The sequence below is a fragment of the Bradyrhizobium sp. NBAIM03 genome, from assembly GCF_020194055.1.
In the GTDB taxonomy this organism is placed as follows: Bacteria; Pseudomonadota; Alphaproteobacteria; order Rhizobiales; family Xanthobacteraceae; genus Bradyrhizobium; species Bradyrhizobium yuanmingense.
On record NZ_JADYVS010000035.1, the window covers coordinates 1 to 56,677 of the forward strand.

Annotated in this window: 52 protein-coding genes and 1 pseudogene (1 of these 53 cut by a window edge); 23 read left to right on the forward strand and 30 right to left on the reverse strand. The window is 65.0% G+C overall.

Translation table 11 applies throughout. The annotated features are described in order from the left end of the window. Nucleotides 1–4: 4 nt before the first annotated feature. The gene (locus I6F21_RS33510) at nt 5–274 is read right to left on the reverse strand and encodes a hypothetical protein (protein WP_225184083.1); all 270 of its coding nucleotides are present in this window, start codon (nt 272–274) and stop codon (nt 5–7) included. Nucleotides 275–546: 272 nt separating this feature from the next. On the opposite strand from I6F21_RS33510, the gene I6F21_RS33515 reads away from it, so the two are divergent. Further along, nucleotides 547–1,299 carry a hypothetical protein gene (locus tag I6F21_RS33515; RefSeq protein ID WP_036024846.1) on the forward strand — a complete coding sequence of 251 codons (753 nt, stop codon included), beginning with the start codon at nt 547–549 and terminating at the stop codon, nt 1,297–1,299. 60 nt (nt 1,300–1,359) lie between these two features. Then, nucleotides 1,360–2,028, forward strand: coding sequence for a hypothetical protein (locus I6F21_RS33520; RefSeq protein WP_036006282.1), 669 nt, complete (start codon nt 1,360–1,362; stop codon nt 2,026–2,028). 106 nt (nt 2,029–2,134) lie between these two features. Here I6F21_RS33520 and I6F21_RS33525 read toward each other — a convergent pair whose 3' ends face one another. The 6 genes from I6F21_RS33525 to petA all read right to left on the reverse strand — a co-directional run bounded on the left by I6F21_RS33525 (nt 2,135) and on the right by petA (nt 8,929). Continuing rightward, complete coding sequence (locus I6F21_RS33525; RefSeq protein ID WP_036024845.1) at nt 2,135–2,674, reverse strand: adenine phosphoribosyltransferase; 540 nt, start codon at nt 2,672–2,674, stop codon at nt 2,135–2,137. A 9-nt stretch (nt 2,675–2,683) separates the two neighbouring features. Further along, on the reverse strand, nt 2,684–4,849 hold the full coding sequence (locus I6F21_RS33530; protein WP_225141497.1) for an anthranilate synthase component I: 2,166 nt from the start codon (nt 4,847–4,849) through the stop codon (nt 2,684–2,686). Nucleotides 4,850–5,151: 302 nt separating this feature from the next. Continuing rightward, nucleotides 5,152–5,313: a hypothetical protein gene (locus tag I6F21_RS33535; protein WP_157784007.1), complete on the reverse strand. Its 162-nt coding sequence runs from the start codon at nt 5,311–5,313 to the stop codon at nt 5,152–5,154. 4 nt (nt 5,314–5,317) lie between these two features. Beyond that, a complete protein-coding gene (locus tag I6F21_RS33540) occupies nt 5,318–5,992 on the reverse strand; it encodes a dienelactone hydrolase family protein (protein WP_057026276.1) in 675 nt (224 codons plus the stop codon). A 271-nt stretch (nt 5,993–6,263) separates the two neighbouring features. Further along, nucleotides 6,264–8,336: a cytochrome b/c1 gene (fbcH, locus tag I6F21_RS33545; RefSeq protein ID WP_036024843.1), complete on the reverse strand. Its 2,073-nt coding sequence runs from the start codon at nt 8,334–8,336 to the stop codon at nt 6,264–6,266. A gap of 62 nt (nt 8,337–8,398) precedes the next feature. Then, nucleotides 8,399–8,929 (reverse strand): ubiquinol-cytochrome c reductase iron-sulfur subunit, encoded by a 531-nt coding sequence (petA, locus tag I6F21_RS33550; RefSeq protein ID WP_036006265.1) that lies wholly within the window; start codon nt 8,927–8,929, stop codon nt 8,399–8,401. A 279-nt stretch (nt 8,930–9,208) separates the two neighbouring features. Here petA and I6F21_RS33555 point away from each other — a divergent pair, with 279 nt between their 5' ends. Genes I6F21_RS33555 through I6F21_RS33570 form a run of 4 tightly spaced genes read left to right on the forward strand, consistent with a single transcriptional unit; the run spans nt 9,209 to nt 11,967 of the window. Beyond that, a complete protein-coding gene (locus tag I6F21_RS33555) occupies nt 9,209–9,676 on the forward strand; it encodes a tRNA (cytidine(34)-2'-O)-methyltransferase (protein ID WP_225141495.1) in 468 nt (155 codons plus the stop codon). Nucleotides 9,677–9,686: 10 nt separating this feature from the next. Next, the gene (gene queE / locus I6F21_RS33560) at nt 9,687–10,319 is read left to right on the forward strand and encodes a 7-carboxy-7-deazaguanine synthase (RefSeq protein ID WP_225141493.1); all 633 of its coding nucleotides are present in this window, start codon (nt 9,687–9,689) and stop codon (nt 10,317–10,319) included. A 20-nt stretch (nt 10,320–10,339) separates the two neighbouring features. After that, a complete protein-coding gene (gene hemF / locus I6F21_RS33565) occupies nt 10,340–11,227 on the forward strand; it encodes an oxygen-dependent coproporphyrinogen oxidase (protein ID WP_225141641.1) in 888 nt (295 codons plus the stop codon). Continuing rightward, on the forward strand, nt 11,224–11,967 hold the full coding sequence (locus I6F21_RS33570; protein WP_036024837.1) for an HAD family hydrolase: 744 nt from the start codon (nt 11,224–11,226) through the stop codon (nt 11,965–11,967). The genes hemF and I6F21_RS33570 overlap by 4 nt, the downstream gene beginning before the upstream one ends. A 291-nt stretch (nt 11,968–12,258) precedes the next feature. Here I6F21_RS33570 and I6F21_RS33575 read toward each other — a convergent pair whose 3' ends face one another. From I6F21_RS33575 to I6F21_RS33595, 5 genes are all read right to left on the reverse strand, one after another. Then, nucleotides 12,259–13,242 carry a tripartite tricarboxylate transporter substrate binding protein gene (locus I6F21_RS33575; RefSeq protein ID WP_050995926.1) on the reverse strand — a complete coding sequence of 328 codons (984 nt, stop codon included), beginning with the start codon at nt 13,240–13,242 and terminating at the stop codon, nt 12,259–12,261. Between the two features lie 306 nt (nt 13,243–13,548). Beyond that, nucleotides 13,549–13,884: a hypothetical protein gene (locus I6F21_RS33580; RefSeq protein WP_225114467.1), complete on the reverse strand. Its 336-nt coding sequence runs from the start codon at nt 13,882–13,884 to the stop codon at nt 13,549–13,551. Between the two features lie 66 nt (nt 13,885–13,950). Next, nucleotides 13,951–17,070 carry an efflux RND transporter permease subunit gene (locus tag I6F21_RS33585; protein ID WP_225141490.1) on the reverse strand — a complete coding sequence of 1,040 codons (3,120 nt, stop codon included), beginning with the start codon at nt 17,068–17,070 and terminating at the stop codon, nt 13,951–13,953. Nucleotides 17,071–17,076: 6 nt separating this feature from the next. Beyond that, on the reverse strand, nt 17,077–18,774 hold the full coding sequence (locus I6F21_RS33590) for an efflux RND transporter periplasmic adaptor subunit (protein WP_225141488.1): 1,698 nt from the start codon (nt 18,772–18,774) through the stop codon (nt 17,077–17,079). 51 nt (nt 18,775–18,825) lie between these two features. Then, nucleotides 18,826–19,209: a hypothetical protein gene (locus tag I6F21_RS33595; RefSeq protein WP_225141486.1), complete on the reverse strand. Its 384-nt coding sequence runs from the start codon at nt 19,207–19,209 to the stop codon at nt 18,826–18,828. 259 nt (nt 19,210–19,468) lie between these two features. On the opposite strand from I6F21_RS33595, the gene I6F21_RS33600 reads away from it, so the two are divergent. After that, entirely contained in the window at nt 19,469–20,518 is a 1,050-nt protein-coding gene (locus I6F21_RS33600; protein ID WP_128263021.1) for a hypothetical protein, read from the forward strand. Nucleotides 20,519–20,620: 102 nt separating this feature from the next. Continuing rightward, entirely contained in the window at nt 20,621–20,824 is a 204-nt protein-coding gene (locus I6F21_RS33605) for a DUF2158 domain-containing protein (RefSeq protein ID WP_036024831.1), read from the forward strand. A 216-nt stretch (nt 20,825–21,040) separates the two neighbouring features. On the opposite strand, the gene I6F21_RS33610 is transcribed toward I6F21_RS33605, so the two are convergent. From I6F21_RS33610 to I6F21_RS33635, 7 genes and pseudogenes are all read right to left on the reverse strand, one after another. Then, complete coding sequence (locus tag I6F21_RS33610) at nt 21,041–21,394, reverse strand: cupin domain-containing protein (RefSeq protein WP_109145945.1); 354 nt, start codon at nt 21,392–21,394, stop codon at nt 21,041–21,043. A gap of 163 nt (nt 21,395–21,557) precedes the next feature. Next, nucleotides 21,558–22,403, reverse strand: coding sequence for an outer membrane beta-barrel protein (locus I6F21_RS33615; RefSeq protein ID WP_225143179.1), 846 nt, complete (start codon nt 22,401–22,403; stop codon nt 21,558–21,560). A 212-nt stretch (nt 22,404–22,615) separates the two neighbouring features. After that, nucleotides 22,616–22,736, reverse strand: a pseudogene (locus tag I6F21_RS39095) (sulfite exporter TauE/SafE family protein); the annotation flags it as partial. 64 nt (nt 22,737–22,800) lie between these two features. Further along, complete coding sequence (locus I6F21_RS33620) at nt 22,801–24,057, reverse strand: CCA tRNA nucleotidyltransferase (protein WP_225184084.1); 1,257 nt, start codon at nt 24,055–24,057, stop codon at nt 22,801–22,803. 10 nt (nt 24,058–24,067) lie between these two features. Next, the gene (locus I6F21_RS33625; protein WP_036013774.1) at nt 24,068–24,331 is read right to left on the reverse strand and encodes a DUF6111 family protein; all 264 of its coding nucleotides are present in this window, start codon (nt 24,329–24,331) and stop codon (nt 24,068–24,070) included. Further along, nucleotides 24,328–24,999, reverse strand: coding sequence for a CoA pyrophosphatase (locus I6F21_RS33630; protein WP_057026264.1), 672 nt, complete (start codon nt 24,997–24,999; stop codon nt 24,328–24,330). The genes I6F21_RS33625 and I6F21_RS33630 overlap by 4 nt, the downstream gene beginning before the upstream one ends. 2 nt (nt 25,000–25,001) lie before the next feature. Then, nucleotides 25,002–25,613: a DUF1285 domain-containing protein gene (locus I6F21_RS33635; protein ID WP_225143183.1), complete on the reverse strand. Its 612-nt coding sequence runs from the start codon at nt 25,611–25,613 to the stop codon at nt 25,002–25,004. Nucleotides 25,614–25,881: 268 nt separating this feature from the next. Between I6F21_RS33635 and I6F21_RS33640 the strand changes: the two genes are divergently transcribed. The 6 genes from I6F21_RS33640 (at nt 25,882) to I6F21_RS33665 (ending at nt 35,800) form a co-directional block, all read left to right on the forward strand. Further along, nucleotides 25,882–26,880, forward strand: coding sequence for a MoxR family ATPase (locus tag I6F21_RS33640; RefSeq protein WP_225143339.1), 999 nt, complete (start codon nt 25,882–25,884; stop codon nt 26,878–26,880). Next, on the forward strand, nt 26,880–27,824 hold the full coding sequence (locus tag I6F21_RS33645; RefSeq protein WP_036013782.1) for a DUF58 domain-containing protein: 945 nt from the start codon (nt 26,880–26,882) through the stop codon (nt 27,822–27,824). Before I6F21_RS33640 ends, I6F21_RS33645 begins: the two co-directional genes overlap by 1 nt. Beyond that, on the forward strand, nt 27,821–30,631 hold the full coding sequence (locus I6F21_RS33650) for a DUF4159 domain-containing protein (RefSeq protein ID WP_225143340.1): 2,811 nt from the start codon (nt 27,821–27,823) through the stop codon (nt 30,629–30,631). The genes I6F21_RS33645 and I6F21_RS33650 overlap by 4 nt, the downstream gene beginning before the upstream one ends. Nucleotides 30,632–30,638: 7 nt before the next feature. Next, on the forward strand, nt 30,639–32,702 hold the full coding sequence (locus I6F21_RS33655) for a hypothetical protein (protein ID WP_225143342.1): 2,064 nt from the start codon (nt 30,639–30,641) through the stop codon (nt 32,700–32,702). A 143-nt stretch (nt 32,703–32,845) separates the two neighbouring features. Next, nucleotides 32,846–33,253, forward strand: a complete 408-nt coding sequence (locus I6F21_RS33660; RefSeq protein WP_225143343.1) for a DUF2946 domain-containing protein — start codon at nt 32,846–32,848, stop codon at nt 33,251–33,253. A 144-nt stretch (nt 33,254–33,397) separates the two neighbouring features. Further along, the gene (locus I6F21_RS33665) at nt 33,398–35,800 is read left to right on the forward strand and encodes a TonB-dependent receptor (protein WP_225143345.1); all 2,403 of its coding nucleotides are present in this window, start codon (nt 33,398–33,400) and stop codon (nt 35,798–35,800) included. A gap of 279 nt (nt 35,801–36,079) precedes the next feature. On the opposite strand, the gene I6F21_RS33670 is transcribed toward I6F21_RS33665, so the two are convergent. From I6F21_RS33670 to I6F21_RS33680, 3 genes are all read right to left on the reverse strand, one after another. Continuing rightward, nucleotides 36,080–36,595, reverse strand: coding sequence for an N-acetyltransferase (locus tag I6F21_RS33670; protein WP_225143347.1), 516 nt, complete (start codon nt 36,593–36,595; stop codon nt 36,080–36,082). Between the two features lie 92 nt (nt 36,596–36,687). Next, nucleotides 36,688–37,629 (reverse strand): glycosyltransferase family 2 protein, encoded by a 942-nt coding sequence (locus I6F21_RS33675; protein ID WP_225143349.1) that lies wholly within the window; start codon nt 37,627–37,629, stop codon nt 36,688–36,690. Nucleotides 37,630–37,716: 87 nt separating this feature from the next. Further along, on the reverse strand, nt 37,717–38,208 hold the full coding sequence (locus I6F21_RS33680) for an NUDIX domain-containing protein (RefSeq protein WP_036013806.1): 492 nt from the start codon (nt 38,206–38,208) through the stop codon (nt 37,717–37,719). Between the two features lie 108 nt (nt 38,209–38,316). Here I6F21_RS33680 and I6F21_RS33685 point away from each other — a divergent pair, with 108 nt between their 5' ends. Continuing rightward, nucleotides 38,317–39,201, forward strand: coding sequence for a metallophosphoesterase (locus I6F21_RS33685; RefSeq protein WP_225143366.1), 885 nt, complete (start codon nt 38,317–38,319; stop codon nt 39,199–39,201). Nucleotides 39,202–39,307: 106 nt separating this feature from the next. On the opposite strand, the gene I6F21_RS33690 is transcribed toward I6F21_RS33685, so the two are convergent. From I6F21_RS33690 to I6F21_RS33700, 3 genes are all read right to left on the reverse strand, one after another. Beyond that, nucleotides 39,308–39,862, reverse strand: a complete 555-nt coding sequence (locus I6F21_RS33690) for a hypothetical protein (RefSeq protein WP_225143351.1) — start codon at nt 39,860–39,862, stop codon at nt 39,308–39,310. Nucleotides 39,863–40,046: 184 nt separating this feature from the next. Beyond that, nucleotides 40,047–40,256, reverse strand: coding sequence for a hypothetical protein (locus I6F21_RS33695; protein WP_036013800.1), 210 nt, complete (start codon nt 40,254–40,256; stop codon nt 40,047–40,049). A gap of 71 nt (nt 40,257–40,327) precedes the next feature. Continuing rightward, the gene (locus I6F21_RS33700; protein WP_036037085.1) at nt 40,328–41,962 is read right to left on the reverse strand and encodes an isocitrate lyase; all 1,635 of its coding nucleotides are present in this window, start codon (nt 41,960–41,962) and stop codon (nt 40,328–40,330) included. Nucleotides 41,963–42,189: 227 nt separating this feature from the next. Between I6F21_RS33700 and I6F21_RS33705 the strand changes: the two genes are divergently transcribed. Further along, the gene (locus I6F21_RS33705) at nt 42,190–43,635 is read left to right on the forward strand and encodes a short-chain fatty acyl-CoA regulator family protein (RefSeq protein ID WP_036013804.1); all 1,446 of its coding nucleotides are present in this window, start codon (nt 42,190–42,192) and stop codon (nt 43,633–43,635) included. A gap of 148 nt (nt 43,636–43,783) precedes the next feature. On the opposite strand, the gene I6F21_RS33710 is transcribed toward I6F21_RS33705, so the two are convergent. Continuing rightward, the gene (locus I6F21_RS33710; RefSeq protein WP_036013813.1) at nt 43,784–44,077 is read right to left on the reverse strand and encodes a hypothetical protein; all 294 of its coding nucleotides are present in this window, start codon (nt 44,075–44,077) and stop codon (nt 43,784–43,786) included. A 227-nt stretch (nt 44,078–44,304) separates the two neighbouring features. On the opposite strand from I6F21_RS33710, the gene I6F21_RS33715 reads away from it, so the two are divergent. Beyond that, on the forward strand, nt 44,305–45,105 hold the full coding sequence (locus tag I6F21_RS33715) for a hypothetical protein (RefSeq protein WP_036024809.1): 801 nt from the start codon (nt 44,305–44,307) through the stop codon (nt 45,103–45,105). 165 nt (nt 45,106–45,270) lie between these two features. Next, entirely contained in the window at nt 45,271–45,621 is a 351-nt protein-coding gene (locus I6F21_RS33720; RefSeq protein ID WP_225143353.1) for a hypothetical protein, read from the forward strand. A gap of 418 nt (nt 45,622–46,039) precedes the next feature. On the opposite strand, the gene I6F21_RS39100 is transcribed toward I6F21_RS33720, so the two are convergent. The 3 genes from I6F21_RS39100 to htpX form a co-directional block, all read right to left on the reverse strand. Then, nucleotides 46,040–46,432, reverse strand: coding sequence for a DUF3551 domain-containing protein (locus I6F21_RS39100; RefSeq protein ID WP_346656761.1), 393 nt, complete (start codon nt 46,430–46,432; stop codon nt 46,040–46,042). A 209-nt stretch (nt 46,433–46,641) separates the two neighbouring features. Then, nucleotides 46,642–47,283: a tetratricopeptide repeat protein gene (locus tag I6F21_RS33730; protein ID WP_225143354.1), complete on the reverse strand. Its 642-nt coding sequence runs from the start codon at nt 47,281–47,283 to the stop codon at nt 46,642–46,644. A 135-nt stretch (nt 47,284–47,418) separates the two neighbouring features. Beyond that, nucleotides 47,419–48,357 carry a zinc metalloprotease HtpX gene (htpX, locus tag I6F21_RS33735; RefSeq protein WP_036037078.1) on the reverse strand — a complete coding sequence of 313 codons (939 nt, stop codon included), beginning with the start codon at nt 48,355–48,357 and terminating at the stop codon, nt 47,419–47,421. A 287-nt stretch (nt 48,358–48,644) separates the two neighbouring features. Here htpX and I6F21_RS33740 point away from each other — a divergent pair, with 287 nt between their 5' ends. Continuing rightward, nucleotides 48,645–49,991, forward strand: coding sequence for an HlyD family secretion protein (locus I6F21_RS33740; RefSeq protein WP_036037076.1), 1,347 nt, complete (start codon nt 48,645–48,647; stop codon nt 49,989–49,991). Then, nucleotides 49,988–51,928, forward strand: a complete 1,941-nt coding sequence (locus I6F21_RS33745; RefSeq protein WP_074448122.1) for a glycosyltransferase — start codon at nt 49,988–49,990, stop codon at nt 51,926–51,928. The genes I6F21_RS33740 and I6F21_RS33745 overlap by 4 nt, the downstream gene beginning before the upstream one ends. Before the next feature lie 39 nt (nt 51,929–51,967). Here I6F21_RS33745 and I6F21_RS33750 read toward each other — a convergent pair whose 3' ends face one another. Further along, entirely contained in the window at nt 51,968–54,292 is a 2,325-nt protein-coding gene (locus tag I6F21_RS33750) for an AI-2E family transporter (protein ID WP_225143356.1), read from the reverse strand. 281 nt (nt 54,293–54,573) lie between these two features. On the opposite strand from I6F21_RS33750, the gene I6F21_RS33755 reads away from it, so the two are divergent. The 3 genes from I6F21_RS33755 to I6F21_RS33765 all read left to right on the forward strand — a co-directional run. After that, a complete protein-coding gene (locus tag I6F21_RS33755) occupies nt 54,574–55,869 on the forward strand; it encodes a lytic murein transglycosylase (protein WP_225143357.1) in 1,296 nt (431 codons plus the stop codon). Between the two features lie 111 nt (nt 55,870–55,980). Further along, entirely contained in the window at nt 55,981–56,484 is a 504-nt protein-coding gene (locus I6F21_RS33760) for a DUF1993 domain-containing protein (protein ID WP_036013837.1), read from the forward strand. A 179-nt stretch (nt 56,485–56,663) separates the two neighbouring features. Further along, nucleotides 56,664–56,677 carry the start of an alkene reductase gene (locus tag I6F21_RS33765; protein ID WP_225143359.1) on the forward strand. Its footprint extends 1,087 nt past the window's final position, so only the first 14 of its 1,101 coding nucleotides appear in the window; its start codon is at nt 56,664–56,666; its stop codon lies off the right edge, out of view.

Genomic DNA, 56,677 nt, shown 5'->3' on the forward strand with positions numbered 1-56,677 from the left:
GTGTCTAAGAGACAGGCGTCAGCCCGCCCGCCCCGAACAGCAGAGCGTAGGACAGGATCAGCATGGTGTATTCGGCGCACTTGAACATATTCCAGTGCGCGACAAACGCGATGAACAATGCACCGAGGATCACGAGAAATACAGGAAGGAGCACCTGGCGAACTGGACCGTTTTCCCGACGCAGCACTTCGGCATCGGTTGGTTTCCAACCGGGATCGCGTTTTGCGTCCTTTTCGTCGGCAGTGTTGGTTCCTGGACCGCCAGCATCGCTCATGGGCCGCCCCTAAAATTTCTTGTGAAAATTTGAGATTGCCAAATTTATGATGCACACGCAAGGGGCGAGAGGAACCGCCATCTAGCTGATATTTTCACTAGATGCAGGACAGTCTACACAGCCGGATCCGCAGTTTCGGTTGCTAGGTTGAATTCTCCCTTGTTTCTGCCATGTTCGCGCCCAACAGCAGACTCGGGACGTCTTTCGGGACATCGATTTGGGGCCCGGCCGATTGCGACCTCGCGATCGGGGGCGCGCGTTAGGGGACAGCAATGGCAAAGCCGGCAGTGGTTGTGGTGGGCGCGGACAAGGGCGGGGTCGGCAAGACCACGGTATCGCGCACCCTGCTCGATTATTTCTCGGCCAACAACGTGCCGACGCGGGCGTTCGATACGGAGTCGCCGCGCGGAACCCTGAAACGCTTCCACCCCGACATCACCGAGATCGTCGACATGACGACGACGGCCGATCAGATGAAGATCTTCGACACGCTCAACGCTGTCAGCCCTTCGGTCACCGTGATCGACGTCCGCGCCGGCCTGCTTTCGCCGGCGCTGGCCTCGCTGCGCGACATCGGCTTCCTCGACGCCGCCAAGGCCGGCCAGATCACCTTCGCCGTGTTCCACATCCTCGGACCCTCGATCGCCTCGCTGGAGGAGATCGCAGAGACCGCAGGCTTCATGGGGGGCGCGAAATATTTCCTGGTGAAGAACTTCATCAACGACACCCAGTTCTTCCAGTGGGACCAGGCGACCTACAATTCCTACTTCCACCGCATCAAGGACGCGACCGAGCTGACCATCCCCAAGCTCAACGAAATGGCCTATGAGCAGGTCGAGGTCTCCTCCGTCCCGTTCCTGAAATTCGTGGCCAACAAGGGCATCAGCGACGAGGCCGCGAACTATTCCTTCGTGCTGCGCGGTTATGTCCGGCACTGGCTGGCCAATGTCTGGAGCGAATACGACCGCATCCGCCTGACTGACATCGTCGGGTCGAAATCCGCCACCCGCAACAGCGAAAAATAGTTGCGCAAGCCGGGCTGATACGGCTGGATTGGGCGGTGAGTTGGCCTGATATAGCTGGCGATGCCCGCGACACCCGTCTACATCATCTGCTCGCCCCGCCCGCAGGTCGGCAAGACCTTGCTGGCGCGGCTTTTGAGCGAATTCCTGCTGCTCAAGAACGGCAACGTCGCGGCCTTCGACGTCAACCTGAAGGAGCCGTCGCTGCTCGATTACCTGCCGAAGGTGACCGAGACCGCCGACGTGATCGACACCTTCGGCAAGATGCAGCTGATGGACCGCGTCATCGTCGATGACGGACTTGCCAAGGTGATCGACCTCGGCTTCCACGCCTTCGACGAGTTCTTCAAGATGACCGACGAGATCGGCCTGCTGAAGGAGGCGGCGCGGCGCCACGTTGCGCCGATGATCCTGTTCGTCGCCGACACCGACCGCGTCTCGGCCCGCGCCCACGAGATGCTCCGTGGGCGGATCCCGCGGATGAACCTGGTCACGGTGGACAACGAATATGTCGTCCGCGGCGAGCTGCCGCCGGCAATGGGAGGCGGCCGGCTGTTCCGCCTTCCCGCGCTGCCCGGTTTCCTCAAGACCTATATCGACCGGCTGAATTTCTCCTTCACGGGCTATCTGCGCCAGGAGAAGGACTCTTCGACCGAGCTGCACCAATGGACCCGGCGCAACTACATCGCCTTCCGGGAGCTCGAGCTCAGCCTGATATTGCAGCGGTCGTGAAGCATTCGATCGGGAAGCCCGGTGTTCACCTCTCCCCAGCGGGGAGAGGTGAACCGCGTCCTTGGCCCACACACCGCCCCCGAAGCTTGTTCTGCCTCGTTGACGCTCAGTGCCCCTCGAACGACATCAGCGTGCGCACGGGCACGTCCATGGCGCGCAGCTTGGCGGCGCCGCCGAGCTCGGGCAGGTCGACGATGAAGCAGGCGGCAACCACGTTAGCGCCGATCTGGCGCAGCAGCTTGACCGCGCCTTCCGCGGTGCCGCCGGTGGCGATGAGATCGTCGACCAGGATCACGCGCTCGCCGGGTGCGACCGCGTCGACATGCATCTCCATCTCGTCGATGCCGTATTCGAGCGAATAGGCGATGCGCACCGTGGTATGCGGCAGCTTGCCCTTCTTGCGGATCGGCACGAAGCCCGCCGAGAGCTGATGCGCCACCGCGCCGCCGATGATGAAGCCGCGCGCCTCCATGCCGGCGACCTTGTCGATCTTGTTGCCGGCCCAGGGGTTGACGAGCTCGTCCACGGCTCGGCGGAACGCGCGCGCATCCGCGAGCAGGGTGGTGATGTCGCGGAACATGATCCCGGGCTTGGGATAATCCGGGATGGTGCGGACGCTGGCCTTGATGTCGTGGTCAAAAGTCATTCGTGCCTCTCAATTGACCGGCGCATCCAGCCGGAACGCGTTTTCGACAATACGTAGCCCCACCTCGCCGCCGAGCGACATCAGCGATTCCGGATGGAATTGCACGCCGGCGACCGGCAGGGTCTTGTGCTCCAGCGCCATGGCGACGCCGTCCTCGGTGCTGGCGGTGACGCTGAGCACCTCCGGCATGCTGTCGCGCTCGACATAGAGCGAGTGATAGCGTCCGATGACGATCTCGTTCGGCAAATTGCGCATCAGCCGTCCGCCGCGCACCTGCACCCGCGAGGGCCGGCCGTGGGCGGGATGGGTGAGCTGGCCGAGCTCGCCGCCGAAATATTCGCCGATCGCCTGCACGCCGAGGCAGACGCCGAACACCGGCAGCTTCCTCTCGAGCGCCGCATCGATCGTCGCCTTGATCCCGAAATCCTCAGGGCGCCCGGGGCCGGGCGACAGCACCAGCAAGTCCCACCTCTTCTGCTTGAGCATGTCGAGCGCATGCACATAGCGGACCACGGTGACGCTGGCGCCGACCTGGCGGAAATAATCGGCGAGCATGTGCACGAAGCTGTCGTCATGGTCGATCAGCAGCACCTGCTTGCCCGAGCCGGTGGCATCAGGCGCAAAGGTCGAGAGCGGCTTCGGCGGATCGCCGCGCAGCGCCTGGAACAGCGCGGCCGCCTTGACCTGGCACTCGCGGTCTTCTGCGGCGGGGTCTGAATCGAACAGGCAGGTGGCGCCGACGCGCACTTCGGCGAGGCCATCCTTCATGCGGATGGTGCGGATGGTGAGGCCGGTGTTAATGCTGCCGTCGAAATTCACCGCGCCGATCGCGCCGGCATACCAGCGCCGCGGCGAGCGCTCGTGGTCCTCGACGAACTGCATCGCCCACAGCTTTGGCGCGCCGGTGACGGTGACAGCCCAGGCGTGGGTGAGGAAGGCATCGAGCGCATCGAAGCCGGGGCGCAACATGCCCTCGACGTGATCAACGGTGTGGAACAGCTTTGAGTAAGTCTCGATCTGGCGGCGCGCCAGGACCTTGATGGTGCCGGGTACGCAGACGCGCGCCTTGTCGTTGCGGTCGACGTCGGTGCACATGTTGAGCTCGAACTCGTCCTTCTGCGAGTTCAGCAGCTGGCGGATCTGCTCGGCATCGCCGATCGCATCAAGGCCGCGCGCGATCGTGCCCGAGATCGGGCAGGTCTCGACGCGGCGGCCGTCCGAACGCACGAACATTTCGGGCGAAGCCGAGACCAGAAACTCGCCCTCGCCGAGATTCATCAGCGCACCATAGGGCGACGGGTTGATGACGCAGAGGCGCTGGAACACTTCGGCCGGCGAGCGGTCGCAGGGCTCGGCGAACAGCTGGCCGGGCACGGCCTCGAACAGATCGCCGCGGGCAAAGGCGGCGCGCGCTGTCTCGACCGTGGCCTGATATTCGCCCGGCGCGTGATCGGCAAAGCCCTGACGCGGCGTCTTCAGATAGGGGCTGTCGGCGGTCTCGCGCGGCAGGCCTTCGGTCGACTTGCCCTTCCAGGCGAAATCGTAAGAGAGCACGACGCCGCGGCCGGTGGCACGATCATAAGCAAGCAGACGATCGGGCACGTAGAGCACGATGTCTCGCTGGTCGGCCTCGCGCGGGCGCTTCTGCACGAGGTCCTCGATCTGGAAGACGAGGTCGTAGGCAAAGGCGCCGAACAGGCCGAGCAGGCCGTCATCACTGGCGGAGAAGGCGGCGACGAGATCGCGCACCAGCGACATCACGCTGGCACGCCGCGTGCGCTGGTCCTCCTCGACCGGCGCATCACCGCGGATGATGTGGCCGGCAAGGCAGCTCGCCGTTCTCTCGGAGATGACGACACAGGGTTCGCGCAGGACATCGCCGAGGAAGGCGATCAGCACCTCTCCGCGCGCGTTCAGCGCTTCCAGCTTGAAATTGACGCCAACTGTCTCGAGCTTGAGCGGCGGGTCGGAGAAGCCGAGATCGAAGCTCTCGTAGCGGCCGGGCACGGTCGTGCCCGAGGACAGCACCACGCCGCGGCGGCGGTCGAGCAGGTTGATCAGGTCGTCGAGCCGGTTGGCGCCGCCGGTGAACTGCTCGGCCACACGCGTGATCGCAAGCCCCGCGCGGGTCACGTAGTCGCTTCGAGCCGGGAGGGCAAAGACTGTCCTGTTCATGTCGTCCTCTTACGAAACTTGTCGAGGGAACGCCACACAGGACAAACGATCAGGCCGCCGCGCTGTGCTGGCGACCTCAGACGATTTTGGGAAAAGAAATCGCACCGGCCACCTCGTCAGGAGGTGCGCCACCAAAGACGGGCTGGGCGGACGGCGGTGCTCATGGGCGGATAATCACCATGGCGCGGGGGCGCCGTCAAGGGTGCGGCAAGGCGGTAGCCCGGATGGAGCGCAGCGCAATCCGGGGTTCGTCCACAATCGGAAAGTCCCCGGATTCCGCTTCGCTCCATCCGGGCTACGGACTAGAGGCCGCACCGCTTCCAAAGCGCGGCCATGTCTGCATCGGTCGCGTACTCGGCTCGATCGGCCTCGCGGAGCCCCTCAAGAACGGCAGCGCGATGGTCCTCCGGGACCTTGAAGGCCTCACGCTTCGACTGCGCATCGGCTTCAGATTTGTCCTTCACGCCCCTACCCCAGATGCTTCCTGAAAAACTCCGTCGCTCGGCCCCAGGCGAGCTCGGCGGCTTCGCGGTCGTGCACGGCCTGGCGCTGCTCGTTGACGAAGGCGTGCTCGGCGTCATAGCGGAACAGCTCCAGCGACTTGCCGGCGGCCTTCATGGCCTTCTCGAAACCGTTGACCAGCTCCGGCGTGCACCAATCGTCCTTGTTGGCGAAATGGGCCTGCAGCGGGATCTTGACGTCGGCAGGCTTGGCGGCCTGCTCGGGCGGGATGCCGTAGAACACGACGCCCGCCGCGAGCTCCGGGATCTTGGTCGCGCCGATGATGGTCACGGCGCCGCCGAGGCAGAAGCCGGTCAGCCCGACCTTGGCACCGTTGCGCGACAGATATTGCGTGGCGCCGCGCACGGTCTGCGTGGTGGCGTCCATGAAGTCGAGCGAGTTCATCTCCTTGTTGGCGCTGTCCGTGTCGTGATACGGCACCACCTTGCCCTTGTAGAGATCGGGCGCCAGCGCGTCGAAGCCGGCCAGCGCGAAGCGGTCGCACAGGCCCTTGATCTGATCGGACAGGCCCCACCATTCCTGGATCACGACGACGCCCGGCGCATTGCCGCGCCCGGCATTGGCGAGATAGCCCGAGGCGTCCTTACCGTCCGGGCGCTTGAAGGTGATGCTGGTTCCCATGGTGTCCTCCGGTGAGTTTCTGGGGGATCGGTTGGCGGCATTTTGGCGGGTGGGAGGGCGATAGGCAATCGTGCCGAGCAACACACTCTCGTGCCCGGATGAAATGCAGCGCGCCCCTGGCGATGCGCAAATCGTTTGCGGCGATGCATTGCTGATCCGGGGCCCAGCCCCACGCATCCAGTGTCCCGGCTCGCGCGCTTCGCGCGTCCGGGACACGGGACCAACAAAAAAGCCCCCGTACGGGGGCTTTTGCATTCTCGTCTTTCGCCGCTCAGTGCGAGTCGGCCCAGACCTTCTTCTTGGTGAAGTACATCAGGCCCGCGAAGACGATCAGGAACACGAAGACCTGGAAGCCGAGGCGCTTGCGCGCTTCCATGTGCGGCTCGGCGGTCCACATCAGGAAGGTGGTGACGTCCTTGGAGTACTGCGCGACGGTAGTCGGCGAGCCGTCGTCATAGGTCACCTGGCCGTCGCTGATCGGCTTCGGCATCTTGATGGCGTGGCCCGGGAAGTACTTGTTGTAGTACGAGCCCTCCGGGAGGGTGACGCCCTCCGGCACCTTGTCCTCATAGCCTTGGAGCAATGCGGCGACGTAGTCAGGCCCCTGCTCCTGGTACTGGGTGAAGACGTCGAAGATGAACCAGGGGAAGCCGCGCTTGTAGGAGCGCGCCTTGGTGATCAGGGACAGGTCCGGCGGCGCCGCACCGCCGTTCGCGGCACGCGCGGCCTGCTCGTTCGCGAACGGCGACGGGAAATAGTCCGCCGGCCGGCCCGGACGCTCGAACATATCCCCCGCATCGTTCGGGCCGTCCTTGACCTTGTACTCGGATGCAAACGCCGCGGCTTGCGCCACCGAATAGCCGGGCCCGCCGGGCTCGGCGAGGTTACGGAAGGCGACGAAGGACAGGCCGTGGCAACTGGCGCAGACCTCCTTGTAGACCTTGAGGCCGCGCTGCAGCGCGCCGCGATCGAACTTACCGAAAGGGCCCGAGAACGACCATGTGTTGCCTGGCGGCTTATCGCTGCCTTCGGCTGCTTTCGCGCTGTCGATCGAGCCCGCGAACAGCGAGCCGGCGAGCGCCAGCACGATCGCGGTCGAGACCATCGGCGTCGACCGGCTGCCGGTCTTGGCCAGCACGGCATCCGAGATCGAGTTCGGCACCGGCCGCGGCTTCTCGATGCGCGCGAGCAGCGGCAGCACGATCAGGAAGTAGGCGAAATAGCAGAACGTCAGGATGCGGCCGGCGATGACGTAGATGCCTTCCGGCGGCTGTGCGCCGAGATAGCCGAGCAGGATGCAGACCGCGACGAAGATCCAGAAGAACTGCTTGGCGAGCGGTCGGTACTTCGAGGACCTGGTCTTGGCGGTGTCGAGCCAGGGCAGGAAGCACAGGATGATGATCGCCCCGAACATCGCGATGACGCCCGCGAGCTTGTCGGGAATCGAGCGCAGGATCGCGTAGAACGGCAGGTAATACCATTCCGGCACGATGTGCGGCGGCGTCACGCCCGGGTTCGCGGGAATGTAGTTGTCGGCGTCGCCGAGATAGTTCGGCATGTAGAAGATGAACCAAGCGTACAGCAGCAGGAAGCAGGCGACGCCGAACATGTCCTTGATGGTCGCATGCGGCGTGAACGGCACCGTGTCCTTTTCCGTCTTCGGCTCGACGCCATCAGGGTTGTTCTGGCCAGCGACGTGCAGCGCCCAGACGTGGAGCACGACGACGCCTGCGATCACGAACGGCAAGAGATAGTGCAGCGAGAAGAAGCGGTTCAGCGTCGGGTTGCCGACTGCATAGCCGCCCCAGAGCAGCGTCACGATGCTCTCGCCGACATAGGGAACGGCCGAGAACAAATTGGTGATGACGGTGGCGCCCCAGAAGCTCATCTGGCCCCAGGGCAGCACGTAGCCCATGAAGCCGGTCGCCATCATCAGGAGGTAGATGATGACGCCGAGGATCCACAGCACCTCACGCGGCTCCTTGTACGACCCGTAGTACAGACCGCGGAACATGTGGACGTAGACGGCGACGAAGAACATCGAGGCGCCGACCGCGTGCATGTTGCGCAGCAGCCAGCCGTAGTTCACGTCACGGACGATCAGCTCGACCGACTTGAAGGCGAGATCGGCGTTTGGCGTGTAGTGCATCGCCAGGATCACGCCGGTCAGGATCTGCATTCCGAGCATGAAGGAAAGAATGGCGCCGAAGGTCCACCAATAGTTCAGGTTGCGCGGGGTGGGATAGGCGACGAAGGAGGAATGGATGAGACCAAAAATCGGCAGGCGCCGCTCGATCCATTGCAGGGCCGGATTGCTCGGCTGGTAGTCGGATGGTCCGCTCATGATGCGATCCTGAGGAAATAGTACGACGAGACGGCGCGAAGCTTCGGACTTGAGTCCGAAGCTCAGCCGATCTGGATTTTGGTGTCGGAAACGAACTGGTACGGCGGCACGGCCAGGTTCGTGGGCGCTGGGCCCTGGCGGATGCGGCCGGACGTATCGTAGACCGAACCATGGCAGGGGCAGAAGAACCCGTCGTAGCTGCCTTCATGAGCGATCGGGATACAGCCGAGATGGGTGCAGATGCCGATCACGACCAGCCACTGCTCGTGGCCCGACTTGACCCGGGCCTCGTCGGTCTGCGGATCCGGCAGGCTCGCCACGTTGACGGCGCGCGCCTCGTCGATCTGCTTCTTGGTGCGGTGGCTGATGTAGATCGGCTTGCCGCGCCAGAACACCTTGATGTCCTGGCCTTCCGCGATCGGGCTGAGATCGACCTCGATCGGCGCACCGGCGGCGATGGTCGAGGCATCCGGATTCATTTGGGAGATGAAGGGCCAGAGCGCAGCCGCGCCCCCTACTGCTGCAAATGCCCCTGTTGCAACGAATAAGAAATCACGGCGTGTCGGATGGTCCGCCGAAGACGCTGTCGTCACGATTCCAACCCTTTCTTCTTGCGCTACCGGTGGAACCGCTCCGAGGGGCGCCCAAGAGGTCCCCGGAAAGGCTGCCGGCACCCGCGGCCCCCCGCGGCGGCAGAACTTGGCTTGTTCACCTCTAAACGGGTGAAACAGCAGTCCAGAATCGTTCTATTGGCACCCTTGCCGGGCGAGCGCAAGCCCGCTAACGGCGTGGGAGCGTGCAATGCACGAATTCCCGGGCGGGCGATGTTTTATTGAGACATTTTGCGCCCGCAAGCCAACTCGCCGCCGCCCATGCAGATCGCACTTTTCCAGCCCGACATCCCCCAGAACACCGGCACGATTCTTCGCCTCTGCGCCTGCCTGGGGCTCGATGCCCATATCATCGAACCGGCGGGCTTCCCCATCTCGGACCGCCTGTTCCGCCGGGCGGGAATGGACTACCTCGACCATGTCAGGCTGGCCCGCCACGTCTCCTGGGCGACATTCGAGGACTGGCGTGCAAGCCAGGGCCACCGGCTGCTGCTGTTCACCACCAAGGCCGCCACCGACTACCGCGATTTTCATTACCAGAGCTCGGACATCCTGCTATTCGGGCGCGAGAGCGCCGGCGTCACCGACGCAGTGGTCGAGGCGGCCGATGCGCGTCTGGTGATCCCGATCAAGGCGGGGCTGCGGTCGCTCAATGTGGCCATGAGCGTAGCCATGGCCGCCGGCGAGGCGCTGCGGCAGACCCGGAACCCGCAAGGTTTGACAGGTTGAGGAGAGAGGCTTGAGTTACGCGGTCAAGGAGATCTTCCTGACCCTGCAAGGCGAAGGCGCCCATGCCGGGCGCGCGTCGGTGTTCTGCCGCTTTGCCGGCTGCAACCTCTGGAGCGGGCGGGAGGCCGACCGCGCGGATGCGACCTGCAAGTTCTGCGACACGGATTTCGTTGGCACCGACGGCACGCTCGGCGGGCGCTATGGCTCGGCTGCGGAACTCGCCGATACCATCGCCGCGCAATGGACGGCGGCTGCCGCCAATCGCTACGTCGTGCTGACCGGCGGGGAGCCGCTGCTCCAGGTCGACGCCGCGCTGATCGAGGCGCTGCACGAAAGAGGCTTCGAGATCGGCGTCGAGACCAACGGCACGATCGCAGCTCCTGATGGGCTCGACTGGATCTGCGTTAGCCCCAAGGGCGGCAGCGACCTGGTCCTGCGCCAGGGCCACGAGCTGAAGCTGGTCTATCCCCAGGCCTTGGCGATGCCCGAAGCATTTGAGGATCTCGCCTTCGAGCGCTTCTCGCTGCAGCCGATGGACGGGCCTGAGGTCATCGAGAACACCGCGCGCGCGATCGATTATTGCCTGCACCATCCGCAATGGCGGCTCAGCGTGCAGACCCACAAATCGCTCGGCATCAGATAGGACGCGACCCGCGAATGCAGATGGACGTCACGACGATCGAACACCGCAAGGCCCGCGCCCGCGCCTGGTTCGAGCGCTTGCGCGACGACATCTGCGCGAGCTTCGAGCGGCTCGAGGACGACGCGCCGCAAAGCCTCTATCCGGGCGAGGTCGGCCGCTTCAAGCGCACGCTTTGGCAGCGCACCGACCATTCCGGCGCGGCCGGCGGCGGCGGCGTGATGTCGATGATGCATGGCCGGCTGTTCGAGAAGGTCGGCGTGCACTGTTCGACGGTGCACGGCGAGTTCGCACCCGAATTCCGGGCCCAGATCCCCGGCGCGGCGGAGGATCCAAAATTCTGGGCCTCCGGCATCTCGCTGATCGCGCATATGCGCAATCCGAACGTCCCCGCCGTGCACATGAACACGCGCTTCGTCGTCACCACGAAGGCCTGGTTCGGCGGCGGCGCCGACCTGACGCCGGTGCTGGAGCGAAGGCGGACGCAGGACGATCCCGACAGCATCGCCTTCCATGCCGCGATGAAACAGGCCTGCGTGCAGCCGAGCGGTGTTGCCGACTACGACAAGTACAAGAAATGGTGCGACGAGTATTTCTACCTGCCGCACCGGAAAGAGGCGCGCGGCATCGGCGGCATCTTCTACGACTGGCACGACAGCGGCGACTGGGACGCCGACCTCGCCTTCACCCAGGACGTCGGCCGCGCCTTCCTGAAGATCTATCCCGAGATCGTGCGGCGCAACTTCGCGAGCACCTGGACGCCTGCGGACCGCGAGGAGCAATTGATCCGCCGCGGCCGCTACGTCGAGTTCAACCTGCTCTACGACCGCGGCACCATCTTCGGACTGAAGACCGGCGGCAACGTGGACTCCATCCTGTCGTCGCTGCCGCCCGAGGTGAAGTGGCCATGAACGCCGTGCTGCCGCCGCTGCCCCGCGCCATGCTGATCGACATGGACGACACCATCCTGTCGGCCTATGGCCGGCCCGAGATCGCCTGGAACACGATCACGGCCGAATTCGCCGAGGAGCTCGCCCCGCTGCCACCGCCGATGGTCGCGACCGCAGTGCTGGCCTTCGCGCGAAACTTCTGGGCCAATGCCGAACCGGCGTGGCGGATGAAGCTCGCCGAGGCGCGGCACCTGACCGTGAAGGGCGGCTTCGCCGCGCTCGCGGCCGCAGGCCACCGCGCCCTGCCCGATGACCTCGCCATTCGCCTCGCCGACCGCTTCACCGCCTATCGCGAGGAGGAGATGTTCGTCTTTCCCGGCGCGCACGAGGCGATCGACCAGTTCAAGGCGCTTGGCATCAAGCTCGCGCTGGTCACCAACGGCGCCGCCGACATGCAGCGCGCCAAGGTCGAACGCTTCGAGCTGGCGCACCGCTTCGACCACATCCAGATCGAGGGCGAGCACGGCTTCGGCAAGCCCGAGGAGCGCGCCTATCTGCACGCGATGCAGGCGCTCGGCGTCACCGCTGAGGACACCTGGATGATCGGCGACAATCTGGAATGGGAAGTGGTGACGCCGCAGCGCCTCGGCATCTATGCGATCTGGATGGACGTGCATGGCGAGGGCCTGCCCGAGGGCTCGACGGTCAGGCCCGACCGCATCATCCGCTCGCTCGGCGAACTGCTGCCGGACCGGCCGTAATCAGCCGGTCAAAACAAGACTCGAAAAACAACCCCATGCACAGTAGCGCGCTGCTGTAAAATCAAGGACTTGCGGATTTTACGAAAAATTTCTGACCCGTCGGGCAAAACAGGGGTATTGTGGCATCGTCGCGAGGGTTGCCATCGACCCTAGAGCGCGATGCGATGAGGATGAATCGTCATCGCGCTCTAGCTTATTGTTTGAGCATGATCTTTTCGGAAAACCGCTACGCACTTTTCCGGATCATGCTCTTGTCCCTCCCGCGAGAGGCTCGAGCACGCCCAAGGCAACCTATTCCACGGTGATATTGCCGGTCTCAATGACCCGCTTCCAGCGGGCCAACTCAGAGACCAGAAACTCCTGGAATTGCTCCGGGGTGTTAGCCACGATTTCGAGGCCGATATCCTCCATTCGTTTGCGTACGTCCGGTGCCTTCAGCGCCGCGACGATCTCGCCATGCAATTTTGCTTTCACATCGGCAGGAAGCCCCTTCGGAGCAGCCACCGCCTGCCACGAAAAGACGTCGACACCATCGATCCCAAGTTCCTTCAAGGTGGGCACTTCGGGCAAAAGACGGGATCTGGCATCACCGGTGATGGCGAGAACCTTGAGCTGCTTGGATTGAATTTGCCCGATGACGGCGTTGATGTTTTGAAACGATACGTTGACATGCCCCGCGAGGAGATCACTCACAGCGGGCGCCCCGCCGCGATACGGCACATGGAGACCGGTCGTCCCAGTGCGCTGCCAGAACAGCGCCGCCGTGAGATGATCGGACGAACCCGCACCCGAGCTTGCAAAAGTGATCTTGCCGGGGGCCTTCTTCAGTTGCTCCACCAATTCGGCGACGGTGTTTGCCGGAAAGTTCAAGTTGGCGACCAGGACGTTCGGTGCGCGCACGGCGACCGTCAAAAGGTCGAAGTCCTTCAGAGGATCATACTTCAGATTAGGCTGAAGAAATGGATTCGTCGCATAGACACCGATCGAGCCGACGAGAATGGTGTATCCGTCCGCTGGCGCCCGGGCCACCGCCGTTGCTCCAAGAGCGCCCGTTGCGCCGGAGCGGTTTTCGACGACCACCGGCTGCCCCAGCGTATCGGAGACCTTCTGTCCGATTGCGCGCGCGACCATGTCGGACGAGCCTCCCGCCGGGAATGGAACGATAAAGGTGATATTCCTTTCCGGCCAGGCCGCGTATGCCATCGAGGTTGCGGCAAGAAGCAGGATGCCAGCTGCACCAAATCGAATCTTCGATAAAAAAGTAGCATTGCCCATTGTCGATCCTCCGTTGCGACATTTTTCTGAGGGCCTATTTTACGTGCACATGCCATCCCGATTGATGCTCAGATTGTATTGATTGATCCACTATTTATCACAGGCGCTTTGTCGCGGTGAAATCGCCGGCGTGCAAACCTGCCGAGGGGTGGCGCTTCGCTCTTCCAAGCGTTGTCGAGTTTTGCCTACGCGTTGTCTCAACTCCCACGCTTCACCTTGAGCGTCAGCAGCGGCTTGCCTTTCTCGGCGATGTAGGTCGCGAGCTCCGCCGCGTTGCGGGCGCAAACGCGGTCTTTCACGCCCCAATCATTGCGCAGCGTATCTCGCGGTCAACGAATGACCGTGCAAGCTGCCGGAGAACACCACGATCGCCTTTGGCGACAGCTCGGCTTGCAGCTTTCCCGTCATCATGTTGGGATTGGCCGGCGCAAGCGGAACGGTGACCGTCTTGCCGCCATCCTGAATCGTTGCGCGTCCCCGCATATCCTTCGTCGACAGCGGCGATCCATCGTCATCCCCAACGTAAAAGACGATGTCCGTCCCCTTACTGACGAATTCGATCGGATGCCCTTGCGACTTGACGATAGGGCCGCCGTTGCTGCCCTTCGTCTGCGCCGCGGCAACATCCAGCGTCACGATCATCACAGCCGTCATGGCGAGGCCGATATAAGTTCTCATTGCAGGCTCCTCGGTGGTTGTCCGCGCGCATCAATAGGCTTCCGCGGGGGTGAACGTTGCGGCGTGCCCGGCCACCAGCCGCTGCAGCGGCTGTTTGCCGAACATCAGAAACAGAATCGGGGTCACGATTGTGTCGAGGACCGTGGCGCTGAGCAGGCCGCCGAAGATCGTCACGGCCACCGGGTGCAGGATTTCCCGACCCGGCTCGTCCGCGCCGATCAAGAGCGGCGTGAGGGCTAGTCCTGCGCAAAGCGCCGTCATCAGCACCGGACTGAGGCGCTCCATGCTGCCGCGAATGACCAGCCCGGCCCCGAAACGCTCGCCTTCGTGGATGGCGAGATTGATGTAGTGCGAGATCTTCAAGATCCCGTTGCGCGCCGAGATGCCGGCCAGCGTGATGAAACCGATCATCGATGCCACCGACAAGGGCTGCCCGGAGATCTTCAGCGCGGCGACGCTGCCGATCAGGGCGAGCGGAATACCTCCCATGATGATCAGCGCCAGTGCGATCGACCGGTAGCGGCTGTAGAGGACGACGAAGATCATCGCCATGGAGGCCAGCGACAGAATGCCGATGCGCCAGGTCGCCTCCTGCTGGGCCTGGAACGCGCCTTCGAGGCTGGTCGTGTAACCTTGCGGGAAGTCGAGCTCGCGAACCGACCTCTGAATGTCGGCAGCGATATCGGCGATGTCGCGGCGTCCGTCCCCGTTGCCGTACACGACGATCCTGCGCTGGGTCCCCTCCCGCTGAATCTGGTTCGGCCCGTCTGTCTCGACGATATCGGCCAAAGCGCTCAGCGGGACGAACTCCGAGCCGGTCGGGATGAGCAAATTGTGCAGTCCCGTGGTCGAACGGTCTTGCTCCGACAGGCGCATCACGACGTCGAAACGGCGATTGCCGTCGACGATCTGGGAGACCTTCCGGCCATTGGACAGCGCGTCGAGTGCCTGGGTGACCGCAGCCGGCGTCAGGCCGTGAAGCGCGGCGCGAGCATGGTCGATTTGAACCCGCACTTGCGGAATCAGCACCTGCTTCTCGACCTGGAGATCGACCAGACCCGGGATCGTCGACAGACGCTGGCGCACCGTTTCGGACAGCCGCCGCAACATCTCGATGTCCTGGCCGAAGATCTTGAGCACGATCTGGGCACGAATACCGGACTGGAGATGATCGAGGCGGTGGCTGATCGGCTGTCCGATGGCCACCGACGCCGGCAGCGCGGACAGGGCTTCCCGGATGCTGGCATAGATGTCCGCCTTCTGGCGCTTGGACGGTGTGAGATCGACATCGACCTCGCTGTAGTGCACGCCTTCGGCGTGTTCATCCAGTTCGGCGCGGCCGGTGCGCCGTCCGACCGATTTCACCTCGGGCACCTTTGCGAGCAACTGCTCCGCCAATAGGCCAAGACGGTTGGATTCCGCGAGCGAAATGCCTGGATTGTACTGCAGCGACAGGACCAGCGTCCCCTCGTTGAAAGGAGGAAGAAAGCTGCGGGGCATCTGGCTCGCGGCATAGCCTGCCACCGCGACCGCAGCGGCGACGAAGACCAGCACCAAACCCTGCCGCTGGAAGGCCCAGCCGAGCACCCGCCGATTGGCCTGCTTCAGCTTCGTGACGACAAAGCTCTCGCGGTCACCTGAATGAGCTCGTCCCGAAAGCAGATAGTAGGACAGCACCGGCGTCACCGTGATCGAGGTCAGCAGCGAAGCCAGAATCGAGACCACATAGGCGACGCCAAGCGGCGTGAACAGCCGCCCTTCGATTCCCGGAAGGGCGAACAGCGGCACAAAGACGAGAACGATGATCATCGTTGCATAGACGATGCTGGAACGAACCTCCTGGCTCGCGCCGGAGATCACGTCGAGAACAGGGCGCGGGGTGCTCGACGCAGCGTTCTCCCGCAGGCGCCGCAGGATGTTTTCGACGTCCACGACGGCATCGTCGACCAGCTCACCGATCGCGATGGCGAGGCCGCCCAGCGTCATGGTGTTGATCGTGAGGCCGAAGGCGCGAAACACCAGGACCGTCACCAGGATCGATATTGGAATGGCCGTCAGCGACACGAACGCGGCGCGACCGTTCATCAGGAAGACGAACAGGACTATTGCGACGACGATCGCGGCCTCGATCAGGACGCGCTCGACATTGCCGATCGAGGTCTCGATGAAGGTGGCCTGCCGGAACTGCACGTTGGTGACGCTGATGCCCCCGCGCATAGTGCGTTGCAGCTCCCGCAGCGTTGATTCAACATTGCGCGTCAGTGCTACGGTATCCGCAGCCGGTTGCTTCATGACGCTGACGATGACGGCGGGCTTGCCGTTATATCCTGCGTCACCGCGCTTGGTCCGCGCGGCAAAATCCACAGAGGCAATCTGCTTCAGCAGGATCGGCTGCTCTCCGCGGTTGACGACGACGGTGTTGCGGAGGTCCTCGATACGCCTGGTGAGACCGACATTGCGGATCAGATATTCGCGGCCATGCTGGTCGACGAAGCCGCCGCCGCTGTTGGTGCCGAACCTTGCGACCGCCTGCTCGATCTGATCATGGGTGACGCCGAGTGCCTGCATGGTGGCGACGTTCGGCGTCACGCGATATTGGCGGACCTCGCCGCCGATGGGTATCACCTGGGCGACGCCGGGAATGGCGAGGAGTTGCGGTCGGACGACGAAGTCGGCGATCTCGCGCACGTCCATGGGTGAAGCCGTGCCATCGCTCGTCAGCGCGATCAGCATGATCTCGCCCATGATCGAGGTCACCGGGCCCATCTGGGGATTGACCGCGGACGGCAATTGCTCGCGGATCAGCGCCAGCCGCTCGGAGACGAATTGCCGGGCGCGGTAGATTTCGACGCCCCAGTCGAACTCGACATAGACGACCGACAGACCAACGCCCGAGACCGAGCGCACGCGAATGACGCCGGGCATGCCGTTCATCGACGTCTCGATCGGGAACGTCACCAGCTGTTCGACCTCCTGGGGCGCCAGTCCCTCTGCCTCGGTCAGGATGTTGACGGTCGGGCGGTTGATGTCAGGCAGGACGTCGACCGAAACGCTCGGCAGGACGAACAGGCCGTAGCCGACCAGGACGGCGGCGACCACCAGCACGAACAGGCGATTGCGCAAGCTTGTGTGGACGATGAGCTTGAACATGGTCGGCTACCGGATCTGGTTGATGAGGTCGGTGCCGCGAACGACGACATGTTCGCCTTCGTTGATACCGGCGGCCACGATCACGCGGGCTGCGTCTACCTGCACCACGCGAACCGGCCTCGGCTCGAAGCGCTCGGGCTCCGTGTGTAGCCAAACGATATTCTCACCGTTGCCGCTTCGAACGACGGCATTGCGCGGCACGACCAGGCCAGACACGGGCGCTCCGGCCTGGACCATCACATTCAACGGCTGACCGATGTTGAGACCTGCTGGTGGCTCCGGAATGGCGAACTGAACCACGGACGCATGCTGGCGCAGCGCCCGGCTCGTCCCGACGAAGCTCAGCGCAATCTGCTGCCCGTTCGGAGCCATTGCCGTTGCGGCTTCAGGCTGCTTCAAGCCGATTTCGTCATAGGCGAGCGCCTCGACCCAAAGACTGCTTGGGTCCGCGATCTGAAACAGGACGTCTTGGAGCTGTATGACCTGGCCCGGCGCGACCTTGGCTGCGGTGATGATGCCATCGGTCGATGCCCGCAGTTCCTCGAAGCCGGTGCGGGAATTGCGAACGGTCTCGCGGCGCGCCCGCAGACCCTCCAATTCGCTTTCGAGGTCGTTGACCTGCCCTTGCGGCACCGCGCCGCGTTCGGCCAGCGGCCGGAGACGCCGCAGCTTGTTGTCCGTGATCGCCATCAGCTGTTCGATCTCGCCGACCTTCTCGAGGATCGTCGTGCGGTCGGCGATTGGCAGATGCGGCTCGATCCGGATGAGCAGATCGCCCTTGCGGACGGTTTGCCCGATGCGGGGGATGCCGTCATCGCCGGGAACCACGCGGCCGCCGTAGATGCTCTGCACGATGCTGCTGCGGTTGGGGTCGGCCATGACACGGCCGATCAGGGTGACGGCGGGATGAATCGTCTGCGGCTCGGCTGCAGCGGTTCGTACCTCGAGCAGACGCTGCGTCGGCTTGGCCGCGAAGACGGTGCCGTCTTGCAGACGGCGCGGGGCATCGCTCAGCGCGGGAACATCCGGCGGACTTGGTTGCGTTGCATTGGTCCGGCCCTCGCCGAACATGACGGAGGCGAGAATGACGAAAGCCCCCGCCAACACCGCGGACATCGAGGCCGCCATGAAGCGGCCACGCCGCTTCCAATAGGCGAAGAGACCGCCGAAGCCCAAGGCGGCGAGCACGGACGCGGCGATGGCGGCTCGGGTCGAGAGAAGCCAGCCGGGCGCGTGCTTCTGCTCTGCGGGCCGGGCCTCTGCACGCGGTATGAACGAGTCGACCAGCAGATCATTTCCCCTGCTAGCGTTGATCGAGAAGATCACCTCGACCGATCCGGATGGTGTGCCGTTCGGAATCGGGGCGGTGTAGACGCCGTCCTCCTGGCTCGATGCCTCGATCGGGGCGGAATCGCCGATCGTGACCTGCAAGGCGGCGCCCGAGACCGGCTCGTTCGTCGCGGCATCATCGATGAAGACGGACAGCCTGCCGTCCTTCAGGATGCCGACGATTTCGTAGAGCTCGGAGCGCGCGGCAATCCTCGGATAGGCTGAGGACACGACGGCCGTCTTCTCGGCGTCGCCGTGATCGTGCCCCTCATGGCCAAAGGCGCCCGACAAGGCAAAGACCAGGCTCGCCAACCAAAAAGCGCCAGCCAGCCCAAGAGCTGCGAGCCCTTTCGGGCAGCGCTGATTCATCAACATCGAAAGATCCTTCAGACATGCGAAAAGGCGGCGACCGAAGCGCCGCCGGGACTACGCGATGCTGAAGGTACTTGGTGGCCGGACGAGTCCGTCGGGGCGCACCCCGACAATGGCCCGCGCGAGCGGCAGGTCCATGGCGCCGAGCACTTCGAAGACGCTGAGCAGGTGAACGACCTGCGCTGAGGCGATCGAGGTGCCAAACATGTCCCAGGCCACGCCGGGAGCGCCGTCCTCGTCGTGATCCGGCCCGTCATGGACGTGGCCTTCCGCGTCGTCGCCGGCGTGGGAATGCACGTGGCCGGCCAGCTGATCGTGGAAATGCAGGGAACCGCTGAGCGTGACGGACGGCATCGGCATGGCGCCAACAGCCGCCTTCACCTGCGAGACCGAGATCAGGGCCGCCTGAAGCACAAACGCAAAAATCGCCACGAACATGGCCGTTCTGGCGAGTTGACGAAGATGGTGGCGGACACCGTGCGGCACGCCGAAAAACTAGGCGATGCCGACCGCGAATTCAAGGCGACGTTCGCATCGCGTGGGAGGTGGTCCAGACACCCTCCCCGTTCGATCGAGGAGCTGCCGCCGCCCGACATCCGGCAGCCCGCCTGCCTTACTTGAAGTGAAATGCTTCACAAGCCGCAATCCGGGATTGCGGTAGCCTCGTGCCATGGGGCGTGGCGAGTTGGAGGCGACAATGGAGCAGGACCTTCCGAAGCAGGCAGCGCGCACGCGATCCCCGGTGAAGGCGGCGGGTATCTGGCAGAGAATTCAATCCTGGGACAGCCGCCTCTCGGTCACCAAGGGACTGACGGCCGTGACCCTGCTGACCGGCTTCCTGGGCGGATATTTCCAGTACCTGAATTCCTATGAACAGAAGGTCGGCGAGCAGGCCAAGGCGGACATGCAGAAGGCGACCGACACCTTCCTCGAGATCTCGGACGCCTTCGCCGACGTGCAGATCCAGCAGGAGACCATGCTGCGCGAGCAGTTCGGCTCGCTGAAGGCGCAGGCAAGCCCCGCTTTCATTCCGGTGGACTCCAAGACATTCGGCTCGTTCTCGGACTATTGGAAGGCGCGCACGTCGCTGCGGCGGAACGGCGCCATCTTTGCGCGCAAGGCGGAGATCTACATCGACTGGCCCAGCGACCTCGGGCGCGATCCGGCCGCAGAGCACACGCTTGACCAGGATCCCCTGACGGCAACGCTGCTCACCAAGTACAACTTCGATTGCGATTCCGACGCCAACCTTCCGCAGTTCAAGGGTGCGATCTTCAATGGCGCCGATCCTGGACGCCCCAGCGACGAATTGTGCAACGACCCGACGGCCAATGGGCTCAAATCCTACGTCAACCTCTGTGCCAGGCGGGCGGATGGCGAGATCGATGCGTTGCAGAAGGTCGTGACCATCAACTGGTGGAGCGCCAAGCACCACGTCCTGGTGATGCACCATTGCTTCGAGGTGCTCCGCGGCGGACCGAATGCGTTGCAAGCTCCGGCCTCCGGCAACGACGTGCCGAACGATCGCAAGCTCGACAAACCACGCGACAGCAATGAGCACAGGCTACAGCTTCAGGCCCGCCGGCTGGACGCGTTCATGACGCTGACCATGGCGCAGCTGGATCGCATCAGGGTGCGATACCGCCCCACCGGCTTCTTCTGCCATGTTCCGCTCGCGCGCGATGCCATCGGCTATTTCAGCAACCAGTGCCTGCCGAACCAGCCGGTCACGAGCGAGCGCAGCTGAGCCGTACCGCGGAGACACCTTCCGGCACCGGTAGCCGGCGTGATCGGCCTGTCATGACGGCCTGTTAGCGTCGGCCGTGTCGATCAACCGAAAGGACAATCCATGGATCTGAAGGCCGGCGATGTCGTGATGCTGAAATCCGGCGGTCAGCCGCTGACCGTCGCGGAGGTGAAGGAGAACGAGGCGCTGTGCCTGTGGATGGGCATGGAAGGCGACCTGTTCCGCGAGACGCTGCCGCTCGCCGTGCTCGTGCAGGTGGAAGAAGACGACGAGGACGACGAAGACGAAGATGATGACGAGGAGTAGGCACTTCTCGGACTGCATTCTCGTGCGAGCCGAGTTCGGCTCCGGCGCGCCCGATGTCCGCTTCCCTGTCAACCACAGGGCGATAGCGGACATCGCTGGATGTCGCAGAAGCGCAAGCGATGGATTTCGCAAGCGAAGCTCGCCGCCAATGGCTCGACGGTGAAGGCGCTGTGCGTCGAGGGCCTCACCGCGGCCCCGATGACGGGCGCGGGTTGATCAGACGAGGATACGAGGCGCCGCCGTGGCCCTGTCTCCGGAATTCGGCGTCCCCGTCGGTTCGATCAAGAGGATGTGCACTTCCCCACGCGCCACCGGCCGGTGCTCGACGCCCTTCGGCACGACAAAAACCTCGCCGGGGTTGAGGGTGACCGTGCGGTCCCGCAGCTCGATGTCGAGCGTCCCGCTGAGCACGAGAAAGAAGTCGTCCGTGTCCTCGTGCTTGTGCCAATGAAACGGCCCCTCAAGCTTGGCCACCATGATGTCGTTGTCGTTATAGGTCGCCACCGTGCGCGGGGAGAAGCGATCAGTAAAGGTTGCGAGCTTCTCGGCGAGATTTGCGGGTGCTTTCATGGCGTCTCCCTGGACAAGCAGCAGTCTGGTCCGCGTTTGCAAGACGAGCTGCGCCGGTTAGCACGAGCTGAATCACAATACGAGACTGCTGCGACGCCGGGAGTGGCACAAGGATGGGTTTCGCAACGGCGAAACCCATCCCTACGAGCTGATGCCGATCGGATCAGAACCGATAGTTGATGCCGCCCTTGGCTGTATGAAGCTGAACCTCGGTGTCCGTGAAGGACGCTCCGGGGAATGCAAGAGCATTGCCGTTCGACTTTCCGAGATTGATGTAGATGTACTCGGCCTTGAACGTCCAGCGCGGGTCGAAAGCCCATTCAATGCCGCCACCCGCGGAGAAGCCGACCTGGACGTCGGACGATGACGCGCTTCGCGTCAGGGCCGGGAAGAAGCCGTTGAAATTGGCGATATTCGGCGTGGCGAGATTGGAGGTGAAGATGCTGTTCTTGACGTGGCCCCAGGCGAAGCCACCGGTACCGTAGATCAGCACATTGTTCGCCGCGTATCCGAGACGTCCGCGGATCGTGCCGAAGACATCGATTTCCTGCTTGAGATTGAACACGCCGGTGAAGGCGCCATTGTCGCCGCCGATCGTTCCGGTGACGCTGAAGGGGCGGCTCGCCGTTTCCCTGATGGCAGCGCCGCTGACATCCGCTTCCAGACCATACACGAACGTGCCGGACTGCCAGTTATAGCCGATTTGGCCGCCGCCGAATCCGCCCTTGGGGCTCACATCCAGGGTGAACGGCCCAGTGCCACCCGTGACGACATAGCCGGGCACCGTCCCGGTTGCGAGCGCGCCGGGATCGAAGGTCGCCGTCGGATCGCTCCAGCCATAACCGCCATGCACGCCGGCGTAAAAACCGGTCCAGCTGAATGCGACCGGCGCGGGCGGCGCCTTGGTGTAGGCCCTGGCAAGATCGGCCGCGGAGGCGGCGTGGGAGAGACACACAGCCGAGGCCAGAAGGGCAGCAGAGACGATGGATTTGGAGACAATGGATTTCATGACTTCCCTCGAACGCTGTGCGCGTGACAAGGCGGCACCGCTTAAGCCAAGGTATAGAGGTGGTCTCGCAATATTGCTGTAGCGTCGGCGACACAGCGTGGAACTGCGGAACACGGTTTGTGCGCGCGAAGTTCGCCTGACGCGACGCCGCCAGATTTTCGCGACATCAGATGCTCCTCAGACGCCAAGAACGCCATTTTCAGCCGGCGTCGTTAGACCACGAGCTGCCTCGCCGCTGCCGAGATCATCACCAGCCCGCCGGTGATCACGGCGGCATCGAGGATCGCGGTGCGGATGTGCACCGGCATCGACGAAGGCCTTGGCGAAGAACGCCGGGCACGGCCATACCGAAGCAGAAGCTGCAGAAGCGAGATATCGGCGAAGCCCGAGACGATGGTCAATCTTTCTGGCCGCCTCTGATGCGGGCCACGGCTTGATCGGCGAGCGTAGCGAGCGCGGCTTCTTCCAGCGGGAAATCCGCTGCGAGCCAAGCGTCTTCAGCGAGCGCCAACACATGGCCGAGCGCAGGTCCTTCGGTGAGACCGCGGGCGATGAAGTCGGCGGCCTTCAGCGGAAATTTCGGCGCGGTCCAGCGCTGCGGCAGCTCGGCAAGCGCGCGCCAGCGTATCGAGGTGACGTCGCCGCCGTTGCGTGCCCAGCCAAGCAATACGCGATCGTGATAGCTCTCGGGCCCGAGCCGGTACAGCAAGCGCCGTGCATTGGCTTCGTCCTTGGTGGCGAGGCGCCACCAGCGGTGCCCCATCGAATCCAGCGCCTTGGCCTCGGCATTGGAGAGCCGCAGGCGCACGGCGAGGCGCTTGGCGTCTTCGGTGACGGCGACCGAGAGCGCGGCCAGGCGCCGCGTGCTGCTGGGCCTGAGGCCGAGTTCGCGCTCGATCGCGATCATCGTGTCCAGGGGACCCGTATAGACGACGCCGCCAGTCAACGCCTGCAGCAATCCGCCCTCGGCCATGGCTCGCACGGCCGCAGCCGCACCGCCGGCGACCAGCAGCTTGACCATCTCCATGCGCACCCGCTCGGCCGACAGGCTGGCCAGGCCCGCGCGTCGGCGGATGCAGGCGAGATAGCCGTCCGGGTCGGGATCGCCGGCGCCGAAGGCGGCATGGATGCGGAAGAAGCGCAGGATGCGTAAGTAATCCTCGGCGATGCGCTGGTCGGGATCGCCGATGAAGCGCACGCGCCGCGCTTTGGCGTCGTTGATGCCGCCGACATAATCGTAAACCACACCGCGTGCATCGACCGACAGGCCGTTCATGGTGAAGTCGCGCCGCTCGGCATCCTTCACCCAGTCGCGGCCGAACGCGACCTTGGCCTTGCGGCCGAAGGTTTCGGTATCCTCGCGCAACGTCGTGACTTCATAGGGGTGGGCATCGATCACCAGCGTAACGGTGCCGTGGTCGATGCCGGTCGGCACGCTCTTGATGCCGGCAGCCTTGGCCCGCCGTATCACCTCGTCGGGCAGCGCCGTGGTCGCGATGTCGATGTCACCCGGCGCAAGGCCGAGCAGCGCGTTGCGCACGGCGCCGCCGACCACACGCGCCTCCTCGCCATCGGTGCCGAGCAGCGCCAGGACGCGCGCGGTGCCGCCTGCGGTCAGCCAGGGCGCATCGGCGAGTAAAGGCTCCGCGCTCATGGACCCGCCCCTACTTTTCCGTGCCCGGCACGAGCTTGCCGTCCTCGATATGGGCGGGGACGTAGGTCGAATCCGGCGGCGCGCCGGAGAACTCCGCCAAGCCGATGAGGCCGGCGATGACCAGCACGATCGCCACCAGCGCAAGACGCGCGACGATCGCGACCGGCCATGAGGAGCGTGCGAACACACCGGACCGCGTCGCCGCCAGGAACAGCGCATAGACGGCAAAGGGGATGAGGAAGATTCCGATCTCGGTCAGAACCGTCCGGATCATGACGAATAGATCCGCTCATACAGCACACGCAGCATGCCCGCCGTCGCCCCCCAGATGTAGCGTTCCGCGAACGGCATCGCGTAGTAGGACCGCGGCGTGCCGCGGAATTCCTTGCTGTGCACCTGGTGGTTCACCGGATTCATCAGGAAGGATAGCGGCACCTCGAAGGCATCATCAACCTCGGAATGGTTGATGCTGAGCGAAAAGCCCGGCCTGACCCTGGCAACCGTCGGCAGGATGCGGAAGCCGAAAGCGGTGCCGTAGAGATCGAGATAGCCGAGCGGCTCGACGAAGTCGCGTGCCAGCCCGACCTCCTCCTCGGCCTCGCGCAGCGCCGCATCGAGCGGCGAGGCATCGATCGCGTCGATCTTGCCGCCGGGAAAGGCGATCTGGCCGGCATGGTCGTTGAGATGCGCCGAGCGCTGCGTCAGCAGGATGGTGGGCTCGGGATGGTCGACCACCGCGATCAGGACCGCTGCGGGACGCACCGGCTGCTCGCGCGCGATGATCTCGAGCATCTTGTCGGTGCCGGGATCGCCCGAGGCGGGGATGATGTTGGGATCATAGAGGCCGGGCGGCACGTCGAAGCCGAGCCTCGCCTTGGAGCGGGCGAAGAAATCCGCAGCGCCAAGCGCGACCGGCTCGTTCGTCAGGATAGGGTTGTTCAAATTCAAAGCGCCGCCCTCACCTGCTCCGCATCGGCCATGGCGAAGAACTCGCCGGCCGACTCGACACCGAACATCGGCTGGCCATCGACCATCCGCTCCTCGCCCATGTCAACCAGATCGTAATAGAGCGCGCGCGTCACCTTGGCCCAGAGGTCGGCACGGACGTGCAGATAGGGCGTCAGCCCGCCATCCTCCGCCTGCTCGAAGCGCAGCCGGTGCGCCGCGTCGCAGGTGACCCAGTCGTCGACATTGGTGCGGAAGTGCAGCACGCGATGGCTGCCCTCGCCGTCCTTCTGCATCTCGACCGCCATGAACGGCGCATCGTCGACGCGGATACCGACCTTCTCCACCGGCGTGACCAGGAAATGCTTGTCGCCCTCGCGCTTGAGAATGGTCGAAAACAGCCGCACCAGGGCGGGACGCCCGATTGGCGTCCCCATGTAGAACCAAGTACCATCGGAGGCGATTCGGATGTCGAGATCGCCGCAAAACGGCGGATTCCACAGATGCACCGGAGGCAGGCCTTTCTTGGCGCCTTCGGCATTGGCAGCGCTTTTGGCGGCGGCAGTCAGTCCCTCGAGACCCCGATCGGCGCTCTGCCCTTGGTTCGCCATGGTTTGCCCTGACTTTGTGATTGGCACGATTGGTGCAGGTCTACGTTGTACTTAGGTGCGCGGTTCCATCCGGAATAGCCCGGTGTGGAGGTCGCCACTTCGTGATGCCGTACATACCCCGAAGCCGATAAGGTGGGGATAGGTTAATTCAACGAATACATGGCTTTCCTGCAAGTCTAGCATGGGGCCCATGATCTGGCGTGATGACCTGACGTGACAGGCTGACGATGCAAGCAAGCCGCGTTGCACAGGCTGAAGGAGCAAGCGAATGGCGGAGAGTGTCGAGAAACTCGAGGACGGGATCGTCCGTTCGGCCGAGCAGGTGTCGAGCCAGGTTCGCGCGGCCAAGGACGCGATCGCCTCGGTCATCTTCGGCCAGGATCGCGTGATCGAGAACACGCTGGTCACCATCCTCTCCGGCGGCCATGCGCTCCTGATCGGCGTGCCCGGCCTTGCCAAGACCAAGCTGGTCGAGACGCTCGGCGTCACGCTCGGTCTCGATGCCAAGCGCATCCAGTTCACGCCCGATTTGATGCCCTCCGACATTCTCGGCGCCGAAGTGCTGGAGGAGAGCACCGCGGGAAGGCGCGCCTTCCGCTTCATTGCCGGTCCCGTGTTCGCGCAGCTCCTGATGGCCGACGAGATCAACCGCGCCTCACCGCGCACGCAATCGGCGTTGTTGCAAGCGATGCAGGAGCAGCACATCACCGTCGCCGGCGCGCGTCACGATCTGCCGAAACCCTTCCACGTGCTCGCGACGCAGAACCCGCTGGAGCAGGAAGGCACCTATCCGCTGCCCGAAGCCCAGCTCGACCGCTTCCTGATGGAGATCGACGTCGACTATCCCGACCGCGATGCCGAGCGCCGCATCCTGTTTGAAACCACGGGCGCGGAGGAGACGCTGGCCAAGGGCGCGATGACGCCGGATGCGCTGATCACCGCGCAGCGCCTGATCCGGCGCCTGCCGGTCGGCGATTCCGTGGTGGAAGCAATTCTCTCGCTGGTGCGCTCGGCCCGCCCGGGTCCGGACTCCGGCGAAGCCGGCAAGTTCATTGCCTGGGGTCCCGGCCCGCGCGCCAGCCAATCCCTGATGCTGGCGGTACGCGCGCGTGCGCTGATCGACGGGCGCCTGGCACCCTCGATCGACGACGTGCTCGACCTTGCCGAGCCCGTGCTGAAGCACCGCATGGCGCTGACGTTCCAGGCGCGCGCCGAAGGCCGCACGATTCCGGACGTGATCCGGCAATTGAAGACACGGATCGGTTGATGGCAGCGGAGAACGGGCGGGCAGCGAAGGAGATATTGGCGATCCGACGTGCCGATGGCGAAAGCCGCACGCTCGCCGCTTCGTTGCCGCGCTTGGTGCTCGAGGCCCGCCGCATCGCCGCCAACGTCATCCACGGCCTGCATGGACGGCGCCGCGCCGGCTCGGGCGAAAACTTCTGGCAGTACCGCCGCTTCGTCTCGGGCGAACCGTCGCAGAACGTCGACTGGCGCCGCTCGGCGCGCGACGACCATCTCTACGTGCGCGAGCTGGAATGGGAAGCCTCGCACACGGTCTGGATCTGGCCGGACCGCTCGCCCTCGATGGCGTTCGCCTCGAAGACCGCGCGCGAGTCCAAGCTCGAGCGGACGCTGATCGTCGCCTTCGCACTGGCCGAGCTGCTCGTCGCCGGCGGCGAGCGCGTCGGCATTCCCGGGCTGATGGCGCCGACCGCAAGCCGCAGCGTCATCGACAGGATGGCGCAGGCGATGCTGCATGACGATGCAGACCGACTGAGCCTGCCGCCATCCTTCGTTCCGGCCGCGCTGGCCGAGATCATCGTGCTGTCGGATTTCTGGTCGCCGATCGCCGAGATCAGGACGACGCTCGCCGGGCTGTCCAGCTCCGGCGCGCACGGCACGATGGTGCAGGTGGTCGATCCCGCCGAGGAATCGTTCCCCTATTCCGGCCGCGTCGAGTTCGTCGAGCCCGAAGGTTTTGGCGTGATCACCGCCGGCCGCGCCGAGAGCTGGGCGCAGGATTACACCGCGCGGCTTGCGCTGCACCGCGACCAGATCCGTGCCGAGACCAACAAGCTCGACTGGCTGTTCACGACGCACGCGACCGACCGCTCCGCCGCCGAACTCTTGCTGTTCCTGCATGCCGGCATGCAGGTGAGCAAGTCCGGCGCACGCACCACGACGATCAAGGCGGGGCCGGCCGCATGATGGGATTGCCGCTCGCCTTCACGCAACCGCTGCTCCTGATCGGCCTCGTCAGCCTGCCCGTGCTGTGGTGGCTCCTGCGCGTGATGCCGCCGCGGCCGCGCCGCATCGAGTTTCCGCCGACGCGGCTGTTGTTCGACATCACGCCGCGCGAAGAGACGCCCTCACGGACGCCGTGGTGGCTGACCGCGCTTCGCCTGCTCGCCGCCGCGCTGGTGATCTTCGCCGCCGCCGGCCCGATCTGGAATCCGCAAACGGGCGTCGCCGGGAGCAAGGCGCCGCTGATGATCATGTTCGACGACGGCTGGAGCGCCGCATCGCACTGGGACGTCAGGATCAGGACCGCCGATGAGCTTATCGCCAATGCCGACAATGACGGCCGCGGCATCGCGCTGGTGCCGCTGTCCGAGCCGAACCGCGACATCACGCTGATGCCGGCGGGTGCGGCGCGCGTCGCGCTGCGGCAGCTGGCGCCAAAGCCCTATTCGATCGACCGCGTCGAGACGCTGGCCGCGGTCGACCGTTTCCTCAAGGTCACCGGCGACTGCGAGATCGCCTGGCTCTCGGACGGCGTCGACACCGGCCGCGGCGAGGACTTCGTGGCCGGCCTCGGCAAGACCATCGGCGACCGCAGCCTGACCGTGTTCGCAGGCGGCACCTCCTCGCCGCTGGCCCTGGTCGCCGCCGAGAACGCCGCAGCGAAGATGACGGTGAAGGTGCTGCGCACCGACAGCGGGATTGCGGTCGGCACGGTACGCGCGCTGGACCAGAAGGCGTCGCCGATCGGCGAAGCGCGCTATTCGTTCGGCCCGCAGGACAAGGAAACCGAGGCGGCGTTCGACCTGCCGGTCGAGCTGCGCAACGACATCACGCGGCTCGAAATCTCCGGCGAGCGCTCGGCCGGCGCGGTGCAGCTGCTCGACAAGCGCTGGCGCCGCCGCGCCATCGGCATCATCTCGGGCGCGACCAGCGAGACCGCGCAGCCACTGCTGGCGCCGACCTTCTATCTCACCCGCGCGCTGGCGCCGTTCGCCGACGTCCGGCTCGCCGACAAGGGCTCGCCGCAGCAGGGCATCACGCAGTTCCTCGACCAGAAGCTGCCGATGATCATCCTCGCCGATGTCGGCACCATCGCCCCCGAGCTGCGCGAACGCCTCAATGCCTGGGTCGACCAGGGCGGCGTGCTGGTGCGGTTCGCTGGGCCCCGGCTGGCACAGGCGGAGGACGACCTCGTGCCGGTCAAGCTGCGCAAGGGCGGCCGCACGCTCGGCGGCAGCCTAACCTGGGAGAAGCCGCAGCATCTCGCCTCCTTCGCCGTCGATGGCCCGTTCGCCGGCGTCGCGGTGCCCAAGGACGTCACCGTGAGCCGCCAGGTGCTGGCCGAGCCCGACGCCGTGCTCGCCACCAAGAGCTGGGCCTCGCTGGAAGACGGCACGCCACTCGTCACCGGCGAACATCGCGGCAAGGGCCTCGTCAGCCTGTTCCACGTCAGCGCCGACATGCGCTGGTCGGATCTGCCGATGTCGGGCACCTTCGTCGAAATGCTGCGGCGGGTGGTCGACATGTCCGGCTACACCGCGAAGCCAGGCGCTGGCGTTGCCGGCGAAGCGACCGCTGAGACCGTGGCGCCGCTGCACATCCTCGACGGATTTGGCGCGTTCGGTCCGCCGCCCGCGACGGCCAAGCCGCTTCCTGCGGATTACCGCGACCGCGCCACATCAGATCATCCGCCCGGCTTCTACGGCCCGGCAGAAGGACCGCTCGCCGTGAACACGCTTGCCAGCGCCGACCGCATCGCCGCCCTGAACACCGCGAGCCTCCGCGCCCGGCACGCCACCTACACCAATGCCGAGCCGCGCGATTTGCGCGGCTGGCTGCTGTCGACGGCGCTCGCGCTGTTCCTGATCGACGCCATCATCATCGCGGTGCTCGGCGGCGGCATTGCCGCGCTGCTGCGCCGCCGCGCCGCGCCCGCGATGATCGTGCTGGTCCTGCTCGCGGGATTCGCGGCGCTCTCGCCGGCGCCGTCGCGCGCCGACGGCGTCACGGACGAGTTCGCGATGAAGTCGGTGTCGCAGACCCGCCTCGCCTATGTCGTCACGGGCAATGCGGATGTCGATTCCATCGTCAAGGCGGGAATGAACGGGCTGACGCTGTTCCTGGCCCAGCGCACGGCGCTCGAGGCCGGTGATCCCGTCGGCGTCGATCCCGCGCGCGACGAGCTCGCGTTCTTCCCGCTGATCTACTGGCCGATCGTGCCGGGCGCGCCGAAGCCGCCGCAGGACGCCATCAACAAGATCGACGTCTACATGAAGCAGGGCGGCACCGTGCTCTTCGACACCCGCGACGCGATCGAGGCGCCGCCCGGCGCCAACGGCGCGGCGCAGACCCCAGCGATGCAGACGCTGCGCGAGATCCTGTCCTCGCTCGACGTGCCCGAGCTCGAGCCGGTGCCGCGCGAGCATGTGCTGACCAAGACCTTCTATCTGCTGCGCGACTTCCCCGGCCGCTTCACTGCCGGCCAGACCTGGGTCGAGACCTTGCCGCGCGAAGACGACGATGAGAGCGCGCAACGGCCGGCACGCGGCGGCGACGGCGTCTCCCCAATCATCATCACCTCGAACGACCTGGCCGGCGCCTGGGCGGTGCGGCCCGACGGACAGGCCATGCTGCCGGTGACCGGCGGCGACCCCCGCCAGCGCGAATTCGCCTACCGCGCCGGCGCCAACATCGTGATGTACACGCTGACCGGCAACTACAAAGCCGACCAGGTGCACGCTCCGGCGCTGATCGAACGGCTGGGGCAATAGGATCGACATGAACTACGGTATCGCGTTCACACCGCTTGTTCCTACCATCGTGCTGTGGCTCGCGCTCGCCGCGATCGTCATTGTCGCGCTCGTGCTGCTGGTGGCGCGCGCGCGCGGGGCCGCGGTGCGCGTGGCCGCGCTGGCGCTGTTCCTGCTGGCGCTCGCCAATCCCTCCTTCACCCGCGAGGACCGCGATCCCCTTACCTCGGTCGCCGCTGTTGTTGTCGACAAGAGCCCGAGCCAGAACTTCGGCAACCGCAATCGCGAAGCTGCGCAAGCGCAGGAGGCGCTGGTCGACAGCCTGAAGAAGATCAAGGGCCTCGAGGTCCGTGTCGTCGAAGCCGGACAGGCCGACGGCGAGACCGACGGCACCAAGCTGTTCGGCGCGCTGGCCTCGGCCTTGGCGGACGTCCCGGTCGACCGCGTCGCCGGCGCGTTCCTGATCACCGACGGCCGCGTCCACGACATTCCCGCGAACGCCGCCGCGCTCGGCTTCCAGGCGCCGGTGCACGCGCTGGTCACGGGCCAGAAGGACGAGCGCGACCGCCGCATCGCGATCACCGCCGCGCCGCGCTTCGGGATCGTCGGGCAGAGCCAGACCATCTCCTACCGCCTCGACGACCAGGGTGTCACCGGCGAGCGCGCCAGGGTCACGGTCCGCCGCGACGGCGAGGTCATCAACGAGCGCACGCTCTCCAGCGGCCAGGCCGCGAGCGTCGACGTCGACATCAAGCATGCCGGGCCGAACATCGTCGAGATCGAGGCCTCGCCGCTCGAACGCGAATTGACGCCGGTGAACAATCGCGCCGTCGTCGCCATCGACGGCGTGCGCGACAAGCTGCGCGTGCTGCTGGTCTCGGGCGAGCCGCATTCGGGCGAGCGCACCTGGCGCAACCTGCTCAAGTCCGACGCCAGCGTCGACCTCGTGCATTTCACCATTCTGCGCCCGCCGGAGAAGCAGGACGGCACGCCGATCAACGAATTGTCGCTGATCGCGTTTCCGACCCGCGAGCTGTTCCAGCAGAAGATCAACGAATTCCAGCTGATCATCTTCGACCGCTATGCCCGCCAGGGCGTGCTGCCGATCCCCTATTTCGAGAACATGGCGCGTTACGTGCGCGCAGGCGGCGCCGTGCTGGTCTCGGCCGGCCCCGACTATGCCTCGAACAGCAGCATCTGGCGCACGCCGCTCGATTCGGTGCTGCCGGCCGAACCGGTCGGCGTCACCGAGAAGCCGTTCTATGCGCATCTGTCCGACCTCGGCAAACGCCATCCCGTCACGCGCGGGCTGGAAGGCTCCGCCAGCGAGCCGCCGCGCTGGAGCCGGTTCTTCCGCACCGTCGATACCCGCAATGCGGTCAACCCGCCCGTCATGACCGGCGTCGACGGCAAGCCGCTGCTGTTCCTGTCGCGCTTCGGCGAGGGCCGCGTCGCGCTCCTGCTGTCCGACCACATCTGGCTGTGGGCGCGCGGCTATGAGGGCGGCGGTCCGCATCTCGACCTGCTGCGGCGGATGTCGCACTGGCTGATGAAGCAGCCTGATCTCGACGAGGAGGCGTTGCGCCTCCAGGTGCAGGGCAAGGACCTCGTCGTGGTGCGTCAGACCATGGCGGACAGCGTCCAGCCCGTCAGCGTGACATCGCCGTCGGGCGTGTCGCAGGATCTGACGCTGAGCGCCGGCGATCCCGGCGAGTGGCGCGCCAGCCTGCCGGCGAGCGAGCTCGGCCTGTGGCAGGCCACCGACGGCACGCTGAAAGCGCTGATCAATGTCGGCCCGACCAATCCGAAGGAATTTTCGGAAGTCACCTCCACGGTCGATACGTTGAAGCCGCTGACACAGGCGACGGGCGGCGATGCCGTGCGCGTGGCTACTAGCTCGAGCGTCGAGCTGCCGCGCATCCTGCCGGTGCGCTCGGTCGGCATGTTCCACGGCGACGGGTGGATGGGTGTGCGGATGCGCGATGCCAGCGTGGTCAAGGGCGTCGGCGTGCTGCCGATCTTCTCCGGCCTGATCGGCCTGCTGCTGCTGCTCGGCGCATTTGCGGCGACCTGGGTGCGCGAGGGGCGGTAGTTGCCCGAACGACACATCGGCTTGGCGGCTTGCATGCGCCGATCCCCCCGCCGTTGACATCGGTGAACCGGTCGGGCGATGTTATACTATAACATCGCGGCGTCCTGGGATTGACGCCTCGGTGTGGGGGTGGCGTTTTCCAGATGAAGTGGTTCCGGTCGAATAGCAGGCACGGCGCCCGGCTCGCGTTGTTCGCGATGCTGGTGCAGCTCGCGCTGACGTTCGGCCACAGCCATTGGTTCGCGCAGGCCGCGCCTTTTGCTCAATCATCGGTCCAGCACATCGAAGGCGGCGCCAAGGACGTTGCAGCAACCGACGGCGCCGCCGTCGAGAAGCAATCGCCCTCAAGTCCCGAGCGCGAGCATTCGCGCGACGAGAGTTGCGCCATCTGCGCCATCATTGCGATGGCGGGCACGATCGTGTCGGCGACGCCGCCCGTGCTGTTGCTGCCGCAGGCGATCGAGCTGCTCCGGCGCAGCCTCGACGCCGAGTTCGCTCATCTGACATCGGCCCGCACGGCGTTCCAGCCGCGCGCCCCTCCTGCGTCCTGACTCCAACGCTTGATCACACCCAGCCTCGCCGCACATCGGCAAGTGCCTGGGAGAAGTTGAAGTCGAATTCCGTCGCGTCGCGACGGCAGGCCGCCTCCGATCAGCAGAGCATCATCCGGACGGCGCCTGAGTGGAATCAGGACCATGTCATTTCAATTGCGACGCGCGCAGCGCCTTGGCGGAGCAAGCCTGCTCCTGCTCGGCGCCGCCGCCACATCCGCGTTCGCCCAGGACTCGGCACAACGACCGGCACAACAGCCGGCACAAGACAAATCGTCGACCGAGCTCCCCGCCATCACCGTAACGGCGCCAAGCCCGATCGTACGCAGAGCAGTGGTGCCGACCCGCAACGCAGGCCGCGGCACGCGGACCGCGCGGGTGCGCAGCCGCGAGCAGGCAGCTGAAGCGGCACCGGCAGCTCCCGTGCCCGCCGCGCCTCAGCAAGGCGTGCTGCCTGTTGTGACCGATCAATTTGCGACCGTCACCGTGGTGCCGAACGAGGAGATTCGGCGCAACGGCGGCGGCACGCTCGGCGATCTCCTGTTCTCCAAGCCCGGCATCACCGGCTCTGAATACGCACCCGGCGCATCCAGCCGCCCGATCATTCGCGGGCTCGACACCAACCGGGTCGGCATTATCGAGAACGGAACAGGCAGCAACGGCGCGTCCGATCTCGGCGAGGATCACTTCGTGCCGATTGATCCGCTGGCAGCCACCCAGGTCGAGGTCATCCGCGGACCGGCGACGCTGCGCTACGGCTCCACCGCGATCGGTGGCGTGGTCAGCGCAACCAACAATCGAATTCCGGATGCCTTGCCGTCCTGCACGGCGCCCTTTCCGACTTACGGACTCCCGACCAAGGCGCCGCTGGCAAACGTGGGATCGCCGGGCTGCATCACCGCGGAAACGCGGACGGCCGTAACTTCGGTCGATCGCGGGACCGAAGGTGCCGTGCTGCTCGATGCCGGCGGCGGCAACTTTGCCTTCCACGCCGATGCCTTTGGCCGCAAGGCCGGCGACTACAACATCCCGAGCTATCCGTTCTTGACGGACCCGACGCTGCCGTTCAACGGACGCCAGCCGAATTCGGCATCGCAGGCCTACGGCGGATCTGTCGGCGGCTCCTACATCTTCGACGGCGGCTACGTGGGCGCGGCGATCACGCAGCACAACGCGCTCTATCACATTCCCGGTATCGAGGGCAGCGAGTTCCTGACGCGGATCGACGGACGACAAACAAAGTTCACGACAAAAGGCGAGTATCGGCCGGATGCGGCGGCGATCGATGCGATCCGGTTCTGGGCCAGCGCCACCGACTATAAGCACGATGAGGTCGGGCTCGCCGACTCTGCCGACCTCGGCTCCCTCGGCGTGAGACAAACCTTCACCAACAAGGAACAGGAAGGCCGCGTCGAGGTGCAGCTTGCGCCGTTCGACGTCCGCTTTGCTGCGCTGACCACCGCTGTGGGCGTCCAGGCGTCGCACCAGAAGCTGACCGCGCCGAGTCCGGACGATCCAGGCAGCCCGATCAACGGACTGTTCGATCCGAACAAGAACACAAAGGTCGCCGGGTACATCTTCAATGAGTTCAAGTTCAGCGAAGCTACCAAGGCCCAGATCGCCGGGCGCGTCGAGAGCGCAAGGTTGAGCGGCACGGCGCCGGCCTTCGTCCCCGATGTGTTCGACCTCGCCGTCGATCCGGCCGCGATCGGCCCCGCAACAGCGGTCAACCGCAACTTCACGCCGGTGAGCGGGAGCATCGGCCTGATCCACAACCTTCCTTGGGATCTGGTCGCCAGCGTCACCGGCCAATATGTCGAGCGTGCGCCGAAACCGGCGGAATTGTTCTCGCGCGGCGGCCACGATGCCACCACCACGTTCGACATAGGCAATCCCAATCTCGGCATCGAGACCGCCAAGTCGGTCGAGGCGGGACTGCGACGGGCAGTGGGGCCGCTTCGCTTCGAAATCACCGGCTACTACACCAAGTTCAACGGCTTTATCTACCGGCGCCTGACCGGCAACACGTGTGAGGACGGCGTTTGCCAGCTTGGCGCTGGCCTCGAACTGAATCAGGCGGTCTATTCGCAGCGCGACGCGACATTCCGGGGCGGCGAATTCCAGTTCCAGTACGACGTGATGCCGGTCTGGAACGGGATCTGGGGCATCGAGGGTCAATACGACATCGTGCGCGCGACCTTCGACGACGGCACTAACGTGCCACGCATTCCGCCCCAGCGGCTGGGCGGTGGTGTGTACTATCGCGACGCCGAATGGTTTGCCCGGATCAACCTGCTGCACGCGTTCGCGCAAAACGACATCGCACCGATCGCGGAGACGCCGACGCCCGGCTACAACCTGCTAAGGGCCGAGGTCAGCTACAAAACGCAGCTCGATCAACGTTGGTTCGGCGCGCGCGAGATGCATGTCGGGCTCGTCGGCAACAACCTGTTGAACGAGAATATCCGCAATGCCGTCTCCTTCAATAAGGACCAGGTGCTGTTGCCCGGCATCGGCGTCAGGGCGTTCGCGAACTTCAAGTTCTAGGTAACGACACGCGCCGTCATTGCGAGGAGCCCTTGCGACGAAGCAATCCAGACCGCCTCCGCGGAAAGACTCAGGATTGCTTCGCTGCGCTCGCAATGACGGAGTATGACGCGCGCAGCCGCGCGTCTTCTCGACGGTCTCTTAGCCGGATGAGATACGAGCAGTGTCGTAGCCCGGATGGAGCGTAGCGTAATCCGGGGTTCTCTCGTTGCGGAAGACCTTCCCGGATTGCGCTGCGCTCCATCCGGGCTACGGCGTTTCCAACGACGCGCGCCGCTCCTATGTCCGCGCTTTGCTCCAGTCCGGGCCGACCGCGCCCGACACGCCCTCGAAGGCGCCGTCGACGAGCTCGAACACCAGGATGCGCGCGGCATCGACGGGACCCGGCATGGTGACGCGGCCCTTGGCGACCTGCTTGAAGCCGACGCGGCTGTAGTAGGGCTCGTCGCCGACCAGCAGCACGAGGCGGTGGCCTTTTTCCCTGGCGTCCTTCAGCGCGCGCTCCATCAACTGACGGCCGATGCCGCGATCGCGGAACGGCGGCTCGACGGTGAGCGGCCCGAGCAGCAGCGCCGGCGTTTGGCCGATCAGAATCGGCAATTGCCTGACGGAGCCGACCAGGAGCGTGCCGATACGGGCCGTGAAGGACAGTTCGAGCAGATGGTCGACGTGCTCGCGGATCCGGTAGGCGCTCAGCACGAAGCGGCCGGGGCCGAAGGTGCGTTCGTGCAGCCGCTCGATCGCCTGAGCGTCGCCGGCGGCTTCGGGAAGAATGGTCAGTGAGAGATCGTTCATGTCAATTCGCGGAGTAGCACTTGCGCCTGCGAAGGTCCATGGGCGGCGGCGGTGCCCCGTTTACCTCCCGGCGGGCGAAGTGCAAGCCTGGCTCAACCTGCGTTCCGTTTCGACGCCGGCTGGGACAGATAGGCCAGCATCTTCATCTCCCGCCGCCCTCGCGTCACCGTATCGAGCACGAGCCCTGACGACACCGACAGCAAGGCCATGATCATCAGGCCCATCGACAGCACGGCAGTGGGCAGGCGCGGCACGAGGCCGGTTTCGATGAAGGTGATCACGATCGGAATCGCGAAGATGATCGACGCCAGCGCCAGCAGGATTCCGATCACCGTGAAGAAGCGCAACGGCCGCTCGCTGCGATAGAGCTTCAGCATGGTGCCGAGGATGCGAAAGCCGTCGCGCCAGGTGTTGAGCTTGGAGAACGAGCCTTCGGGGCGCGCATAATAGGGCGTCTCGACCTCGGCAACCGGCAGCGACAATTCCAGCGCATAGACCGCAAGCTCGGTCTCGATCTCGAAGCCGTCGGAGAGGACGGGAAAGGATTTGACGAAGCGGCGCGAGAACACCCGGTAGCCGGACAGGAGGTCCTTGAAAGCGTGGCCGAAGGTGTCGGACAGGAAGCCGGTCAGCATGCGGTTGCCGGTGCGGTGGCCGAGCCGGTAGGCAGCCTGGACCTGATCGACGCGAAGCCCGACCACCATGTCGAGATGCTCGTCGAGCAGCTTGTCGATCATGATGGGTGCGCTCGGCGCATCGTAGGTGGCATCGCCATCGACCAGCACATAGACGTCGGCCTCGACGTCCGCGAACATGCGGCGCACGACGTGGCCCTTGCCCTGTCGGCGCTCGCTGCGCACGATCGCACCGGCTTCGCGCGCGACCGCGGCGGTCCGGTCGCGCGAATTGTTGTCGTAGACGTAGATCTCCGCCGCGGGCAGCGCCTTGCGGAAATCGGCAACGACGGTCGCGACCGCGGCCTCCTCGTTGTAGCAGGGCACCAGCACCGCGATGCGAAGTTGCGTTGAGCTCATCAGGGCAGCACTCCGAGGCTTGTCGGCTCGCGCCCGAGCGGCGTGGCCTGCCGTGCGCGTCGAGCGGGTTACTAGCACAAGCCGCCCTCAGCGCCACGTCGCAATAACGGGCCTGCCATCGAGCACTTCGGCGATTCGCAGCCGCGTGCCGGGCGTGGTGCCCTCGGGCAATGCGGCATTGTCGAAGAACCCGCATTCGACGATCTCGCGGTTGGGCTCAGGGACGCGGTCCTGCCTGAACTGCCTGACCACGTAGACCGCGACGTGGTCGCGGCGGGAGACGTGGCTGTTGAGGAAGACGCCGTGCAGGATCGCCTCGCCGGTCAGATCGATGTCGCCCTCCTCCTTGAGCTCGCGCCGCAACGCCTCTTCCATGGTCTCGCCGAAATCGACGCCGCCGCCAGGCAAATACCAGCCGCTGACGTAGCTATGCCTGACCAGGAAGACGCGATTGTCGGCATCCAGCACCACGGCACGGACGCCGAGCGTCATGCCGCGGACGAGCAGGAAATAGCCGTGCAAGAACCGCCGCAGCAGCGGCTCGGCCTTCCGTCGGGCTCGGTTCAGACGTTCTCCCATCAGGCTCCTTGACGCCCCCTGTTTCAGGCCCTGCTTGCGCGGGGCGCGCGACCTTGCCATTACAGCGGAGCAATAGCGAGGCATTCGCGCGCCATGACTCCCTTCACGCTGGCTCCCTTCACGCTCGCCCACCTGTCCGATCCGCATCTGGCGCCTTTGCCGAAGCCGCGGCTGATCGAGCTCGCGGGCAAGCGCGCGTTCGGCTATGTCAACTGGACGCGCAACCGCCACAAGTACCAGCGCCGCGAGGTGCTCGACGCGCTCGTCGCCGACATGAAGGCGCAGGCGCCCGACCACATCGCAGTGACGGGCGATCTCGTCAACCTGGCGCTTGAGGCGGAGTTCGCACCGGCGCTGGCCTGGCTCGAAAGCGTCGGCCCGCCCGACCGCGTGACCGCGATCCCCGGCAATCACGACGCCTATGTCAGCGCGACGCGTCATCGCTTCGGCGAGACGTTCCTGCACTACATCGCCGCGGACACACCCGGCGGCGCAGCCTTCCCAGCGGTGCGCCGGCGCGGGCCGCTTGCCCTGATCAGCCTGTCCACGGCGGTGCCGACCCTGCCGCTGATGGCGACCGGCACGCTCGGGCGCGATCAGCTCGCCGCGCTTGCGGAGGTGCTCGAGCGGCTCGCCGCGGAAGACGTCTTCCGCGTGCTGCTGGTGCATCATCCGCTGAAGTCCAGCGCGCGGGCGAAGCGGATGACGGACGCGCCGGAATTGCTGGGACTGTTGAAGCGCCACGGCGTCGAGCTGGTCCTGCACGGGCACGACCACATTCATTCGACGATGTGGTTCGAGGGTCCGAACGGCAACATTCCCGCGCTCGGCGTGCCGTCGGCCTCCGCGCTGGCGCACGGACGTTATCCGGCGGCGGCGTACAATCTGTTCACCATCGAGAAGGACAATGCCGGCTGGCGCTGCGAGCAGACGGTGCGAAGCCTCGGAGCTGGATTTCAGATCGGACAGATCAAGCATGTGCGGTTGATTTAGTCCCCGGTCGTCATTGCGAGCGCAGCGAAGCAATCCAGGAATCTCCGCGGAGGCAGTCTGGATTGCTTCGTCGCAAGGGCTCCTCGCAATGACGGCGGAGAGAGCCTCACCAGTTCCGCAAGACTGCCAGCACTGCAAGTCCGAACAGCGCGGCCGCGCCCAGCACGAAGCCGAACACGAACGGCCACAGGCGCGAGCGGCGCGGCGGCGCGGCGGCCGGGGCCTGCGGTTCGGGCGCGACCACCATCGCCCGCTCGCGCTCGACCATGCGGCGCGCGACATAGCCGGTGACGGCCTCGACGATCACGGCGGTGTCGTGCGATTCGGCGAGCACGATGCGGCCGAAGCGGGTGTCCTGGACGAAGCGGTACATCCGCTTGTCGCGGCCCATCACGATGTGGGCGACGACGTCGATCCACAGCCGCGGCGTATCGCCCTGGCTGATGCCGCGGTCGAACAGGTCGATCTGATTAGGCACCTGCGCGAACAGGGGATCGAGCGCGTCGTTGAGGATCTCGAGCCGTGCCACCTCGGCGTCGCGCAAATCGACGACGACGCCGGTGCGGTCGGCCGCCTCGATCCGCGCGCGCAGCAGCGCATCGCGCAGCCGCACCGGGCGCGGCTGGCCGGGATCGGTCCCGCTGGTCTCGGGCTCTGACATTGTCGGCCTCGTCCTCGACTTATCCCCATTAACCTATCAGCAACCAAACCCTCCGCAAAGGCCTACAATTCCAGAGACTTACGGCGCCCACAGCCGTTTCACCTGTGCCAAAAACAGACGATCCCACCCAGGCAGGGCCTGGATGGGACCATCCGTCCTTGGACGTCTTCTTAAGTCGGGGCGATCAGGCCGAGACCCGCGAGGGCTCTTCCACGATCGAGAAGCGGACGCCGGCCTTGTGACGGCTTTCTTCCGAGACTTCCTTCCAGCACTCTTCGGCTTCCTTGCGGGTCTTGAACGGACCTTTGACCTGGGCCGAGCCTTCCACGAGCTTGTGGAAGTTCATCGAACCGAACTCGCCGCCGATCACCCAGAAATTGCTGCCTTTGGTCATTGTCAGTCTCCTGTTGAGGTGCGTGACCGGCCTGGACTCCAACCTGGCTTCCAGATCGGTCCGATCCGCCGTTAGCCGAACTGGTTCATCGTGTTGTGGACGCCGCCCGCCTTCAGCGCAGCTTCGCCCGCGAAGTACTCCTTGTGGTCGTCGCCGATGTCGGAGCCGGCCATGTTCTGGTGCTTCACGCAGGCGATGCCCTGACGGATCTCGGCGCGCTGGACGTTCTTGACGTAGCCCAGCATGCCCTGCTCGCCGAAATACTCGCGGGCGAGATTGTCGGTCGAGAGCGCGGCCGTGTGATAGGTCGGCAGCGTGATCAGGTGGTGGAAGATGCCGGCGCGCTTGGCCGAATCCGCCTGGAAGGTACGGATGCGCTCGTCGGCTTCCTTCGCCAGCGGCGTGTCGTCGTACTCCGCCTTCATCAGCTCGGCACGGTTGTACTTGCTGACGTCCTGGCCCGCTTCCTTCATCGCGTCGTAGACCTGCCAACGGAAGTTGAGGGTCCAGTTGAACGACGGCGAGTTGTTGTAGGCGAGCTTGGCGTTCGGCACCACCTTGCGGATGCGGTCGACCATGCTGGCGATCTGCTCGATATGCGGCTTCTCGGTCTCGATCCAGAGCAGGTCGGCGCCGTTCTGCAGCGAGGTGATGCAATCGAGCACGCAGCGGTCTGCACCGGTGCCGGGGCGGAACTGGTAGAGGTTGGAGGGCAGCCGCTTCGGACGCATCAGCTTGCCGTTGCGGTTGATGATGACGTCGCCGTTCTTGGCGTTCTCCGCGGTGATTTCCTCGCAATCGAGGAAGCTGTTGTACTGGTCGCCGATGTCGCCGGGCTTGTGGCTAACCGCGATCTGCTGCGTCAGGCCGGCGCCGAGCGAGTCGGTGCGGGTCACGACGATGCCGTCTTCGACGCCGAGCTCGAGGAAGGCGTGGCGGCAGGCACGGATCTTCGCCAGGAAGACGTCATGCGGCACGGTGACCTTGCCGTCCTGATGGCCGCACTGCTTCTCGTCCGAGACTTGGTTCTCGATCTGCAGCGCGCAGGCGCCCGCCTCGATCATCTTCTTGGCGAGCAGATAGGTCGCCTCCGCGTTGCCGAAGCCGGCGTCGATGTCGGCGATGACGGGGACGACGTGGGTCTGGAAGTTGTCGATCTTCTCGATCAGCTCCTTCTCGCGGTTCTTGTCGCCTTCCTTGCGCGCCTTGTCGAGCAGACGGAAGATGTCGTTGAGCTCGCGCGAATCGGCCTGACGCAGGAAGGTGTAGAGCTCCTCGATCAGCGCCGGCACCGCGGTCTTCTCGTGCATGGACTGATCGGGCAGCGGACCGAATTCGGAGCGCAGCGCCGCGATCATCCAGCCGGAGAGATAGAGATAGGTGCGGTCGGTCTTGCCGCCGAAGTGCTTCTTGACCGAGATCAGCTTCTGCTGGGCGATGAAGCCGTGCCAGCAGCCCAGCGACTGGGTGTACTTGGTGGGATCCTTGTCATAGGCGGCCATGTCGGCGCGCATCACGGCCGCGGTGTAGCGGGCGATGTCGAGGCCGGTCTTGAAACGGTTCTGCAGGCGCATGCGCGCGACGGCCTCGGCCGACACGCCGTTCCAGGTCGGCTGGGTCTCGAGGAGCGCCTGAGCCGCCTTGACCTCGTCCTGATACGAGGACGGACCCTGGAGGGTGCTGATACCGCGGGGCTGGTAATTCATGTGCCTGATCCTTTCGCTGACGATGGCGAGCAGCCATCGACATTCTTGACAATGCATTGCGAGATGCGTGTCAGAAGCTAAACGCGAAAAGGAAAAGTTCGTACAGATGGCTTGTTTTTTATTGGTGATGTCATGTAACATCTGAACGTGTAATACATGTCACTTTGTAAAATTTGTAAATAATAGGTCAACTGTTCTGACCTTGATTGAGTCTGGAGATCTGAGACATGCCCGCCGATTCCGGCAAGAAACTCTTCGTCGGCCCGCGCTTCCGGCGAATCCGGCAGCAATTGGGGCTGTCGCAGACCCAGATCGCCGAGGGGCTCGGGATCTCGCCCAGCTATGTCAACCTGATCGAGCGCAACCAGCGCCCGGTCACGGCGCAGATCCTGCTGCGGCTGGCCGAGACCTATGACCTTGACCTGCGCGATCTCGCCACCGCGGACGAGGACCGCTTCTTCGCCGAGCTGAACGAGATCTTCTCCGATCCCCTGTTTCGGCAGATCGACGTGCCCAAGCAGGAGCTGCGCGACCTCGCCGAGCTCTGCCCCGGCGTCACCCATGCGCTGCAGCGGCTCTACGCGGCCTATACCGAGGCGCGTCAGGGCGAGACGCTGGCCGCGGCGCAGATGGCCGACCGCGACGTCGGCACGCGCTTTGAAGCCAATCCGGTCGAGCGCGTGCGCGAGCTGATCGAGGCCAACCGCAACTATTTTCCGGAGCTGGAGCAGGCGGCGGAAAATCTGCGCGACGAGTTGAACGAGCCCGCCGAAGGGCTGTATGCCGCGCTGATAACGCGCTTGCGCGAGAAGCACTCGATCCAGACCCGCATCATGCCGGTCGACGTGATGCGCGAGACGCTCCGCCGATTCGACCGCCACCGCCGGCAGCTGCTGATCTCGGAGCTGGTCGATCCGCCCGGCCGCGCATTCCAGCTCGCCTTCCAGCTGGGCCTGGCGGAATGCGCGCAGGCGCTGGAGACCATCATCGGCCGGGCCGGCCCGCTGGACGATGCGCCGCGGCGGCTGTTCCGGATCACGCTCGGCAACTACTTCGCCGCCGCCGTGATGATGCCCTACCCGGCGTTCCTCGCGGCCGCCGAAGCGCTGAACTACGACATCCACGTGCTGGCACAGCGCTTCAATTCCGGCTTCGAGCAGGTCTGCCACCGCCTCACCACGCTGCAGCGGCCGAACGCACGCGGCATTCCGTTCTTCCTCTTGCGCGTCGACAATGCCGGCAACGTCTCCAAGCGTTTCTCCTCCGGCACCTTCCCGTTCTCGAAATTCGGCGGCACGTGTCCGCTCTGGAATGTGCATTCGACCTTCGACACGCCGGATCGCCTGCTCAAGCAGGTGATCGAGCTGCCCGACGGCACGCGCTATTTCTCGATCGCGCAGATGGTGCGCCGCCCCGTGGCGCCGCATCCGCTGCCGCAGCCGCGCTTTGCCATCGGCCTCGGCTGCGAGATCCGCCACGCCGCCCGCCTGACCTACGCCACCGGCATGGACCTGGAGAAGGCCGAGGGCACCCCGATCGGCGTCAACTGCCGCCTCTGCGAGCGCGAGAACTGCGCCCAGCGCGCCGAGCCGCCGATCACACGCACGTTGATCCTGGACGAGACGACGCGGCGGGTGTCGAGCTTTGCGTTCTCGAATGCAAGGGAGTTGTGAGGCACACACTCTCTCTTCCGTCATGGCCGGGCTTGACCCGGCCATCCACGCGCTTCCGCGTACGCAGAAAGACGTGGATGCCCGGGTCAAGCCCGGGCATGCCGACCAAGTGTGTGGTCGCCGCTCCGGTCATCAATAGCGTGCGCCCTCACGCCAGCGTATGCACAATCACCGGTCCCGCCACGGCGCGGGCGTCGCCGGCGAGCAGCGGGCCGAGATCCTTCTCGATCCAGGCGATGGCGCGCTTGTTCGCTTCCTCGGCCTGCTCGAACTTGTCGAAGATCGAGATCGCGGTGACCGTGTCGTCGCCGCCATAGACGACGTAATAGGCGCGGAAACCGTCGACGTCGCTGATGATGGGAACGGCGCCGTCCTTGATGCGGCGCGTCAGCTCTTCCGCGCTCCCGCTTTTTGCCTTGGCCTGACGGATGGCGGCATACATGGCATCCTCCCCTTCCGGCTATGATGTGAGGGCCTCGAGCCCGGGCGGATGTTACGCCGAAGCGCGCAGCCGATCCACGCTTGGTTAACCCGCCCCTAATCCGCCCGCGCGATCTGCAACCAACGGTTAAGCACGCCTCAACATCAGTGCCTTAGTCTCGCCGCACTCACTTTTCGCAAACAAGGGCGGCCTAATCTGCCGGGCGAAGTGACATCAGGGGGTTCATCATGCGCATTGCGTTGCTGCTGACCGCAACCATCGTCGGCGCGCTATTCGCCAGTCCAACCATCGCCGGGTCGCTCGATGCCGGCGCGGCGCAGCCGCTGCCGCCGGGCTTCCAGAGCTACCGCGGCTACATGTTCGACATCTCCGAGAACCGCGACCGCAAGGATGTCGACAAGCTCACCGAGAACCTGAAGAGCCAGATCGACGTCGTCGAAGGCGTCGGCCTCTCCCCGCGCGTGCTGCGCTTCTTCCACACCGTTCCGATCGTCGCGAGCGAACTCGCCTGCCTCGACGAAGGCGCCGCCACCGCCTGCTACGGCCGGGTCACGCCGGACATGCAGCGCACCGCGCCCCGGACCCTGACGGTCTGGGACCCCGCCAAGCAGCGCTGGACCAATCCTAATGCCGTCGACCTCGCGGTCGATTCGGGCCTCGGCGTGATCATGCTGCGGCCGGACATGATGCGCTACGAGAAGGAGGCCGTGCTGCTGCACGAGATGCTGCACGCCTTCCACGCGCGGCTGCTGCCGGACGGCTACGCCAACAAGGGCGTGATCACCTACTACGCCCTCGCCAAGTCCAAGGACCTCTTGCCCAAGGAATCCTATGCGATGAAGAATCCCATGGAGTTCTTTGCGGTGACCGCCAGCATCTTCCTGGCCGGCAAGAGCGAATTCCACGATCCGAAGTCGCGCGAGGCGCTCAAGGAGAAGATGCCGGACTATTACAAATATCTCGTCGGCGTGTTCGGCTTCGACCCCGAGCCGGCGGCCTCGAACGGCCCGGTCGCCTCGCTGAAATGAGCGGACGGCGCCAAGCCAAGCCAAAGAGCCGCGCGAACAGCGCGGCTTTTTTGTTTCGCGCGCTCGGTAAGCTGCGGATGACGCACAGCCGGGAATTGCCAAGCCGGGGTCCGATCTGCATAGTCCCGCCCGCATCGATACCGTTTTCGAAGGGGATGAGAGACCATGGCGGAAGCCGACCTGGATGTCGTGATCCGGCAATTGGCCAGACAGCTGCATACGGGCCTGATGACCCGTGCCAAGGAGCGGCGGGATCGCTTCAACAGCCTTGCGGCCAAGGCCAAGGGCAAGGAGACTGGCGAGCGCTTCAAGATCATGGCCAAGGCCACCATGGAGCAGGCGACTGCAGCCGCCAAGCGCCTGCAGATGTCCGCCGATAACGTCGCCGACAGCTACGCGCGGTCGATGCGCCTCGCCGCCAGCACGCCTGTTACGGTGAAAGCGGAGAAGAAGGCAAAGGACGAGAAGCCGGCGAAGAAGGCCGCAAAGAAAGCCAAAGCGAAAAAGAAGACGTAGTCGTTGCACCCAGGGCTATCGCATATGACTTGCGGCGGCGGCCTGCGCACGCGCCTCGTCCTTCGAGACGGCGCTGACGCGCCTCCTCAGGATGAGGCTAATCAGCATCGGTGCGCGTTGAAACTGCTGCCGCGCATTCCGCCCTCATCCTGAGGAGCCCGCCAAAGCGGGCGTCTCGAAGGATGGCCGCAAGGAAAAACTCCCAAATGCGATAGCCCTGCCGTTGAACCGATCGCCGCTACGGGATTGGCGATCTGGAGGCTCGCCGGCCTGTCTCCCAATTATCTCCGGCTTGATCGGATCGCCGCGTTGCGCGTTTGCGACGCGCTCCCTCGCGGCCGCCGCAATCGGGCCGGCCGCGACGTCAACGATTCCTCCGCCCCAGGCATGGGCTGGTCGAACAGTCGAGCGACATCCCTCACATGTATTGCCTCACACTTTGGAGAAAGCGCTCTTTCTCGCCAGGCGCGTAACCTTGGGACGCCCCATAATAGGGTTCATTGAAGTGATTATAGGGTACCGCCCGGTACTGGACCGGCGCCCTCGGTGGCGCGTAGGTCTGGCGATGATGCCGCCGAGCGTTTCCTCTCGCCGGAGGACCGGCGTAGTAGGGATTGAGGACGCACATCTGGCCGTTTGCCGACGCCCTGCATTGGTCCATCGTCGTGAAGCTGCATCGGTAGTATGGCGTCATTCCGCGAGAAATGACGTTCAAGCAAACGGGATAAGCCGGGTCATATTTTTGGGCCCGAGCCTGCCCCGCTGTCAGAGCGATACTCAGGGTCAGAATCGTCAAAGCCCATTTGCACATTGGAAGCTCCTCCAGGGGCGCACGACATGGATGCACTCTGGACCCTGCCAGTATTGATCCAACTCAATACTAGTTGAATTGGTTCATACGCGCAGCAGACAGCCGCGACAGTCTCGCTTTCCGCATCTCTCACCGATCTCGCCGCTATGCGGCAAGCCACCTGTCCTAAAGACGTGAGAGGGTGCCGCCGCAAATGCCGCGCCAGATCCTCATCTTCGCGGCGCGGCCACCAGTGTCGGCTCGGCGCTGGCGAGTTCCGCGAGCTTGGCGCGCGCGGCCTCTCGCGCGCGACCGTCCTTGCCGGCGGGCAGCGCCAGCGCGGCCTCGAAATCGGCGCGGGCGTCGTCCGTCTGGCCGCGGGCGAGGAACGCAAGGCCGCGGTCGAGACGGGCCTGCGCATCGGTGGGGTCGAGGCGGACCGCCGTGCTGTAGCTCAGGATGGCGCGGTCGAGATCGCCCATTGCGGCGAGCGCGAGACCGCGCTGGTGATAAGGTGCCGCGCGCTTGGGATCGTGCGCGATCGCCTCGTCGTAATCCGCAATGGCAAGCTCGAGGTCGCCATTCTGCCGGCGCGCCAGCGCCCGGTCGCGATAGAGCGAAGCGCGGTTGGGATTGAGGTGAATGGCCTCGTCGAAATCGGCGATCGCCCGCTTGAAGTCGCCGTGACGCAGCGCGATCCGTCCACGTCCCGCATAGGCGAAGGCGATCAGCGAGCCGCGCAGCGGCGAGAAGCCGATCACGGCCGAGCAGATGTCGGGATCATCCTCGTCGCCGCAATTGACGACCATGTGCGTGGACAAGCCGACGAGCACGCAAAGGACGATCAGCAATGGTACGGCAATTCTGGTCATCTTCGACGGTGGCCGGCAGCGCGTCAGCCACCCATCCCCTTTCGAAGGAATGGTCACGCCGAGGAGTTAACACTGGTCGCGGACCCCCCTGTGTGCGCCAGATCACAAAGCCAGACGCAATCCTTGCCGGCTCCGTCAGCCCCAGGGACTACGACGTGAGGAGGAGCGGCCCCACGGCCCGCGCGGTGGATAGTTCTCGTTGGCGCCGACCGACGGCGCCGCGCGCGCGCCGAGCTCGGCCGCCAGTTGCTGGAGCGCGGCGACGCGGTTCTGCGTCGACGGGTGGGTGGCGAACAGGTTGTCCACCCCATGGCCCGACAGCGGATTGATGATGAACATGTGCGCGGTCGCAGGGTTTCGCTCGGCCTCGTAGTTCGGGACCTGGTGCGCAGCGCCCTCGATCTTCACCAGCGCAGAGGCCAGCCACATCGGCTGTCCCACGATGCGCGCACCGAGATTGTCGGCGGCATATTCGCGGGTCCGGCTGATCGCCATCTGCACCAGCATGGCACCGAGCGGAGCGAGGATCATCAACAGGATCGAGCCGATGATGCCCGGACCGCTGTTGTTGTCGCGATTGCCGCCAAAGAACATGCCGAACTGCGCCAGCATCGAGATCGCACCGGCGATGGTCGCGGTGATCGTCATCAGCAGCGTGTCGTGATGCTTGATGTGCGCGAGCTCGTGCGCAATCACACCGGCGAGCTCCTCGCGGCTGAGCTGGTTCATCAGACCGGTGGTGACGGCGACCGCGGCGTTTTCCGGATTGCGGCCGGTGGCGAACGCGTTGGGCTGGATCTCATCCATCACGAACACGCGCGGCATCGGCAGGCCGGCACGGCCCGCAAGCTCGGCGACGAGGCCGACCAGCTCCGGCGCGGTCGAACGATCGACCTCATGGGCGCCGTACATCGACAGCACCATGCGGTCGGAGTTCCAGTAGGTGAAGAGGTTGGTTGCGGCGGCAATGACGAGCGCGATCATGGCGCCCGAGGCGCCTCCGATCAGATAGCCGACGCCCATGAACAGGGCGGTCAGGCCAGCGAGCAGCATTGCGGTACGAAAATAGTTCATGGCCGTCTCCTGGGGCGGCCGCGGGCGAACCTCTGGCCGGCACCTTCGAAGTATGAATGCGGCCGCCGGCTGCAAGGTTCGTGCGTCGTGGAGCCGCAGACGCTAGCGGCGCCAGCCAGCCTTTCCGCCGCCACTAAAGCTTGACCGGGATTTGCGCAAAAACACACGCAGAGGCTTAGCAACCTGGAAAGCGCAATTTCCGCATAACTCGCGGTAACCGGGCACGCGGCATTGGCCTTGTGCATTGACCGGGTTCCCGTTGGCCTCCCGTCAGCAAGGTGACCGCCATGGTAGACCGCTCGAGCGCCGCCTCCGTCGCCCCCTCATCCGCCCCCTCTCCTCACGACGCCAGAACTGATGCGAAGGGTTTGCAAGACTCCCTGCACGAGCACCTCTTCACCAATGACGAGTCCGACCATGCTTCCACGACGCAGAGCGGGCAAGAATCGGGGCGCCGCTGGCCGTATCTGCGGCGCGGCGCCAAGGTCGCGATCGGGCTCGCCATCGTCGCCGTGTTCGGCTGGCTGCCGCTGCGGGCGATCTGGGAAAATTCGAGCGTCGAAGCCGTGCTGAATTCCCGCCTCGTCACCTTGCGGACTCCGATCGGTGGCCGCGTCGCAGCCGCCCAGCGCGTCACTGACCAGGCCAAGCTCGAAGCCGGGACCGTCGTCCTGCGCGTCTTCAACTCGCGCGGCGATCGCACCCGGCTCGACGATCTCCGGCGGCAGAAATCGCGCCTGGAGAATGAACGGCCGAGCCTTGCGGCGAAGCTCGCTTCGGCGCAGGCGGCACAAAAGGATCTGGCGCGGCAGGCCGCGCTATTTCGCGACGGACGCGTGCTCCAGCTCGAGGCCCGCATCGCGGAGATCCAGACCTCGATCGAGGCTGCGGCGGCGCGGCGGGACGAGGCCAGTGCCGCCGTCGAGCGCGCCTCCTCGCTGGCAAAATCGGGCAATGTCTCGACCGTCGAACTGGCACGTCTGACGCGCGAGCTCTCGGTGTCGCAACAGACCGAGCTCGGTGCGCGCAAGCGGCTGGACGCGGCCAAGGTCGAGCTCGCCGCGGCACGGAACGGATCCTTCCTCGGCGACAGCTACAACGACCGGCCGAGCTCGGTTCAGCGCGAGGAAGAGATGCGCCAGCGTGCCGGCGACCTCGAGGCCGATCTCGCGCGCACCGACACGGAGATCGCCTGGCTCGCCAACGAGATCATCGTCGAGGAGGTTCGGTTCGCGGATCTCACCGAAGCCAACATTACGACACCCGTCGCAGGCCGCGTCTGGGAAATGATGACATCGCCGGGCGAGGACGTGCAGGCAGGCCAGCCGTTGCTCAAAGTGCTCGATTGCAGCGGCGCCGTGATCACCGCCAATGTCACCGAGAACGTCTACAACCGCCTGCAGCTCGGCGACCACGCGACGTTCGAGCCCAATGACGGCGGCGAGCCGATCTCCGGCACCGTGGTCAACCTGACCGGCGCTGCCGGCGCGCCGGCCAATCTCGCCATCAATCCGGATGCGCTGAGCAAGGAGCCCTATCGTGTGACCGTGGCCTCGCGCGATGCCGCAGCTCGCGCCTGCACGGTCGGCCGCACCGGCCGCGTGGTGTTTGCGCGGCACGAGACCGCACCGTGACGGCGGCGCTGACGCCCGGCCTGATCGCGCTCGGCGCCTTCATGGCGATCGTACCGCTGCTGAGGCGCGACAGCACGATGGCACGCTCGTTCCTGGCCATTGTCTCGGTGACCTTGCTGCTGCGCTATCTCTATTGGCGGATCATGTCGACGCTTCCGCCGCCGCGCCTGACCGTCGATGCCGTGATCGGCTACCCCTTCATGCTGCTGGAGGCCGCCTCGCTCGTCGCGGTCGCGTTGTCGCTGCTGTTCCTGAGCCGGACGCGCGACCGCACCGGCGCAGCGAAGGTCGACGGCCGCACCACCGATCCGGGCGCACCGCTGATCGACGTCTTCATCTGCACCTACAACGAGGAACGAGGGATCCTCGAGCGTACGATCATCGGCGCGACGGGCATGGACTACGGCAATTACCGCGTCTGGGTGCTCGACGACGGAAGACGGCCCTGGCTGCGGCGGCTGTCCGGCGAGCTCGGCTGCCACTATCTGACGCGGCCCGACAACCAGCACGCCAAAGCAGGCAACATCAATCACGCACTGAGGCATGTCGGGGCGCTGCCGGAGCGGCCGCAGTTCGTCGCCATTCTCGATGCGGACTTCGTGCCGCGGCCCGATTTCCTTGCGCGCACCGTCTCGCTCATGGACGATGCGTCGGTCGGCGTGGTCCAGACCCCGCAGCACTTCATCAATCCCGACCCGATCCAGACCAACCTCGCCGCGACCGACGTCTGGCCCGACGAGCAGCGCTTCTTCTTCGACATCCTGCTGCCGGCCAAGGACGCCTGGGGCGTCGCGTTCTGCTGCGGCACCTCCTCCCTCATCCGCTATTCCGGACTGATGCGGATCGGCGGCTTTCCGACCGATTCGGTGACGGAGGACTATCTCGTCACGCTGCGCCTCAAGGAACGCGGACTCAATACGATCTATCTCAACGAGCGCCTGACGATCGGGCTCGCGCCGGAAGGGCTGAAGGAATACATCACCCAGCGCGCCCGCTGGTGCCTCGGCTTGATGCAGATCGTGCGCGGCCGCAGCGGACCGCTCTCGCGGGACTCGAAGCTGCCCTTCATCGACCGCCTCTCGCTGGCCGACGCCTTCATGAGCTGGTCCGCGGTCTACACCTCGAAAGTGGCGGGCCTTGTGGTGCCCTGGCTGTTCCTGCTGTTCGGCATCCAGGCGGTGCGGGCTGATCTGAGCGAGCTGTTGCGGGTCTTTCTGCCCTTCTATGTCTGGAACGGCCTCAGCATGGCCTGGCTTTCGCGCGGCCGCTCGCTCGCAATGATGACGGATGTCTCCCAACTGATTGCCGCGCCTGCCGTGCTCAAGGCGGTGGCGACCGGCCTGTTGAAGCCGAAGGGACACAAGTTCAAGGTCACCGCGAAAGGCGGCGACCGCGACCGACGCTTCGTCGAATGGCCGCTGCTGCGCATCTACGGCTGCGCACTTTTCATCACGCTCGCATCCATCGCTTATGCCTTCATCCTGCAGCAGCGCGGCGAGAACATCGCCTATGGCGGACTGGCGCTGGCCTGGAGCTTCTACAACGCGTTCATCCTCACCGTGGTCTGCTTCGTCTGCATCGAGCAGCCGCGCAAGCGCAAGGCGGAGCGCTTCAATCGCAACGAGCCGGTGCTGCTGCGCCAGGACGGCAGGTCGCATCTGGCGCGGCTCGCCGATATCTCCATCACCGGTGCGCGGCTAATCGATCCCGATCCGCCGGCGCCTGGGAGCACGATCGAGTGCCAGATCTACGGCCGCTCGATCGCGGCCATCGTGGTGCGGCGGACCATTGATGGATTTGCCGTGCGGTTCGCGGAAGGCATGGACACGCGCGTGCATGCAATCAGGGCGTTCTATGCCGGCGAGTATGTTCGGGCCTATCGGGGCGTCAGGGCGCTCCCGGTCGGTAAGGCGCTGCTGATGCGGCTGTTCGGCTAGCGCCACCCACTGGTAGCGGCAAGGTCCGCTTACTCGCCGCTAGGGGGCGGGATGCACCTCTCTCGAGCTATCCGACTCGACGCCTGTGGCCACTCGAGCGCTCTGGATATCGATCATCAATTGCTTCGCCATCTCCTGCAGGCGGTCACGATCCCGGTCGGTGAACTCCCGCGGCTGAGTATCGATGACACAAAGGCAGCCTACAACATGACCGGATGAAGTCCGGAGCGGGACCCCCGCGTAGAAGCGAATGCCTCGCTCCAGCACATGCGGATCGTCGGCGAAGCGCGGGTCTTCGGTCACATCCTCCGAAACCAGCATATCGCCTGCAGCGATCACATGCGCGTCGAGGGAGCCCTCGTGATTGCTCGGCAGACCTGCTTGAACTTCTTGGGCGCGGGCTTCAGCGGCGGTTAGCTGAATATGATCGACCAATGTCACCAGCGCGATCGGAACGTTGAACGCTTGCGCGACCTTTCTGGACGCCTCATCCAGGTCCTGGCGTTTCGAGGCGTTCAAGCCAAGTCCGCGCAGCGCGGCGAGCTGCGCACGTTCGGCGTCGGCCGTGAGCTGGGGCGGATCGCCGAGAGCTGCCGCGCGACCGACCCATGCTTCAACCTGCTCAACGCATGCTTGAAGAGAGGCGAATGCCGCGTCGGCCCCCATCTGGGTGTTGAGCTCTCCCGTCTGTTCCGTTCCGGCGATCAAATTCCAGCAGCAGGCGGCAAGCTTCACCTGTGGAGCCCGACGGCGCAGGCGACGAAAGACATAGCGGGCGTAGACCTGCGGCTGCGGGTGAAAGTAGGACAGGCACACCACGTCGACCCCCTGGAGATCGAGTTGCTCCAATGCTCCCCGACTGACCGCGATCGGCGGCAAGACCTTGGCGCCGATGGTGCGTTCCTCGAGCACCTGCGCGAGCATCTCCGCCGCTGCATGATCGAGCTCCGTGCGTCCAGCGAGACAGAGGACGCATGGTCGCTGCGCAGTGTGATTTCCCTCGTCCACTGCATTCGCTTTTTCGCGGATATGGTCATCAACCTCCCGGACAACCGAAATAGCCGTATCCGCAACAAGACGCCGGTAATTGGTGTCGATGCCGCTGCGCTGACGATCATTCTCCGCCAGGCGCAGCGCCGGAATTCCGACGTTGTCGTACAGCTCGCGCGAGGAACACTCGTCGACATAGTTCTCGGCGAACTCAACCGCCTCCTCCAGGTTGCCGGCCAATAGGCGCTGGTAGAGTTGCTCCTCCGGCGCGAGCACAGGGTCGCTGCCGAGCAGAACGCCCAAGAACTCCAACTGCGGGACGTAGCGCCCCATGACGACGAGGCAGACGGTCAAAGGTGTCGCCAGAAACAGCCCGACGGGTCCCCACAGCATCGTCCAAAAGATCGCGGCGATGATAATTGCGAGGGACGACAGCCCGGTGCTGGATCCGTAAAGCCAAGGCTCGACAACATTGTTGCTGACGAGTTCAGCCGTAACGAACAAACCGACGACCCAGAACAGCATCGTCCAGCCTGGATCGACGGCGATGGCCAGGGCAACGGGAAATATAGCAGCCAGGAAAGGACCGAGGTAGGGAATGAATCGAAGTACCGCTGCGAGCAAGCCCCAAAGAATCGCGTTCGGCACGCCAACAAAGTAGAGTGCAACACCGATCGGCACGCCGTAAGTCAGATTGACAACAAGCTGCATCAGCAGATAGCGGCTGACCCGCGAGGCAGCATCGTTGATGGCCTGAGTACTCTTCTGAAGGTCACCGGCTCCGGCTAACTTGATGAATCGGTCGCGCAGGTCTTCGCGCTCGAGCAGCACGAAGATCACGAAAATGACGACCAGCCCGGAAGTCGCAAGCGGCGCCAGCAATGGACCTATGACCGATCGAATGAGCTCCAGCGGTCTCGGCTGTGGCGGCTCCACCCGCACGGTGACAGGCTCCCGACTCTCACTGCCGGTGCCAAGCCGGGAGGATGCAGCCGCCGACTTTTTCTCATCTCCCGAGATCTCTCTGCCGAGATCCTGCATCGTCGTGGTAACGGCGTCGACGACCCCACCGCCCGGCGCGGAGCTTTGCAACGAGCGGATCTTCTCGGTGATGGTGGTCTGATAATTGGGAAGGTTGCTGGCGAGTTGGACCAGTTGGCGCCCAACGACCAAGGCGACCCCTGCGACGACGATGAAGGCAATGGAAACGGCAATTAGCACCGCTGCAATGCGGGGCACTTTCCAACGTCTCAGCCAATTGACCAAGGGCGTGAGAACGAAGCTCAGCAGGATCGCAAGGGCAAAAGGAACGAAGATTTCCCGGCCGAGATAGAGGGCTCCGATGGCTAGGACGATGCCGCCGGCCGTGAGCATGGGCGAGGTTGCGGCTCGCACGGCCGGTGTTCGTTGCGTCGACGCCGGAGGCAACTCGGCCACAGAACGAGCCTTTCCGTAACGGTTTCGACAGGTCAACCCCGATTCGGCGGGATTGATCCAACCGAGCCGATCGCTTGATTTCTGAATACATGCCCCTGCGCACCAAGGCGGGCGACCTATCGTCCTCCAGATCAGGTGCAGGGTGGGGATGGCCTGGGGCGGCCGCTTCCCCTAAACTTCGGCCGAATCCACGCCTGCCCTTCCCCGCCGGAACCCCCATGGTCCAGACCCGATTTCCGATCGCGGCCCTCGCGCTTATCGCATGCACGGCCACGGCATCCGCCCAAATGCTTCCGCCTCCTGCCAAGCCCGCAGTGCCGAAGGCCCCCTCGCCGCGCGCCGCCTCGTGCCACAATGGCGCGAGCTTCGATCGCTTCCTGACCGAGGTGAAGCAACAGGCGGTGGCCGCCGGCGTGTCGCAGCGCACGATCGCGGAGGCATCGCCCTATCTCGTCTACGACCAGGGCATCGTCAACCGCGACCGCGGCCAGCGCGTGTTCGGACAGCTCTTCACCGAATTCGCCGGCCGCATGGCCGCGGCCTATCGCATGCAGAACGGGCAGCAGCACATCAAGCAATACGCCGCGGCGTTTGCGCGCGCGGAAAAGGAATACGGCGTGCCGCCCGCGGTGATCGCCGCGTTCTGGGGCCTCGAGAGCGATTTCGGCGCCAACATGGGCAATTTGCCGACGCTGAAATCGCTGGTGTCGCTCGCCTATGATTGCCGCCGTTCGGAGATGTTCGTGAACGAGACCATCGCGGCGCTGAAGATCATCGACCGCGGCGATCTGCATCCCGACGAGATGATCGGCTCCTGGGCCGGCGAGCTCGGCCAGACCCAATTCCTGCCCGTGCACTACGTCAACTACGCGGTCGACTTTGACGGCGACGGACGGCGCGATCTGTTGCGCTCGCCGGCCGACGTGATCGGCTCGACCGCGAACTACATCGCAAACGGATTGAAGTGGCGGCGCGGCGAGCCGTGGCTGGAGGAGATCAAGGTGCCGCCGAACCTGCCGTGGGAAAAGACCGATCTCACGGTACGCGAGCCGCGCTCGACATGGGCGCAACTCGGCGTCACCTATCCCGACGGCCGGCCCTTGCCGAACGACAATCTCGCAGCCTCCGTGCTGCTGCCGATGGGGCGCTTCGGGCCGGCCTTCATGGCCTATCCGAATTTCGCGGCTTACACCGAGTGGAACAACTCGCTGATCTACGCGACCACCGCGGGCTATCTCGCCTCGCGCATCGCCGGGGCGGCGCCGATGCGCAAGCCGGCTGCGCCGGTCGCGCAGTTGCCGTTCAACGAGCTCAAGGAATTGCAGCAGCTGCTGGTGCGCGCCGGCTTCAACGTCGGCAAGGTCGACGGTGTGCTGGGGCAGCAGAGCCGCGCCGCGGTGAAGGCGACGCAGATCAAGTACGGCCTGCCGGCGGATTCCTGGCCGACCGCCGAGCTGCTTGCGCGCATGCGCGGCGGCACGGCGCAGGTCCTGCCCCAGACGACGGTGCGGTAGAACTTTCGCATCGCACAAGCGGCTTTCCGCGATTGCAATTTTCCATGAGGCTCCCATGTGAGTGGCTCAGGTTTCCTCCTGAGATTTCCCACCATTTGAAGCGAGCATCACATGTCCTTCTACGACGCCGTCGTCCCCGCTTATTTGCAGATGCTGAACAGCGTGACCGGGCTGCTCACCAAAGCTGAGGCGCATTGCGCGGCCAGGAAGATCGATCCCAGCGTCCTGCTCGGCTCGCGCCTCTTCCCGGACATGCTGCCGCTGTCGCGGCAGATCCAGCTGGTCAGCGACTATCCGACCAGAGGCTGTGCGCGGCTGACGCATAGCGAGGTCCCCTCGACGCCCGACACCGAAACCAGCTTTGCGGAGTTGAAGCAGCGGCTGGCGAAAACGATCGACTATGTCAAATCCTTCAAGCCCGAGCAGTTTGAGGGCGCCGACGCCAAGGACGTCACCTTTCCGATCGGCCCCGGCAAGACCATCACCATGACGGGACAGCAATTCCTGAGCTCGTTCTCGCTGCCGAACCTCTATTTCCACGCCGCGATCGCCCACGGCATCTTGCGTCACAACGGCGTTGAGATCGGCAAGCGCGATTTCCTCGGCGCGAACTGATTTGTGAAATCGCACGGCCGCGACAGTGGGATTTCGCTGTCGCAGCCGACATTGCACACGAATTATGCTACGCGCGCCCTGCCGCGTAGCTCGCCTGCACTTTGCGTATGGCTCATCCCTTGCGCCCGATGTCGCGATGCACAATTGTTCGAGACCTCTCACCGCCCGGAAGCATTCCCATGAGCCGTTCGAC

What these genes read in the sequence shown, in the direction of transcription:
- I6F21_RS33510 (WP_225184083.1), bottom strand. Translation starts at nt 274, where the DNA reads ATGAGCGATGCTGGCGGTCCAGGAACCAACACTGCCGACGAAAAGGAC.
- I6F21_RS33515 (WP_036024846.1), top strand. Translation starts at nt 547, where the DNA reads ATGGCAAAGCCGGCAGTGGTTGTGGTGGGCGCGGACAAGGGCGGGGTC.
- I6F21_RS33520 (WP_036006282.1), top strand. Translation starts at nt 1,360, where the DNA reads ATGCCCGCGACACCCGTCTACATCATCTGCTCGCCCCGCCCGCAGGTC.
- I6F21_RS33525 (WP_036024845.1), bottom strand. Translation starts at nt 2,674, where the DNA reads ATGACTTTTGACCACGACATCAAGGCCAGCGTCCGCACCATCCCGGAT.
- I6F21_RS33530 (WP_225141497.1), bottom strand. Translation starts at nt 4,849, where the DNA reads ATGAACAGGACAGTCTTTGCCCTCCCGGCTCGAAGCGACTACGTGACC.
- I6F21_RS33540 (WP_057026276.1), bottom strand. Translation starts at nt 5,992, where the DNA reads ATGGGAACCAGCATCACCTTCAAGCGCCCGGACGGTAAGGACGCCTCG.
- fbcH (WP_036024843.1), bottom strand. Translation starts at nt 8,336, where the DNA reads ATGAGCGGACCATCCGACTACCAGCCGAGCAATCCGGCCCTGCAATGG.
- I6F21_RS33555 (WP_225141495.1), top strand. Translation starts at nt 9,209, where the DNA reads ATGCAGATCGCACTTTTCCAGCCCGACATCCCCCAGAACACCGGCACG.
- hemF (WP_225141641.1), top strand. Translation starts at nt 10,340, where the DNA reads ATGGACGTCACGACGATCGAACACCGCAAGGCCCGCGCCCGCGCCTGG.
- I6F21_RS33570 (WP_036024837.1), top strand. Translation starts at nt 11,224, where the DNA reads ATGAACGCCGTGCTGCCGCCGCTGCCCCGCGCCATGCTGATCGACATG.
- I6F21_RS33575 (WP_050995926.1), bottom strand. Translation starts at nt 13,242, where the DNA reads ATGGGCAATGCTACTTTTTTATCGAAGATTCGATTTGGTGCAGCTGGC.
- I6F21_RS33580 (WP_225114467.1), bottom strand. Translation starts at nt 13,884, where the DNA reads ATGATCGTGACGCTGGATGTTGCCGCGGCGCAGACGAAGGGCAGCAAC.
- I6F21_RS33585 (WP_225141490.1), bottom strand. Translation starts at nt 17,070, where the DNA reads ATGTTCAAGCTCATCGTCCACACAAGCTTGCGCAATCGCCTGTTCGTG.
- I6F21_RS33590 (WP_225141488.1), bottom strand. Translation starts at nt 18,774, where the DNA reads ATGTTGATGAATCAGCGCTGCCCGAAAGGGCTCGCAGCTCTTGGGCTG.
- I6F21_RS33595 (WP_225141486.1), bottom strand. Translation starts at nt 19,209, where the DNA reads ATGTTCGTGGCGATTTTTGCGTTTGTGCTTCAGGCGGCCCTGATCTCG.
- I6F21_RS33600 (WP_128263021.1), top strand. Translation starts at nt 19,469, where the DNA reads ATGGAGCAGGACCTTCCGAAGCAGGCAGCGCGCACGCGATCCCCGGTG.
- I6F21_RS33605 (WP_036024831.1), top strand. Translation starts at nt 20,621, where the DNA reads ATGGATCTGAAGGCCGGCGATGTCGTGATGCTGAAATCCGGCGGTCAG.
- I6F21_RS33610 (WP_109145945.1), bottom strand. Translation starts at nt 21,394, where the DNA reads ATGAAAGCACCCGCAAATCTCGCCGAGAAGCTCGCAACCTTTACTGAT.
- I6F21_RS33615 (WP_225143179.1), bottom strand. Translation starts at nt 22,403, where the DNA reads ATGAAATCCATTGTCTCCAAATCCATCGTCTCTGCTGCCCTTCTGGCC.
- I6F21_RS33620 (WP_225184084.1), bottom strand. Translation starts at nt 24,057, where the DNA reads ATGAGCGCGGAGCCTTTACTCGCCGATGCGCCCTGGCTGACCGCAGGC.
- I6F21_RS33625 (WP_036013774.1), bottom strand. Translation starts at nt 24,331, where the DNA reads ATGATCCGGACGGTTCTGACCGAGATCGGAATCTTCCTCATCCCCTTT.
- I6F21_RS33635 (WP_225143183.1), bottom strand. Translation starts at nt 25,613, where the DNA reads ATGGCGAACCAAGGGCAGAGCGCCGATCGGGGTCTCGAGGGACTGACT.
- I6F21_RS33640 (WP_225143339.1), top strand. Translation starts at nt 25,882, where the DNA reads ATGGCGGAGAGTGTCGAGAAACTCGAGGACGGGATCGTCCGTTCGGCC.
- I6F21_RS33645 (WP_036013782.1), top strand. Translation starts at nt 26,880, where the DNA reads ATGGCAGCGGAGAACGGGCGGGCAGCGAAGGAGATATTGGCGATCCGA.
- I6F21_RS33650 (WP_225143340.1), top strand. Translation starts at nt 27,821, where the DNA reads ATGATGGGATTGCCGCTCGCCTTCACGCAACCGCTGCTCCTGATCGGC.
- I6F21_RS33655 (WP_225143342.1), top strand. Translation starts at nt 30,639, where the DNA reads ATGAACTACGGTATCGCGTTCACACCGCTTGTTCCTACCATCGTGCTG.
- I6F21_RS33660 (WP_225143343.1), top strand. Translation starts at nt 32,846, where the DNA reads ATGAAGTGGTTCCGGTCGAATAGCAGGCACGGCGCCCGGCTCGCGTTG.
- I6F21_RS33665 (WP_225143345.1), top strand. Translation starts at nt 33,398, where the DNA reads ATGTCATTTCAATTGCGACGCGCGCAGCGCCTTGGCGGAGCAAGCCTG.
- I6F21_RS33670 (WP_225143347.1), bottom strand. Translation starts at nt 36,595, where the DNA reads ATGAACGATCTCTCACTGACCATTCTTCCCGAAGCCGCCGGCGACGCT.
- I6F21_RS33675 (WP_225143349.1), bottom strand. Translation starts at nt 37,629, where the DNA reads ATGAGCTCAACGCAACTTCGCATCGCGGTGCTGGTGCCCTGCTACAAC.
- I6F21_RS33680 (WP_036013806.1), bottom strand. Translation starts at nt 38,208, where the DNA reads ATGGGAGAACGTCTGAACCGAGCCCGACGGAAGGCCGAGCCGCTGCTG.
- I6F21_RS33690 (WP_225143351.1), bottom strand. Translation starts at nt 39,862, where the DNA reads ATGTCAGAGCCCGAGACCAGCGGGACCGATCCCGGCCAGCCGCGCCCG.
- I6F21_RS33695 (WP_036013800.1), bottom strand. Translation starts at nt 40,256, where the DNA reads ATGACCAAAGGCAGCAATTTCTGGGTGATCGGCGGCGAGTTCGGTTCG.
- I6F21_RS33700 (WP_036037085.1), bottom strand. Translation starts at nt 41,962, where the DNA reads ATGAATTACCAGCCCCGCGGTATCAGCACCCTCCAGGGTCCGTCCTCG.
- I6F21_RS33705 (WP_036013804.1), top strand. Translation starts at nt 42,190, where the DNA reads ATGCCCGCCGATTCCGGCAAGAAACTCTTCGTCGGCCCGCGCTTCCGG.
- I6F21_RS33710 (WP_036013813.1), bottom strand. Translation starts at nt 44,077, where the DNA reads ATGTATGCCGCCATCCGTCAGGCCAAGGCAAAAAGCGGGAGCGCGGAA.
- I6F21_RS33715 (WP_036024809.1), top strand. Translation starts at nt 44,305, where the DNA reads ATGCGCATTGCGTTGCTGCTGACCGCAACCATCGTCGGCGCGCTATTC.
- I6F21_RS33720 (WP_225143353.1), top strand. Translation starts at nt 45,271, where the DNA reads ATGGCGGAAGCCGACCTGGATGTCGTGATCCGGCAATTGGCCAGACAG.
- I6F21_RS39100 (WP_346656761.1), bottom strand. Translation starts at nt 46,432, where the DNA reads ATGTGCAAATGGGCTTTGACGATTCTGACCCTGAGTATCGCTCTGACA.
- I6F21_RS33730 (WP_225143354.1), bottom strand. Translation starts at nt 47,283, where the DNA reads ATGACCAGAATTGCCGTACCATTGCTGATCGTCCTTTGCGTGCTCGTC.
- htpX (WP_036037078.1), bottom strand. Translation starts at nt 48,357, where the DNA reads ATGAACTATTTTCGTACCGCAATGCTGCTCGCTGGCCTGACCGCCCTG.
- I6F21_RS33740 (WP_036037076.1), top strand. Translation starts at nt 48,645, where the DNA reads ATGGTAGACCGCTCGAGCGCCGCCTCCGTCGCCCCCTCATCCGCCCCC.
- I6F21_RS33750 (WP_225143356.1), bottom strand. Translation starts at nt 54,292, where the DNA reads ATGCTCACGGCCGGCGGCATCGTCCTAGCCATCGGAGCCCTCTATCTC.
- I6F21_RS33755 (WP_225143357.1), top strand. Translation starts at nt 54,574, where the DNA reads ATGGTCCAGACCCGATTTCCGATCGCGGCCCTCGCGCTTATCGCATGC.
- I6F21_RS33760 (WP_036013837.1), top strand. Translation starts at nt 55,981, where the DNA reads ATGTCCTTCTACGACGCCGTCGTCCCCGCTTATTTGCAGATGCTGAAC.